This is a genomic window from Nocardioides sp. AN3, assembly GCF_054653495.1.
Window position 1 is genome coordinate 110,967 of sequence record NZ_BAAIGC010000003.1, and the last position, 56,626, is coordinate 167,592.

Here is a 56,626-nt window from a genome sequence, read left to right on the forward strand (position 1 = left end):
CAAGAGCGCCACACGATCGGGTACCCACGCGGCGATCCACCCTTCCTACAGGGCGCTGGCGAGGCGGGGAGATATCCCGCCCACAGCAATAAGACGGTGCACGCCTGGTAGCCCGACGATCGTGTGACACGCGGTGGCATCCGGCTTTGTTCCTCGAGAACCCGGGTGCCACCTGCACGTCCGAATCCAGGCACACAGGACGATCCTCAGGTCGCGGACCGCCGCAGCGGCGAGGCCTCCGCCCCGGCCGCGAAGGCCTCCGCGGCGTAGAGGAGCCAGGCGTGCACGCCCGCCGCGGACCCGCTCGCATAGCCGCGGAGGTTGGACTCATACTCCGCCCGCAGCGCGAGGTGCCCCGCCTCCGGGACGACGAGCGACTTCTCGTCGACACCGCGCGCGACGACCACGAGCCGTTCCGCGGCACGGGCGACGATGCCATTGTGCGAGGCGAACGGGGCAGCGGTCGCCAGGTCCGCATGCACGATCGCTGCGATCACCAGCGCCGGCGTGGCGGTCTTCGCCAGCAGCAGGTCCGCGAGGCCCCGCAGCCGGGCTGCGGACTCCTCCGACCGCGGACGCCCGAGCTCCTCGGCCGACACCGACCCCGCGGCTGCGATCGCATGGAGCCGCGCCAGCGCCTGCAGCGGCGCTCGCTGCAGGACGGGGACCAGCGCGAGCAGCTCGGTGGAGAGGCGTACGGCGTCCTGCGCGATCGCGTCGCCACCCGAGGCTCGCACGTCCGCGAGCGTCGACTCGGATCCCTCGAGCACCGCGGACGCGTGCGCCCCGCGCAGCAGCGACTCGGCCGTCGTCTCCGGGGACGTGCGCCGCAGGCCGCGGTCGCGCAGCATGACGTCGATGCCGTCACGGGTGGCGGCGTACGCCGATGGCACGCCCTCGAGGGACATCAGCCAGGCCGTGGGGTCGCCGCTCATGGAGCGCAACGCTAGCCAGCGCGCCGTACGCCCGGGCGAGGAGGTCCGGGCAGCGCAGCGGCGCGGCTGCCCGGCGATCGACCTGCCCGCGAGTAGCCTGCGGGGGATGACAGAGCAGGGCAGGGTGTTCGGCAGGGTCGCGGAGTCCTACGACCGCGGCCGGCCCACCTATCCCCGCGAGGCGGTCGAGTGGCTCGTCGGCTCCGCGCCGCGCAGTGTCCTGGAGCTCGGCGCCGGCACCGGCAAGCTCACCCGCAGGCTCGTCGAGCTCGGCCACGACGTCCACGCCACCGACCCCGACGAGGCGATGCTGGAGGTGCTGCGGCGCAACCTGCCCGACGTGCGCACCAGCGTCGGCAGCGCGGAGTCCATCCCGGCCCCCGACATGAGCTACGACGTCGTCATCGCCGGCCAGGCGTTCCACTGGTTCGACCCCGAGAAGGCGCTTCCGGAGATCTCACGCGTCCTCACCCCGGGCGGGATGGTCGCGCTCGCCTGGAACCAGCGCGACGAGTCGATCCCGTGGGTGCGCAAGCTGGGCCGCCTCATCGAGCGTCCGATCGAGTCGATGGACCCCGGCGAGCCGCTCCTCGACTCCGGCTGCTTCGAGGGCGTGGAGCACGCGCGCTACGGCTTCTGGCAGACCATCGACCGCGCGAGCGTCGTCGACCTCGTGCTCTCGCGCTCCAACATCGCGATGCTCTCCGACGCCGAGCGCGAGGCCAAGCGCGCGGAGGTGCTCGCGTTCTATGACGACTACGGCCGCGGCATGGACGGCATGCAGCTGCCCTACACGTGCCTGTGCTACCGCGCGGTGGTGATCCCTCAGGTCCCGGCACGTCCGCAGCCGGCGGCGGTGCCGACCATGCCGACGACGTTCGTGTCCTCGGACCACGGCTCGCTGACGGACACGGCAGCGGCGCTGCCGCGCATCCTCGGCGCGGCGGCCGGCGACGACCCGGACGCGGGCGGCACGACGAGCATGCTGCTCATCGACTTCCGCTGAGGCTTGCGTGGGTGGCGGCGGCCGCTCGTTCGACGACGAGGTCGACCACGAGGTCGTGCGCGCGGATGACATCGGCGACGACGCCGGCACGCGCCGCACTCGCCGAAGCCGCGAGGCGGTCGGCGAAGTGACCGGGCGCGAGGAGGTACGGCGACACCGCGTCGTCCGGCTCGATCACCGCGTCCGGACGTGCGCCCTCCCCGGACAGCACCGCCGACCGGACGGGACCACCCCACGCCTCCGCGAGCAGACGAGCCGCACGAGCCAGGTCCGCGGCGGCAGACGCGTCGCGCGACCCGGCCGCGACCATGACGACAGGCATGCCGGGCACGGCGCCGGCCTCGACCAGACGCGCCACCTGGGCTCGCGCGAGCAGCGGATGCGGCCCGAGAGCCGGAGCGAGGATCGTCTCTCCTCGAGCCGCGAGCACGGCGGCCGGCAGGTCGACGGCGACATGGAAGCCGCGCGAGAGCAGCAGGGGCACCGCCACAGTCATCTCCTCCGAGGAACGAAGGAGGTCGGCGAAGAGGGGCTCGCACAGCTCGACGTACGCCGCAGAGGCCTCGATCCCGAGCCGCTCCCCGGCCCGCCGGGCGATCTCGACGGCGACCTCGTTGCCGGTCGGATGCCGCGTGCCGTGGGCGACCGTCACGAGCCTCACGTCGCGACCGCCAGGCGGTAGCCGCGCTTGACGACAGTTTGCACGGCTCGGGTGCCGAGCGCGGACCGCAGCCGTGCCACCGCCATCTCCACCGCGTGCTCGGAGCCGGCGGTGCCGGACGGCAGCATCGACAGCAGCGCCTGGCGGGGCACCACGTTGCCGGGGTTCGCCACCAGCGCCTGCAGGACCGCCGCCGGAGCAGGCGAGAGCTTCACCTCGGCGCCGTCGAGGAGGACCTCCGCGCCGTGCAGGAGCAGCTGGTGACCGCCGGCGAGCTCGATCGTGAGGCCGGCGCGCCGCGAGGGCAGCTCGACCTCGAGCTGCTTGACCATGGCCGCCAGGCGGGACCGCTCGGGATAGATGGTGGGCACGCCCCACATCTCGAAGGCGGCCGCCGTGACCGGCCCGACGCAGGCGGCGACGACGTCGGCCTGGAAGGCGGAGACGACCTCGTCGCGCCGGCCGGTCGAACCCGCGGCCTCCATGAGGGCCGCGACGGCGGGCGCAGCGGTGAAGGTCACCGCGTCCACGCCGCGGTCGGCGACGAGGTCGATCAGGTGGAACATCGGCTCCGGGTCGACGGCCGACTCCACGCGGTAGACCGTCACCGTCACCACCGACGCCCCCTGCCGACGCAGCGCATGCGCCACCATCGAGAGCGACTGCCCGTGCTCCTGCACGACGATCCGGCGGCCGGTCAGGTCGCGACCTCGCAGATGCAGCAGGACGTCGTCGAAGGACTCGGACTCGGGCGCCCACAGCTCGCGCAGGCCACGCCGCCGAAGGGCGCCGACGCTCTTCGGGCCGCGTGCGAGGATCTCCGCCCGGTCGAGGTGCTCGATGAGCCTGTCGAGCAGACCCCACTCCTCAGCACGGTCGAACCAGGCCCTCATCCCGATGCCCGTCGTGGCGAGCAGCATGTCGACCTTCTGGGCGAGGACCTCCTCGGTCGCCGCGCGCAACGACGCGTCGTCGACGTGGTTCGGCTCGATGGAGAGCGCCGGCGCCCAGACGACGTCCGCACCGCGCCGCTCGAGCAGGGCAGCCTGCTCGTCGGCCTTGCGGGCGGCGGTGATGCCGATCCTGAAGCCGTCGAGCGGCAACGGCTCGGCCGGCGGTCGGGGGCTCTCGGTCACAGGGATGATTGTGGAACGCCGCCGTAACAGGTGTCGCCCAGCCCCCGCGTCACCACGGTCACGAACTCCTCACGGCCTCACAGGTCAAGCGGCTCGGGCCGCCGCGCGCCGACCAGGACGACCCCGTCGCTGACCACCACGTCGTACGCCGGCACGCCGACCGCCGGGTCGTCCAGGCACTGGCCGGTGCGCAGGTCGAACGCCTGCTTGTGCAGGGGTGAGGCCACGAACGGCACGTCCCCGCGCGTCCCCACGATGCCGCGCGAGAGCACCCCGGCCCGGCCGAACGGGTCGTGGTTGCCGAGCGCGTAGACCTGGTCGTCGTACGTCCTGAAGACGGCCACCGCCTCGCCGTCGACGAGTGCCGCGACGCCCGACTCGCGGTCGATCCGGTCGAGATGGCAGACGGGCGTCACCGGGCCGCACCGACCGGGATGGCGGAGCCGAGGTCGATCGGAGCGATCTGGTCGCGGACGGTCTCGAAGCCGATGCTCGGGTCGGGCACGTCGGGGGCGTTGACGAAGGAGACGAACCGGGCGAGCTTGTCGGGGTCCTCGAGGGTCTCGCGCCACTCGTCGAAGTAGCCGTCCACGTGTCGCGCCATCGCCGCCTCGAGCTCGGTCCCCAGCCCGAGCACGTCGTCGACGACCACCTCCCGCACCCGGTCCAGGCCGCCCTCGAGCGAGTCGATCCAGGTCGAGGTCCGCTGGAGGCGGTCGGCGGTGCGGATGTAGTACATGAGGAAGCGGTCCAGGTAGCGCACCAGCTCCTCGGTCGAGAGGTCGCCGGCGAGCAGCTGGGCATGGGCGGGGATGGCGCCGCCGTTGCCGCCGACGTACAGGTTCCAGCCCTTCTCCGTCGCGATCACGCCGAAGTCCTTGCCGCGCGCCTCGGCGCACTCGCGAGCGCACCCGGAGACGCCGCCCTTGAGCTTGTGCGGGCTGCGCAGGCCCCGGTAGCGCAGCTCCAGCATGATCGCCAGGCCGACGGAGTCCTGGACGCCGTAGCGGCACCATGTCGAGCCGACGCAGGACTTCACGGTGCGCAGCGCCTTCCCGTAGGCGTGACCGGACTCGAAGCCGGCGTCGACGAGCCGCCTCCAGATGGCGGGCAGCTGCTCGGTGCGGGCGCCGAACATGTCGATGCGCTGTCCGCCGGTGATCTTCGTGTAGAGCCCGAAGTCGCGGGCCACCTCGCCGATGACGATGAGCTTCTCGGGCGTGATCTCGCCACCCGGGATCCGCGGGACGACGGAGTAGGTGCCGTTGCGCTGGATGTTGGCCAGGTAGGCGTCGTTGGTGTCCTGGAGGGTGCGGTTCTCGCGGGCCAGCACGTGCCCGTTCAGCTGGCTGGCGAGGATCGAGGCCACGGCCGGCTTGCAGATGTCGCAGCCGCGGCCGCGTCCATGCGCCGCGACGATCTCGTCGAAGGTCCGGTAGCCGTGGATCAGCACCACGTCGAACAGCTCGGCCCGGGTCAGCGCGAAGTGCTCGCACAGGCTCTTGTCGACCGTGCGACCCTGCGCGGCGAAGTAGTCCTCGACGATCTTCTTGACCTGCGTCTTGCAGGAGCCGCAGGTGCTGCCGGCCTTGGTCTCCCGGGTCACGTCGGCAGCCGTCTCGCAGCCGGCGTCCACGGCCGCCTCGATCTGGCCCTTGGTCACGTTGTTGCAAGAGCAGACCTGCGCCTCGGCGGGCAGGGTCAGCGCCACACCGCCCCCGCCTGCCGGCAGGATGAGCTCCTCGGGGTTCTCGGGGAGCGGCAGGCCGCTGGCCGCCATGGGACGGAGGATGCCGTACGCCGACGCATCGCCGACCAGCACGCCGCCGAGCAGGCGCTTGCCGTCCTCGGAGATGACGAGCTTCTTGTAGACACCGGTGACGTCGTCGGCGTAGGTCAGCTCCAGCGCGCCCTCAGTCGCGGCGTGCGCGTCGCCGAAGGAGGCGACATCGACGCCGAGCAGCTTCAGCTTGGTCGACATGTCGGCGCCCTCGAAGGTGCCGTCACCGCCGAGCAGCGCGTCGACGACGACCTCGGCCATGGCGTAGCCGGGTGCGACGAGGCCGTACATCACTCCCCCGGGCGCCGCGCACTCGCCGATCGCGAAGATGTGCTCGTCGCTCGTGCGGCAGTGCTCGTCGACCAGGACACCGCCGCGCTCGGCGATCGCCAGGTCGGCGGCCCGCCCCAGCGCGTCGCGGGGCCGGATCCCGGCCGAGAAGACGACCATGTCGACGTCGAGCGGGTTGCGGTCCTTGAGCGCCATGCCGGTCACCCGGTCGGTGCCGAGGATGGCCTCGGTCATCGCGCCCGTGTGCACGGTCAGCCCGAGCTGCTCGACGTGCCGCGACAGCGTGCGGCCGCCGGCGGCGTCGACCTGCACCGCCATGAGCCGCGGCGCGAGCTCCACGACGTGCGTCTCCAGCCCGAGCTGGGTCAGGGCGTTGGCGGCCTCCAACCCGAGCAGGCCGCCCCCGATGACGGCCCCGCTCTTCGCGCGTCGGGCCGCCTTGCGGATGGCCTCCAGGTCCTCGATCGTGCGATAGACGAAGACGCCCGCGAGGTCCTTGCCGGGCACCGGCGGCACGAACGGGTAGGACCCGGTCGCGAGCACCAGCTCGTCGTAGTGCAGGTCCTCGCCCGTGTTGAGCGTGACGATGCGCTGCCGAGGCGAGACGGCGACGACCTCGACGCCGGTGCGCAACGTGACCCGCGGGTCGACGTACCGGCCCGTGGGCAGGAGGCTGAGCGCCTTGGCGCCCACCTCGAAGAAGCTGGTCAGCGCGACCCGGTCGTACGCCGGCCGCGACTCCGCGCCCAGCACCGTGATGTCGTGGGTCTCGGTGAGACCGCGCTCGATCGCCGCCTCCACGAACCGATGGCCGACCATCCCGTGGCCGACCACGACCAGCTGGCGGCGGCGGTGGCTCTGCTCCGTCATGTGGACCTCCTTGCGTCACTGACGACGCTAGAAATCGGATGTGTGGGACCGGTTTCGTCATGTTTCGGATCCGGTGACGACTCCCTCACGGGCTCACGGGCCGACTCACGGGGCTGCCGTGCCCACCAAGGGCGAGCCCAGCAGCGCGGCCACCGCCGACGCGCACCCGCCGCAGCCGGTGGTCGCCCGGGTGGTCTCCCGGACCTCGGCCATGCTCGAGCAGGCGCGGATCTTGCCGGCCGCGACACCGGCGCAGGCGCACACCTCGGCGTCGTCGGGGAGCGCGACCGGGGTGGCTGACGCGCGGCGCGGCGGCATGAGGAGGGCGCCGGGCTCGCGGGGGCCGAGCACGGTGCCCCGGTCGAAGAGCTGGGTGATGACCCCGACCTGCGACAGGTCCCCGACCAGGGTCGCGCCGACGATGGCGCCGCCACGGACGACCAGCCGCTTGTGCGTGCCGGTGATCGGGTTCGACACCTGCACGATCTCAGAGGCGTCGGGCTGCGCGGACCCGTGCTCGGCCCCGTGCCCGGACTCATGCTCAGCGTCACCGAGCACGGCCACATCGAGGTCGGTCGCGCGCAGCCGCGCGACGGTGCGGTGACCGTCGTAGGTCCGCTCGCCTCCGGCGAGACGCTCGGCCAGGACGGCGGCCTGCTCCCAGGCGTGGCTCACGAAGCCGGGCGTCCGACCGCCGTGCTCGGCGCAGTCGCCGAGGGCGAAGACGGCCGGGTCGCTGGTGGCGAGCGTGTCGTCGACGACGATGCCGCGACGCGTGGTGAGGCCCGCGCGGCGGGCGAGGTTGGCGCTGGGCCGCCCGCCGGCCGTGAGGACCACGAGGTCGGTGTCCAACGTGACGCCGTTGTCGAGCCGGACCCCCTCCTCCGTCATCCGCACGACACGGGCGCCGGTGTAGACCCGCGTGCCCAGCCGCTCGAGCGACCTCCTCAGCACCTCGCCCGCGGCCTCGTCGACCTGGCTGCGCAGCAGGTGGCCGCCGCCCTCGACGATCTCGGTGTCGATGCCGCGAACAGACAGCGCTCGCGCCACCTGCAGGCCGAGAAGGCCGCCGCCGACGACCACGGCGCGCCGGGCGCCGTCCTCGACCGCGGCGAGCAGTCCCGTGCAGTCGTCGAGATGGCGGAAGGCGTGCACCTTCTCGTGCAGCCGCCCGTCCATCCGCACCAGGCCCCGGACCGGCGGCAGGGTCGGGTTGCTGCCGGTGGCGAGCACCAGCCGGTCGTAGGGCACCTCGCTGCGGTCGGCGAGCTCGACGACTCGACGGTGAGGGTGGACGTCGACGACGCGTACGCCGAGCCGGAGGTCGACGCCGTGGTCGGCGTACCACGGGAGGGGTCGCAGCGTGATCGCGTCCACGCGATGGCTGCCCTCGAGGACCGCGGAGAGCAGGATGCGGTTGTACGGCGCGTGCGCCTCGTCCCCGAGCACGGTGATGCCGTCGACGCCCCGCGCCACGAGCTCCTCGGTGAGGCGGACCGCCGCCATGCCGTTCCCGACCACGACCGTTGCCGAGTCTCGGGTTCTTGCCCCCCGAACCCCGGGTTCCTGCCGACTCATCGCACCGCACCTGCCTCGACCGCGCGCACGAACCCGGGGTTCGGGGGGCAAGAACCCGAGACTCGGCACGCACACACCTTGAACTCCGGCATCCGGCTCGCGGGATCCAGCGCATCGGAGGTGAGCCGGTTGGCGCCGACCCAGTGGAACGGCACGAAGACCGTGTCCGGCCGGATCGTCTCGACGACCCGCGCCGGTGCGGTCATCGACCCGCGGCGCGTGGTGACCGTGACCGGCTCGCCGTCGTGCGCACCGAGGCGTACGGCGAGCAGCGGGTGCATCTCGACGAACGGCCCCGTGTCCGGCAGGTCGCGGATCCGCCGGGTCTGGGCGCCGGACTGATACTGCGCGAGGACTCGTCCCGTCGTCAGGTGCACATCGAAGTCGCCGTCGAGCGGCTCGGCGGGCCCGTCATAGGAGACCGGGACGAACCGAGCCCGTCCGTCCGGCGTCGCGAACGAGTCGGTGAACATCCGCGGCGTGCCCGGGTGCTCGACTCCGTCCGAGACAGAGGGGCACGGCCAGAAGACGCCATGCTCGTCGCGGATCCGGGCATAGGTGATGCCGCTGTAGTCGGCGCGGCCGCCTGCGGAGGCGGCACCCAGCTCGGCGAAGACCTCCTCGGCGTCCGTCGACCAGGTCGAGGGCGCACCGAGCCGCTCGGCCAGCCCCGCGATGACCTCGAGGTCCGAGCGGACACCGGGCGGCGGCGTGACCGCCCGCTGGCGCAGGATGACCCGCCCCTCGAGGTTGGTCAGCGTGCCGGTGTCCTCGGCCCATTGGGTCACCGGCAGCACGACGTCGGCCAGGGCCGCGGTCTCGCTCATGACGAGGTCGCACACGACGAGCAGATCGAGCGCCTCGAGCCGTTCGGCGACCGCGACGGCGTTGGGCGCGGAGACGACGGGGTTGGAGCCCAGGACGAGCAGGCTCCGCGGGCCGCCGGGGGTGCCGAGGGAGGAGAGCAGCTCGTAGGCCGACAGCCCCTTCCCCGGCAGGGCGGCGGCGTCGATGCCCCACACGCCGGCGACATGGGCCCGGGCGGCAGGGTCGTCGATCATCCGATAGCCGGGCAGCTGGTCGGCCTTCTGACCGTGTTCGCGGCCCCCCTGACCGTTGCCTTGACCGGTGAGGCAGCCGTAGCCGGCGTACGGGCGACCGGGCAGGCCCAGGGCGAGCGCCAGGTTGATCCAGGCGAGCACCGTCGCGGTGCCGTCCGCGTGCTGCTCGGCACCGCGAGCGGTCAGCACCATCACGCGGCGGCTCGACATCAGCAGCGACGCGAGCCCCCGCACCTCGCCGGCCGGGACGCCGGTGACGCGTTCCACCCTCTCCGGCCACCACGCAGCCGCGCCGACGCGGACCGCCTCGAAGCCACTGGTCCGCGCGGCCACGTAGTCCTCGTCGACCCCACCGGCGGCGTCGACCAGGTGCAGGAGCCCCAGCGCGAGCGCGAGGTCGGTGCCCGGGACGGGCTGGACGACGACGTCGGCGCGGTCGGCGGTCGGCGTACGGCGTGGGTCGACGACCACCACCTGACCGCCCCGCTCCCGCAGCCGGTCGAGGTGACGGGCAGCCGGCGGCATCGTCTCGGCGAGGTTGGAGCCGACCAGCACCAGCACGTCGGTCTGCTCGATGTCCGCGAGCGGGAACGGCAGCCCGCGGTCGAGACCGAGCGCCTGGTTGCCTGCGGTCGCCGCGGACGACATGCACCAGCGTCCGTTGTAGTCGATCATCGCCGTTCCCAGCGCGACCCGGGCGAGCTTGCCGAGCTGGTAGGCCGCCTCGTTGGTCAGCCCCCCGCCGCCGAAGACCGCGTTGGCGTCGGCGCCGTGCGACGACCGGATCTCGGCGAGGCGCGAGGCCACCAGATCCAGCGCCTCGCCCCAGGTCGCGGTCGCCCACTCGCCGGTCAGCCGGTCGCGGACGAGGGGGCTGGTCAGGCGTTCGCGGGAGCCGCGCAGCCCCCCGGCGGTCCAGCCCTTGCGACACAGCGCGCCCTCGTCGACCGGGCTGTGCGCGTTGTGCTGGGACCGCGGCTGCACCTCCAGCCCGGGGCCCTTCCGCAGAAGGGTCATCCCGCACTGGAGGCTGCAGTAGGGGCAGTGCGTGTCAGTCATGGGTGTCCTTGCATGAGACCTGCGTCAGATCCCGGCGTACCGGGACCCCGAGCGGCGAGCGAAGACGAACCAGGTGACCGCCAGGCAGATCACATAGAAGGCCGTGAAGATGACCATCGCGCTCTTGGTCGAGGCGAGCGGGTCGGTGACCCACGGGCTGTTGAACGTGATCGGGATGAGGAACCCGCCGATGGCCCCGATGGCGCCGACGATGCCGACGGCCGCCGAGGACCTCTTGCCGCCCTCGACGACGGCCAGCTCGCGCTCCGGGCTGCCCTCGGCCGTGTCGGCGAACGCGTCACGGCGGAAGATCGCCGGGATCATCTTGTAGGTCGACCCGTTGCCGATGCCGCTGAAGAGGAAGATCACCATGAACATCGCGAGGAAGAGCCCGAACTTGTCCGAGTTGGCGTTGACGGCGTCGACGATGGCCGGCGGGAAGTGGAACGCCGCAGGGTCGGCCTTGATCGCCGCGAGCTTGTCGGGGGTGGGCGGCGGCGGGAGCTGGGTGAGCTGGCCGAGTGTGACGAGGACGCCGAGCGTGCCCAGGATCATGCCGGCGAAGGAGACCATCGTGATGCGGGTGCCGCCGAACCGGTCGGCCAGCCACCCGCCGAGCGGGCGTGCGGCGGACCCGACGAGCGCACCGAGGAAGGCGTAGAAGGCGAAGTTGATGCCGATGCCGTGGACCTGGGGGATCGGCTGGCGCCAGAAGTTGAGCTTGATCAGCAGCGGCATGGCGGCCGAGAAGCCGATGAACGAGCCGAAGGTGCCGATGTAGAGCAGCGACATCACCTGCACGTGACGGTGCGTGATGACCGAGAGCTGCTCCCTCGGGTGGGACTCGATGCCGGCGAGGTTGTCCATGAAGAAGTACGCCGCGAGCGTCGCGACCACGGCGAGGCCGGCGTAGACCCACGCCGCCCGCTCGAGGTGGATGCCGCCGGAGCTCGCCTTCACGAGCCCGAAGATGCCGGCGCCGCCGACGATGACGGGCAGGAGGAACTGGATCAGCGCGACGCCGAGGTTGCCGCCGGCCGCGTTCAGCCCGAGTGCGGCACCCTTCTTCGCGGTGGGGAAGAAGAAGTTGATGTTCGCCATCGAGGAGGCGAAGTTGCCGCCGCCGAAGCCCGCCGTCGCGGCGATGACGCAGAACATCCAGTACGGCGTGTCGGGACGGGTGACGGCGTAGGCGAAGCCGAGCGTCGGGATCAGCAGGAGTGCGGCCGAGGCGATCGTCCAGTTGCGGCCGCCGAACTTCGGCACCGCGAACGTGTAGGGGATCCGGAGCAGGGAGCCCACCAGGTTGGGAATCGCGACGAGGAAGAACAGCTGCTGGGGGGTGAACTCGAATCCCTGCGCCAGGAGGAACGCCGAGCTGACGCTCCAGATCAGCCAGACCGAGAAGCCGAGGTGCTCGGCGAAGATCGACCAGGCGAGGTTGCGGCGCGCCACGGCCTGACCCGTGGACTCCCAGAAGTCCGGGTCCTCGGGACGCCACTCGGCGATCCAGCGGCGCGTGCGGCGGGAGCCGGACTCCGGGCCAGCAGTGGCCCGGGTGCCCGCCTCAGTGGGGGTGCTCAGCGTCATGACAGCTCCTCGAAGGGATCGGTTGTCGGCGATCCTGGGCGCACGGCGTAACGCCTCCAGCAGAAGCGGGTCTCCGTTCCGTCAACTTCCCCTCACGGCCTCACGGGCGAGCGGTCGTGGAGCGGATCCATGCCGACGAGCATTGAATGTGGTGTGACCTGGGTAACGCATGGGGAGAGCCATGCCGTCCCGGATCCTCCGGAGCGGGTCTTTGTCTGGAAGGAGCAGACATGACCACCAACTACGGCACCGAGGTCCCCCGCGAAGCGCCGATCTCGCGTCCCCTCCCCGGAGCGTTCATCGCCGACCCGGCCCCTCTGGGCCTCGCGGCGTTCGCGCTCACCACCTTCCTCCTCAGCGTCGTCAACGCGGGGTGGATGAGCAGCACCAACGAGGGCTACGTGCTCGGACTCGCCCTCGCGTACGGCGGCCTCGGCCAGTTCGCGGCCGGCATGTGGGAGTTCGCCAAGGGCAACACCTTCGGCGGCGTCGCCTTCTCGTCGTACGGCGCGTTCTGGATCTCCTTCTGGTGGCTCGTCGAGCACGACGCCGCCCACCTGGGGAACCCCGACAAGGCGATCGGCTGGTACCTCTTCGCGTGGGGCATCTTCACGCTCTACATGGCGGTCGCCGCGACTCGCGTCAGCCTCGCGGTCCTCGCCGTCTTCGTCCTGCTGACCCTGACCTTCTTCGTCCTCGCGTGGGGCAACTGGGCGACGTCGACGGGCATCACCCACCTCGGCGGCTACCTCGGCCTGCTGACGGCGATCGCGGCCTGGTACACCTCGTTCGCGGCGGTCACCGCCTTCACCTTCAAACGGCAGCTGCTGCCCGTCTGGCCGCGGACCTGACCCCTTTACGGGACCCGCAACCTGCTGCCAACCTGCCTACGTCACGCTGGGCCGCACCGGCCCCGCGTGACGTGGGCCCTGCTCGTCGACTCCGTACGGGAAGTGATCGATCGTGACTGAAGAGACCTTGTCGAACCTGCTGCACGAGAACCGGCGGTTCGAGCCGCCGGCCGAGCTGGCCGGGTCGGCCAACGTGACGGCGTCGGCGTACGACGAGGCGGCCGCCGACCGGGAGGGCTTCTGGGCTGCTGCCGCGGAGCGGCTCTCGTGGGCGAAGAAGTGGGACCGGGTCCTCGACTGGGACAACCCGCCGTTCGCGAAGTGGTTCGTCGGCGGCGAGCTCAACGTCGCCTACAACTGCGTGGACCGCCACGTCGAGGCCGGCCACGGGGACCGGGTCGCGATCCACTGGGTCGGTGAGCCGGTCGGGGACAAGCGCGACATCACCTACGCCGAGCTCCAGGCCGAGGTCTCCAAGACCGCCAACGCCCTGACCTCGCTCGGGATCGGGAAGGGCGACCCGGTCGCGATCTACATGCCGATGATCCCCGAGGCCGTCTTCACGATGCTGGCCTGCACCCGCATCGGCGCGCCCCACACCGTGGTGTTCGGGGGGTTCTCCGCCGAGGCGCTCGGCTCGCGGATCGAGGACTTCAAGGCCAAGGTCGTCGTCACCTCCGACGGCGGCTACCGCAGAGGCGCTGCGTCGCCGCTGAAGCCGGCGGTCGATGAGGCGCGCGGGATCGCATCACGTGCGGGTCACGAGGTGGAGAAGGTGCTGGTCGTGCGTCGTACCGGCCAGGACGTCTCCTGGGACGGCTCCGTGGATGTGTGGTGGCACGACGTCGTGGACTCCGCCTCCTCCGAGCACACCCCGGAAGCGTTCGACTCCGAGCACCCGTTGTTCGTGATGTACACCTCCGGCACCACCGGCAAGCCCAAGGGCATCCTGCACACCACCGGCGGCTACCTGACGCAAGCGGCGTTCACCCACTGGGAGGTCTTCGACCTCAAGCCCGACTCGGATGTCTACTGGTGCACCGCCGACATCGGCTGGATCACCGGGCACTCCTACATCGTCTACGGGCCGCTCGCGAACGGCGCCACGCAGGTGCTCTACGAGGGGACGCCCGACTTCCCCGAGCGCGGCCGCTGGTGGCAGATCATCGCGGACAACAAGGTGACGATCTTCTACACCGCCCCCACCGCGATCCGCTCCTTCATGAAGCAGGGCAGCGAGGTGCCCGACAAGCACGACATGTCCTCGCTGCGCATCCTCGGGTCGGTCGGTGAGCCGATCAACCCCGAGGCCTACGTCTGGTATCGCCACGTCATCGGCGGGGACCGCACCCCGGTCGTGGACACCTGGTGGCAGACCGAGACCGGCGCGATCATGATCTCCCCGCTGCCCGGGGTGACCGCCGGCAAGCCCGGCTCGGCGATGACCGCCCTGCCCGGCGTGACCGCGGAGGTCGTCAACGACGAGGGGCACCCCGTGCCCAACGGCTCGGGGGGCTACCTCGTGCTCACCTCGCCCTGGCCCTCGATGCTGCGCACCATCTGGGGCGACGACCAGCGCTACGTCGACACCTACTGGGCCCGGTTCCGCGAGCAGGGCTTCTACTTCGCCGGTGACGGCGCGAAGAAGGACGAGGACGGCGACCTGTGGGTGCTGGGCCGGGTCGACGACGTCATGAACGTCTCGGGCCACCGGCTCTCCACCACCGAGATCGAGTCCGCTCTGGTCTCCCACCCCAAGGTCGCCGAGGCCGCCGTCGTGGGCGCCACCGACCCCGACACCGGCCAGGCCGTGGTCGCGTTCGTCATCCTGCGCGAGACCGCCACCGCCGGCGACGCCGACCTGACCGGCATCGAGAAGGAGCTCTCCGACCACGTCCGCACCCAGATCGGCCCCATCGCCAAGCCCCGCCAGATCATGATCGTCCCCGAGCTCCCCAAGACCCGCTCGGGCAAGATCATGCGCCGGCTCCTGCGCGACGTCGCCGAGAAGCGCGAGGTCGGCGACACCACCACGCTGGCCGACTCCTCCATCATGGAGCTCATCTCCGCCGGCCAAGCCACCTCCACGGAGGACTGACCCCGCCCCCGCCGACTCGGCCTGCTGGTCGGCCACGTACTCGGGTACACCGAAGTCCCTCGCGGCCGCGGCCGACACGCGTGCGCGGTCTGGGCCGAGGCGACTTCGGTGTACCCGGGTACGAGACCCACGCGTGTGCGTAGCCGCCGCTGGTCGAGGAGCGAGCGCCAGCGAACCGCGGCCGGCTCAGTCAGGGCTGGTCGTACGCCGGACCCGCACGGTGCCCCTGGCCAGATCCACCCTCACCGGCCGGTCGTCATCGCCCGGCGACGGGATGACCTCACCCTGGTGCTCACGCGAGTCCAGGTCTCGGTCAGCCCTCGCCCGAGCCGGATCGAACACGTCGATGAAGTTGCCGAGTGCGCCGGCAGTCGCCGACGAGCGGCCGTCGTGATGGCGCAGCATCGAGGTGCCCGCCAGGACGACGAGGCCGAGCATCAGCACGCCGGCGAGCGCGAAGACGACGAGGGTCACCCGCCCAGTGTGCACCCCCGCCGAGGATCGAGAATGGTGCGCGAGCACCGTTCGGCTGGCGCCTGGTGCTTGACCCGCGAAACCCGATGGCATCCACGCGTGCCGCATGCTCCGATGGACCGCATGACGGCACTCGTGCTTCCGACGACGGATCTCTATGAGAGCTGGGCAGCATGTGTCGCCGAGTACGAGCCGGACCTCCTGCACGGCTCGGGCATGTGGAACCTGCCTGAGGGGCTGCGAGCCGACACCGACCGCGACACCTGCGAGGCGCTGGTGGCCCTGCTGCGCCGCCTGGGCCGCGAGACGGGCGGGGGACGAGTGCCGAGCGACTACTGGTGGATCACCCACGACCACGAGGTCGTCGGCTTCCTGGCGATCCGGCACCGCCTCAACGAGTGGCTGCTCGAGGAAGGCGGCCACATCGGCTACTCCGTGCGTCCGTCGCGGCGACGCCAGGGCCACGCCTCCCGTGCCCTCGGACTCGCCCTCCTTCGCGCCCGCGATCTCGGGCTCGACCGGGTGTTGGTCACCTGCGACGAGGACAACGTCGGCTCTGCCCGCACGATCGAGAGCCAGGGCGGCATCTTCGAGGATGCCCGGAAGGGGAAGCGGCGCTACTGGATCGCCCTCTGACCCGCCGACCCGACGCCGTACCGGCGTCAACACACGCCGACTCAGCGGGATGACGGCTGCTGCTGGGTGATGCAGTGGATCCCGCCGCCGCGGTCGAAGAGCGGCCGCGCGTCGACGCTGACGACGTCACGCCCGGGGTAGGCCTCGCGCAGGATCGCCATCGCCTCGGCGTCGTGAGGGTCGTCGAAGGCGCACGCGATGACGCCGCCGTTGACGACGAGGTGGTTGACGTAGGACCAGTCCACCCAGCCCTCCCCGTCTCGCAGCGTCGCCGGCGCCGGCAGGTCCACCACGTCGAAGCGCGCGGCGAGAAGCTCGTGGAGCGACCGCGACACCTCGTGGTCAGGGTGCGCGTCGTCCCGCTGCGAGTGCAGCAGCACCCGGCCAGGGGAGGTGAAGGTCGCGACGATGTCGACGTGGCCGCGGGTCCCGTAGCGCTCGTAGTCCCGGGTCAGCCCCCGCGGCAGCCAGAACACCTCGGTGGCGCCGATGGTGCGGGCCAGCTCCTCCTCGACCTGCGCGCGGGTCCAGTCCTCGTTGCGCCCCTGGCCGAGCTGCACCGTCTCGGTCACCAGCACGACACCGGTGCCGTCGACGTGGATGGCACCGCCCTCGTTGACCATCGACGACGCGATGCGCGGCACACCGGCCCGTTCGCACACCAGAGCGCCGATCCGGGAGTCGCGGTCCCACGTCGCCCAGTCGCACTGCCCCCAGCCGTTGAAGACCCAGTCGACGCCGGCCACAGACCCGTCGGGCTGGTGCACGAACGTCGGCCCGATGTCGCGCATCCAGGCGTCGTCGAGCGGAGCCTCGATGACCTCGACCTCCGAGGCCAGCAGGGCACGCGCCGCCGCCACCTCGGCCGGGTCGACCACGATCGTCACCGGCTCGAAGGCGGCACACGCGTTGGCCACGGCGGCCCAGGTCGCGCGTGCCTCCTCTGCCTCCTGCGCCGTCTCGCCCAGGGAGTAGCCCGGCGCCGGGAACGCCATCCAGATGCGGTCCTGCGGGGACCACTCTGCCGGCATCAGCGGGCCAGGGACGGGGGTCATGTCAGGACTCTACGGAACGCTCTACGGAAGAATGGGCAAGGTGTTCGATGTCGTCGAGGCCACCATCCCGCAGCTGCGCCGCGCCCTCGAGAGCGGCGAGGTCACCAGCGTCGCGCTGGTCGAGGCCTACCGGGCCCGCATCGCGGCGTACGACGCCTCGGGGCCGCACCTCAACGCACTCGTCGTCCCCCACCCGGCAGCGCTCGACGAGGCGCGGGCCTCCGACGACCGCCGGGCCCGCGGCGAGACGCTCGGTCCGCTCGACGGCATCCCCTACACGGCCAAGGACTCCTATCTCGTGAAGGGCCTGACCGCGGCGGCCGGAAGTCCCGCCTTCGATCACCTGGTCGCGCAGCGCGACGCCTTCACCATCGAGCGGCTTCGCGCCGCCGGGGCGATCTGCCTCGGCCTCACCAACATGCCGCCGATGGCGAACGGAGGCATGCAGCGGGGTGTCTACGGCCGCGCGGAGAGCCCGTACAACGCCGACTTCCTGACCGCACCCTTCGGCTCGGGGTCGTCCAACGGGTCGGGGACAGCGACGGCCGCCAGCTTCGCCGCGTTCGGCCTCGGGGAGGAGACCTGGTCCAGCGGCCGGGGACCGGCGTCCAACAACGCGCTGTGCGCCTACACCCCCTCGTGGGGTGTCATCTCGGTGCGCGGCAACTGGCCGCTCGTGCCCACGATGGACGTCGTCGTGCCCCACACCCGGACGATGGTCGACCTGCTCGAGGTCCTGGACGTCGTGGTCGCCGACGACACCGAGACCCGAGGCGACTTCTGGCGGGCGCAGCCCTGGCTGGAGATCCCCCGGTCGAGCGAGATCCGCCCGCCGTCGTACGTCGCCCTCGCCGACCAGGCCGACCTCGCCGGCGTCCGACTGGGGATCCCGCGGATGTATGTCAACGCCGACCCCGACGCCGGCACAGCCGAGGATCCGGGGATCGGCGGCCCGACGGGTCAGCGGATCGAGACGAGGGCCTCCGTCATCGCGCTCTGGGAGGCCCTGCGCGCCGACCTGGAGGCCGCGGGGGCGACGGTGGTCGAGGTGGACTTCCCGGTCGTGACCAACTACGAGGGCGACCGCCCCGGCGCCCCCACGATCAAGACCCGGGGACTCGTGACCGAGGAGTTCCTGCACCGCGAGATCGCCGACCTCTCCGCGTGGGCGTGGGACGACTTCCTCGCCGCGAACGGTGACCCGGCACTCGACTCCCTGACCCAGGTCGACGGAGCGACGATCTTCCCGCACCCGGAGGGGGCCCTCCCGGACCGCTACACGGGCTTCGACGACGACATCGCGACCTATCCCGACCAGGTCCGCGCCCACTCCTACGCCTCCGTGACCGAGATCCCCGAGCTCGAGGAGGGCGTCCACGGCCTGGCCGAGACGCGCCGGCGCGACCTGGAGGAGTGGCTCGACGAGCTCGGACTCGACGCCGTCGTCTTCCCCGCCGTGGCCGACGTCGGCCCCGCCGACATGGACGTGAACCCGGCCTCCGCGGACCTCGGGTGGCGCAACGGCGTCTGGGTCGCCAACGGCAACCTGGTGATCCGTCACCTCGGCATCCCGACCGTCACCGTGCCGATGGGCACGATGTCCGACATCGGCATGCCGGTCGGCCTGACGATCGCCGGCCGGGCGTACGACGACACCGCGCTGCTCCGTCTCGGCACCGCGATCGAGGCGACCGGGACCCGTCGTACCGAGCCGCCCCGCACGCCGCGTCTGTAGCCTTGGCCCAGGAGTGCCGGGAAGTCTGGTCGGCGGCCACCCAGCCGACCCCGAAGGACGCCCATGACGGACCGCACCCGACGCACACGCCTCTTCGAGCGCGGCTCGTTCCTGGAGAGCTCCCGGGTCGCCGACATCCTGCGCGCCGAGACCACCGGCGGCCTGCTGCTCATCGCCGGCGCCGCGATCGCCATGGTCTGGGCCAACTCCACGTGGTCCGACGCCTACGTCCGGCTGCGGGACCACGCCATCGGCCCCGAGGCGCTGGACCTCCACCTCACCCTCGGCGCCTGGGCCGCCGACGGGCTCCTCGCGATCTTCTTCTTCGTCGCCGGGCTCGAGCTCAAGCGCGAGTTCGTCGCCGGGGACCTGCGTGACGCACGGCGGGCAGCGCTCCCGGTCGCGGCCGCGGTGGGCGGCATGGTCGTGCCCGCGGTCCTCTACGTCGCGGTGAACCTCGGCACCGACGGCATCGTTGGCTGGGCGATCCCCACCGCCACTGACATCGCGTTCGCGGTCGCGGTGCTCGCCGTCATCAGCACGCACCTGCCGAGCGGGCTGAGGACGTTCCTGCTGACGCTGGCCGTCGTCGACGACCTGCTCGCCATCACCGTCATCGCGCTCTTCTACACCGACCAGCTGCACCTGCCGTGGCTCCTCGCCGCGCTCGTCCCGATCGCCGCGTTCGGCACCCTCGTGCAGCGCCGGGTCGCCACGCCCTGGCTGCTGCTGCCCCTGGCGCTGATCGCGTGGGCGCTCGTGCACGCGAGCGGCATCCACCCGACCGTCGCCGGGGTGGCGTTGGCCTTCACCGTGCCGGTGCGGCGCCGCGACGGTGGGCCCGGGCGCGGGCTCGCCGAGCACCTCGAACATCTCATCCGACCGATCAGCGCCGGAATCGCCGTGCCCGTCTTCGCCTTCTTCGCCGCCGGCGTCCCCATCGGCGGCTGGGACGGCCTCTCACGCGCGCTCACGGACCCGGTGGCGCTCGGCGTCATCGCGGGACTGGTCGTCGGCAAGTGCATCGGCATCGCCGGCTCGACCTGGCTGCTGGCCACCTTCACCCGCGCCGAGCTGGACGCCGAGCTGGCGTGGGTGGACGTGATCGGCATGGCGCTCTTGGGCGGGATCGGGTTCACGGTGTCCCTCCTCATCGGTGAGCTGGCCTTCGGTGCGACGTCGACGACCACCGAGCACGTCAAGGTCGCGGTCCTCGTCGGGTCGCTCGTGGCCGCCGCCCTCGCGACGGGGGTGCTGCGGGCGCGCAACCGCGTCTACCGCCGGCTGGTCGCCGCCGAGGAAGTCGACAGCGACTCGGACGGGGTACCAGACGTCTTCGGCCGCCGGGATCGGTAGGGTCAGAGGCGGTCACGAGCGATCAGACCAGCCGATCAGACGAAGGGGAGAGCATGGCCCAGCACCAGGCCCAGCAGCAGCCGGCGGGCGAGGAGCCCACGATCGGCCGACTGGTCGCCGACGCGAGCCGTGACATCTCCACGCTCATCTCGAAGGAGATCGAGCTGGCCAAGTCCGAGCTGAAGGTCTCCTTCCAGGCCGGCGGGATCGGCATCGGCCTGTTCGCGGGCGCCGCGTTCATCGCCGTGCTCGCGATCATCATGCTGTCCTTCGCGTTCGTCTACCTGATCCACTGGAACGGCTCGGGGCCGGCGCTGCAGTGGTGCTACCTGATCGTCTTCGCGGCCTACCTGCTCATCACCGCGCTCCTGGTGTTCATCGGCATCAGGAAGGTCAAGCAGGTCAAGGCGCCCGAGCGGGCGATCAACCAGGGTCGCGAGATCCCCAAGGCCCTCAAGGGCCAGGCCTGACCCGTTGACGACGAACGACCCCCGAGCGAGCTCGGGGGTCGTTCGTCGTTGAGGAGAGCTGCGGAGGATCGGGGCGTTCCGAGTGCGTGCTCCGCAAGGCGGAGGCGCGAAGCCGACCTTGGAGCGAAGCGGGTCGGCGAACGCCGACAACGCAGCGGAGTGCGTGCTCGGGACGTTCCGATCAGCGGGCGCGGCGGGCCATGCGTTCAACGTCCATGATGACCACCGACCGCGGCTCGAGCCGCAGCCAGCCGCGGGAGGCGAAGTCGGCGAGCGCCTTGTTGACCGTCTCGCGGGAGGCGCCGACGAGCTGGGCGAGCTCCTCCTGCGTGAGGTCGTGGTGCACGTGGACGCCGTCGTCGGCGGTCCGGCCGAACCGGTCGGCCAGGTCGAGCAGCGCCTTGGCGACCCGGCCGGGGACGTCGGAGAAGACGAGGTCGGCGACGACGTCGTTGGCCTTGCGGAGCCGACCGGCGAGCTGGGCGAGCAGTCCGCGCGCGACCACCGGACGACCTTCGAGCCAGCGGAGCAGGTCCTCGTGCGACAGCGAGGCGAACGTCGCGTCGGTCACGGCGGTGACCGTCGCGGAGCGCGGGCCGGGGTCGAAGAGGGAGAGCTCGCCGAACATCTGGCCGGGGCCCATGATCGCCAGCAGGTTCTCGCGTCCGTCGGAGGAGGTCCGGCCGAGCTTGACCTTGCCCTCGAGCACGACGTACAGCTTGTCGCCCGTGTCGCCCTCGTGGAACAGCACGTCCCCGCGGCGCAGCTTGGTCTCTGCCATCGACGCGTGGAGGGCCGCCATCGCCTCGTCGTCGAGCGCGCTGAACAGCGGCGCCTGACGGAGTACGTCGTTGTCCACCACAACCTCCTGAAGCTCCTCCGACCCCACCCACGGCAAGGCTCGTCACGCGAATCCTATCCAGTGGCCCGCTCGACAGCGCGGACGCCTGCCCCTCGGGACTGCACGCGCGGCGCCGGGCGAGGCTGAGGTTGTCGGTGCGGGCCCGTACCCTTGCCCCGTGCCGGGCACCGCGACGACCTCCCCCAGCGCCGATGAGACACCGACGGCGCTCGTGCGCCGCGCCCGCAAGATCGACCGGATCCTGGCCCTCACCTACCCGGACGCCAAGGCCGAGCTCGACTTCGACAACCCCTTCGAGTGCCTCGTCGTCACGGTCCTGTCGGCCCAGACCACCGACAAGCGGGTCAACGCCGTGCGACCGACGCTGTTCGCCGCCTACCCCGACGCCAAGGCGATGGCCGGCGCGGACCGGGCGACGCTGGAGGCGATCGTCGGACCCCTCGGCTTCTTCCGCGCGAAGACCGACTCTCTGCTCAAGCTGAGCGCAGCCCTCGTCGAGGAGTACGACGGCCAGGTGCCAGCCTCCCTCGAGGCGCTCGTCAAGCTGCCCGGTGTCGGTCGCAAGACCGCCAACGTGGTCCTCGGCAACGCCTTCGGCATGCCCGGCATCACGGTCGACACGCACTTCGGCCGGCTTGCCCGGCGGCTCGGGTTCACCACCGAGACCGACCCGGTCAAGGTCGAGCACGCCGTGGGCGCGCTCTTCCCCAAGCGCGACTGGACGATGCTGAGCCACCACCTGATCTGGCACGGGCGGCGGATCTGCCACGCCAAGAAGCCCGCGTGTGGGGCCTGTCCGGTGGCCAAGCTCTGCCCGGCGTACGGCGCAGGTCCGACCGACCCCATCGCCGCGGCGGCCCTGGTGCGCACCGAGGGCCCGAACTGATGCGCCGCCCGGTCACGGGCGGCGCGCTCGCCCTCCTCATGTTCGCGGTGCTCGGTGCGATGGCCGGCTGCACCGGCACGCCCACGGTCAGCCCGCCGAGCGAGTCCAACGTGAAGGTGGACACCCCGGCCTACCGGGTCCTCAAGACGAGGGCCGGCATCGAGGACTGCCCGGCGCCGCAGACCACCGATGGGGGGCTCCCGTCGAAGTCGCTCCCCTGCCTGGGCGGCGGCAAGCGGGTCGACCTGTCCACCCTGAAGGGTCCGCTTGTGCTCAACTTCTGGTTCGGGGCCTGTGGCCCCTGCCAGAAGGAGATGCCTGCGCTTGCCGCCTTCTACAAGCAATACGGCGACCGCGTGCCCGTGCTCGGCATCGACTCCGCCGACACCCAGCCCGGCTACGCGCTCGAGCAGGCCAGGAGGTTCGGCGTGACCTATCCGCTCGTCGCCGACCCGGGCGACGACCTGCACGGCACCGACCTCACGGTCCGGGGCTATCCGACGTTCTTCTTCCTCTCCGCCGACGGCACGCTCAGCAAGCCTGTGGCCGGGGGTCTCAGCTCCGTGGCCGAGGTCAAGGCGCTCGTCGAGAAGCAGCTGGGGATCCACCTGTGACACGGCCCCCCTGGCTCGACCCGGTGGCGGCCGCACTCGACGAGATCACCTGGCAGGACCTGACCGCCTTCGGTGTGCCGGAGGGGGCGACGGTGCGGCGCTCCGCCGTGCTCATGCTCTTCGGCGAGAGCAGCACGGGGCCCGACCTGCTGCTCACCGAGCGGGCTCACACGATGCGGTCGCACCCCGGCCAGGTCTCCTTCCCCGGCGGGGCGGTCGACCCCGGGGAGACGGCCGTCGAGGCGGCCCTGCGCGAGGCCGAGGAGGAGACCGGCGTCCTGCCGTCCGGCGTCGACGTGCTCGGCCAGATGCCCGAGCTCTACCTGCCGCCGAGCAACAACGCCGTCACGCCGGTCGTCGGCTGGTGGGCGGAGCCTCACGAGGTCGAGCCGACCAGCGTCCACGAGGTGCACGCCGTCTACCGCGTGCCGATCAGCGAGCTGCAGGATCCGGCGCACCGCGTCACGGTCCGGTCTCCTCGGCACGGCTGGGTCACGCCTGGCTTCATGATCGGGCCCGACAAGGACGTCATCCTCTGGGGCTTCACCGCCGGCGTGGTGCTGCGCTTCCTGACGTTCGTGGGCTGGCTCGACGACATGCCGGACGCGCCCGAGATCGAGCTGCCGGCCTACATGCTGAGCGGGCGCGAGCGCGCAGTCGGCCGTGACGTGCAGGAATGGGCGGAGGACTAAAGGCGTGAACTGGATCGACTGGGTGCTGGTCGCCCTGGTCCTCGCCTATGCCCTCTCGGGCTACTGGCAGGGCTTCATCACCGGCGCCTTCGCGACCGGCGGCCTGCTTCTCGGCGGCCTCGTCGGCGTGTGGCTCGCCCCGAAGGCGCTCGGTGACGCCTCGCCCTCGGTCTGGGTCTCCCTGGGCGCGCTCTTCATCGTCATCCTGGCCGCCTCCTTGGGGCAGGGCATCCTGCAGTTCGCCGGTGCGAAGGTGCGCGACCGCATCCGCTGGCAGCCCGTGCGCTTCGTCGACGCGGTCGGTGGTGCCGCCCTGTCCGCCGCGGCCGTGCTCCTCGTGGCCTGGGCGCTGGGCGTCGCGGTCTCCGGCTCGCGCATCTCCGGGCTCTCCAACGCCGTGCGCGACTCGGCGGTGCTGGCGAAGGTCAACCGCGTCATGCCGGCCGGCGCCAGCGGTCTGCTCGACCACTTCAACACCGTCGTCGGCACGTCGTTCTTCCCCCGCTACCTCGAGCCGTTCGCGCCCGAGCGGATCGTCAGGGTCGGGGTCGGTCCCGAGCGGCTCCGCAAGGATCCCGACGTCATCCGTGCCGGCAGGAGCGTCTTCAAGATCCACGGGACCAACTCGTGCGGTCGCGGCGTCGAGGGCAGCGGGTTCCTCTACGCGCCCGGCTATCTCATGACCAACGCGCACGTGGTGGCCGGCATCACCCGACCGACCGTCGAAGTCGGCAACGACGACGTGACCGGCAAGGTCGTGCTCTTCGACCCCGGCGCCGACATCGCCGTCATCGAGCTCGACAGCGGCAGCGCCACGCCGCTGCAGTTCGACACGACCGCGAAGCCGCAGGAGGGCGTGGCGATCCTCGGCTATCCCCAGGACGGTCCGTTCGACCTCGAGCCCGGCCGGATCCGGTCCGAGCAGCGGCTGAGGTCACCCGACATCTACGGCAACGGCACCGTCATCCGCAGCGTCTTCTCGTTGCGCGGGCTGATCCGACCCGGCAACTCCGGCGGCCCCATCGTGGACTCCGACGGCCAGGTCGTCGGGGTCGTCTTCGCCGCCTCGGTCACCGACCGCGACACCGGCTACGCCCTCACCGCCGAGCAGGTGCACGCCCTGGCGACCGCCGGCGTCGGTCGCACGTCCAGCGTGTCGACCGGCGGCTGCGCCTGACGCCGAGCGGACGCAGATGACCGCGCCCGGCACGCCGAGCGGGCGCAGATGACCACGCCCGGCACGCCGAGCGGGCGCAGATGACCACGCCAGCCAGTCATCTGCGCCCGTTCAGCGCGAGTCAGCCAGTCATCTGCGACCGTTCAGCGGGAGTCAGCCGGTCATCTGCGCCCGCTCGGCGGGAGTCAGCCGGTCATCTGCGCCCGCTCGGCGTCAGGACGTCCCGGAAAGATACGCCAGCTGGGCCCGGACGGAGAGCTCGGCGGCGCCCCAGAGGACGGGGTCGACGTCGGCGTACACAATCTCGACCACCGCCCGCGGATCCGCCGCGGACGGGGGCGCATCCAGGGTCTCCAGGGCGGACCGCATCTGCTCGAGGCGATCGCGCCGGTGCGCGATGTAGTAGTCGAGGACCGCCAGCGCGTCGGGGATGACGGGGCCGTGACCGGGCCAGATCGTGGAGAGCTCATGAGCCTCCGCAACGGCATGCAGGCGGTCGAGCGAGTCCAGGTACGCCCCGAGCTGACCATCCGGATGCGCGACGACCGTGGTCCCACGCCCCAGCACGGTGTCGCCGGTGAGCACCGCGCCGTCTCCGGGCAGGACGAAGCACAGCGAGTCCCCGGTGTGCCCGGGCGTGCCGACGACCCGGATCTCGAGCCCGTCGACCTCGACGACGTCGCCGTCGACGAGCCCTTCGGAGCCGAGGCGGTACGCCGGGTCGAGAGCCCGTACGCCGGCGCCGACCCGCTCCGCGAACTCGCGGGCCGCCTCGGAGTGGTCGTGGTGATGGTGCGTGAGGAGCACGACGGCGACGTCGCCGGCCGCCTCGGCGACCGCGTCGAGGTGCGCCACGTCTGAGGGGCCGGGGTCGATGACGACGGAGCGACGCGCTCCCGGCTCACGCAGCACCCACGTGTTGGTGCCGTCGAGCGTCATGATCCCGGGGTTCGGGGCGAGCACGCAGGCCCCCCGCTCACCGAACGACCCTCCCGCCCAGCGGGCCGGCTCGCTCACAGCGCATCCCCGAACAGGACGGTCGCCCACTGCGGCACGGTCATCGCCTCGCCCTCGACTCGCGGAGTGAACATCTCCACCCTCGCCTCACGCGCGACATCAATCACGTGCTGGACCGAGTCGAAGGTGCCGAGCCGCCGGATCGAGAGGTACGTCGGCGGCAGCATGCTCCACTCCCCTGACTCGACGCGAGCGAGCGCGGCGGCAGGGGAGGTCCAATGAACCGACGCCGACTCGGTCGACAGCTCGCGGGCCTCCTGCCCGGCGGGCATCCGAGCGACGAAGAACCACGTGCGATAGCGACGCGGCTCGAACTCCGGCGTCGTCCACGCGTCCCACAGCCCGAGGTCGTCGAGCCCGAGGACGACTCCCGTCTCCTCCTCGACCTCCCGCAGCGCTGCTCCCACGACCGCCGCGGCTTCGGCGGGCGATGCGCCCAGCCGATCGGGCCAGTCGGGCGGCAGGTCGGCCGCGTCCGTCGGCTCGACCCCGCCTCCGGGGAACGCGACCATGCCGCCGGCGAAGGCCATGCCTCGGTGGCGCACCATGACATAGACCTCGGGACCATCCGCACCGTCGCGCAGCAGCAGGACGGTCGCGGCGTCGCGCGGCTCGACGGGCACGCGCTCGCCGGCGGCGTACTCCCGCGCCGTCGCGAGCAGCCGGGAAGGAAGGGGGACGTGCCTCACAGCTCGACGATGATCTCCACCTCGACCGGCGCGTCCAGCGGCAGCACCGGTGCCGCGACGGCCGAGCGCGCATGCACGCCTGCGTCGCCGAACGCCTTGCCGAGCAGCTCGGAGGCGCCGTTGGCGACGCCCGGCTGACCGGTGAAGTCGGGCGTCGACGCCACGAAGGCGACGACCTTGACGACCCGCTTGACCAGCGACAGGTCGCCGATCTCGGCCTTCACCGCCGCGATCGCGTTGAGCGCGCACTGCTGGGCGCACTCGTAGGCCTCCTCGGCGGACACCTCGCCGCCGACCTTGCCGGTCGTGATGAGCTCACCACCGCGCATCGGCAGCTGACCCGAGGTGAAGACGTAGTTGCCGGTCCGCACAGCCGGGACGTAGACGGCGACGGGCGGGACGACGTCCGGGACGGTGAAGCCGAGCTCGGCCAGCGCCTCCTCGGGGGTCGCCATCACTCCACCGGCCGCTTGAAGTAGCCGACCAGGTTGCCGGAGCCGTTGTCGGTGATGGTCACGAGCTCCCAGCCGTCCTGTCCGAAGTTGTTGAGGATCTGCCCCGCGACGTGGTTGAGGATCGGGGCGACCTGGTACTCCCACTTGGTCATGGCTCGCACCCTACTGTGCCGGTCGATCGGTAGGGTCCGTCGCATGACCGAGCCCACAGCGCGGACAGTCGACACCGCGGAGACCGCGCGCCTCGCCGACTACGTCACCGTCTGGTGGGACGCCGCCGAACGCTTCGCGGACCTGGCGGGCTCGCTGGCCGACGCCGACTGGGGCAGGCCGACCGAGCTCCCCGGCTGGGACGTCAAGGCGGTCGTCTCCCACGTCGCCCACCTCGAGGGCGTGCTCGCAGGCGCGCCGCGCGAGCGGGCCGAGGTCGGCGAGGCCGAGCACATCCGAGGACCGATGGGGCAGTTCACCGAGGTCGGCGTCCTGACCCGTCGCGACACCGCAGCCGCGGCGATCGTGGAGGAGATCCGTCGCTACACGGCCGCGCGGCGCGAGACGCTGACGGCGAGCCCGCCGACCGACCCGGACGCCCCGGCGCCGGGTGTCTTCGGCGCGATCGGGTGGAGCACCGTCACGCTGCTGCGCAACCGGCCGCTCGACCTCTTTATGCACGAGCAGGACGTACGCCGAGCGGTCGGCCGGCCCGGGGGCCTCGACTCCCTCGCGGCGGACCACACGGTCGCCTATCTGCTGGAGAGTCTCGGCTACGTGTTGGTCAAGCGCGCCGGCGCAGCGCCCGGCACGACGCTGACCGTCATGGTCGAGGGCAGCGAGCCCGTCGCGTTCGGCGTCGCCGACGACGGTCGCGGACGTCGGCTCGACACCATCCCGGACGACCCGACCGTGACGCTGCGGATGGGCCGCGAGACCTTCATCCGGCTCGCGGGCGGCCGCGGAGGCACCGACCCCGACGGCGTCCCCAGCACCGTGGAGATCGATGGTGACCAGGAGCTCGGCCGACGCGTCGTCGCGGGCTTGGCGGTCACTCCGTAGCGGGCGGGGCAGCCGGCGCGCCAGTCGAGGGCGAGACCGGCCGACGCTTCTGTGGGTGGATCGTCTCGCCGCGCGCCAGCATCGCGACGTACTCCTCCACCCGGCGGGCGCGCGTCTCCTCGGTCTTGATCGCCGTCAGCCGGTGGTAGAGCGCGTAGCGGTTCTGCGAGGTCAGCACGTCGAACATCGCCTGCGCGTCCGGGTTGGCGGCCACGGCGGCCAGCAGGTCGGGAGGCGTCTGCGCGGTCGCTGAGCCGGCATACGCCGCCTCCCACCGACCGTCGGCCTTCGCGGCCTCGACCGCCGCCCAGCCGGCCGGCGTCATCCGCCCCTCGGCGGAGAGCCGCTCGACGTGGCCGATGTTGATGAGCGACCACCGGCTGCGTGAGGTGCGCGGCGTCCACCGCTGGAACATCGACTCGTCGTCGCGCCGGCGCGTCTGCCCGTCGATCCAGCCGAAGCACAAGGCCTCGTCGAGCGCCCCCGCGTAGTCGAGCGCGGTGACGTTGCCACCCTTCTTCGTGAGGACCAGCCACACCGCCGGCACGGTGTCGTGGTGCTCGGCCAGCCACGCACGCCAGGCCGCGGCATCGGCGAGCAGGAGCTCGATCCCGGACAGCGTCACGTCGATCCGCCCCCAGCCTCGGCCGGCGCCTCGGTGAACGCGCAGAACTCGTTGCCCTCGGGGTCGGCCATCACCGTCCAGGAGATCTCGTCGTCGGGCGCCCGCAGCACCGTGGCGCCGTCGCCGGTCAGCAGCTCGAGGTCCGCGACGTCGAGGTCCCAGTGGATCCGGTTCTTGACGGTCTTGGGCTCCGGCACCCGACCCGAACACGATCGCCTCGAACGGCGCGCCCGCGATCCCCACGACCGAGGACCACTCCCCCTCGTGCTCCACCCGGCCTCCCAGGACGTCCGCCCACCAGGTGGCGATCCGCTCCGGCTCGCGCGCGTCGACCACCACCTCGTAGAGCCGGTAGGACGGCACCTCCTCACGCTCGAACACGCAGAGCTCCCCGCCCTCGGGGTCCTTGACCACCTTCCATCGGAACGACTCCAGGTCGAAGGGCGTCGCGCCCAGCCCCACCACGTCCTCGACGGAGCCGGCGTGGACGTCGAGATGCACGCGCTGCTTGACGGTCACCGGCTCGGGGACACGGTTCACCCAGACGGCGTGGGCCGGTGTCGCGCCGTCGAGCCGCAGCTCGCCGCCGTCCAGTCGGGTCGGCTCCAGGCCGAGCACGGCGGCCCAGAACCCTCCGAGCACGCTCGGATCGACCGCGTCGATGCAGAGGTCCTTGAAGGAGGCGAGTGCCATGCGGTCCAACCTAGACGCAGGCGCCGACAGTCTGGCTAGAGTCGCTTCCATGTCCCCCGACTGGTCTCGTGTGCGGCTGCACGTGGTGACCGGCAAGGGCGGCACCGGCAAGTCCACCGTCGCCGCCGCCCTCGCGCTCGGGCTCGCCAGCCACGGCAAGAACGTCCTGCTCTGCGAGGTGGAGGGGCGCCAGGGCATCGCCCGCATGTTCGACGTCGACCCGCTCCCCTATGCCGAGACGCGCATCGCCACCGGCCTGGCCCTCGACGAGGTCCGCCCCGGCAGCGTCTACGCCCTCCACATCGACGCCGAGGCCGCCCTGCTCGAGTATCTGGCGATGTACTACAAGCTCGGCCGCGCCGGGAAGGCGCTCGACCGCTTCGGCGTCGTCGAGTTCGCGACCACCATCGCGCCCGGGCTGCGCGACGTCCTGCTCACCGGCAAGGTCTTCGAGGCGGTCCAGCGCAACAGCCGCAACAAGGGCGCCCGACAGTACGACGCCGTGGTGCTCGACGCGCCGCCGACCGGGCGGATCACCCAGTTCCTCAACGTGAGCGACCAGGTGGCCGGGCTGGCGAAGGTCGGGCCCATCAAGCACCAGGCGGACACCATGATGACGCTGTTCCGCTCCCCGCATACGGCGGTCCACCTGGTCACCCTGCTGGAGGAGATGCCCGTCCAGGAGACGGCCGACGGCATCGCCGATCTCGCACGCGCCCGCCTGCCCGTCGGCGCCGTGGTGGTCAACCATGTCCGAGCCCAGGACCTCGACCGCGGCGAGCTCGCCGCGGCCCGCGCCGGCGCCCTCGACCGGGTCGGTGTCGCCCGCGACCTCGCCCGCGCGGGCGTGGAGGCCTCCGACGAGCTGGTGGACGCGCTGGTCACGGAGGCGGGCGAGCACGCCGAGCGGCGCGCGCTCGAGGACGCCCAGCGCGCCGTCGTCGGCGCACTGCTCACCTCCGCGGGCCCCGTGCCGTCCTACGAGCTGCCCCGGCTGGTGAGCGGCGTGGACCTGGGCGGTCTCTACGAGCTGGCGGCGATCCTCAAGAAGGAGGGCCTGGCATGAGGCCGGTCCCCCGGGTCGGGCCGCTCGCGGCCGAGCCGTCGTCCGCACCGCCGCTCGACATCGACCGGCTCCTCGACGACCCCAGCACCGGGATCATCGTGTGCTGCGGGTCCGGCGGCGTCGGCAAGACCACGACAAGCGCCTCGCTGGCGCTGCGGGCGGCCGAGCGCGGCCGCAAAGTCGTCGTGCTCACCATCGACCCCGCGCGCCGGCTGGCGCAGAGCATGGGCATCGAGCAGCTCGACAACACGCCTCGGCCGGTCCGGCTCGAGGCGAGCGGCAGCCTCGACGCGATGATGCTCGACATGAAGCGCACGTTCGACGAGGTCGTGCTGGCCCAGGCGAGCCCGGAGAAGGCGCAGCAGATCCTGGAGAACCCCTTCTACATCGCCCTGTCGAGCTCGTTCGCCGGCACCCAGGAGTACATGGCCATGGAGAAGCTCGGTCAGCTGCACCGCGAACAGACCTACGACCTCATCGTCGTGGACACGCCGCCCAGTCGCAGCGCGCTGGACTTCCTCGACGCGCCGGACCGCCTCTCGAGCTTCCTCGACGGCCGCTTCATCCGTCTGATGCTCGCGCCGGCGCGCGGGCCGGCGAAGCTGATGAGCGCCGGGTTCGGCATCGTCACCCACACCCTGACCAAGGTCCTGGGCGGGCAGGTCCTCCAGGACCTGCAGACGTTCGTCGCCGCGCTCGACACCGTCTTCGGCGGGTTCCGCCAGCGGGCCCAGGAGACCTACGCCCTGCTGCAGGCCAGCGGCACCGCGTTCCTCGTCGTGGCGGCGCCCGAGCAGGACGCGCTGCGGGAGGCGGCGTACTTCGTCGAGCGCCTCAGTGGCGACGAGATGCCGCTGGCGGGACTCATCGTGAACCGTGCGACGACCGCACCGCCGGGCGACCTCTCGGCGGCGGGCGCTCTCGCCGCGGCCGAGCGGCTCCGCGGGTCCAGCGACGACGGGCTCACGGCCGGCCTACTGCGGCTGCACGCCGACCGCGTGCGGCTGGTCGAGCGTGAGCGTCAGCTGCGAGCGCGGTTCGCGGCGGCGCATCCGCGAGTGCCGACGGCCGTCGTACCGGCCCTGGCCGGCGACGTCCACGACCTGGACGGCCTGCGGACCGTCGGCCGCCTCCTGGCCGCCCCCTCGTAGAGGCGACCGCGGAGGCGAGGCGAGGCTCAGACCTCGACGCCTTCCTTGGTGCGCGCCGCCTCGAGCACGGTGCGCCAGGACGAGTTCGGCCGGCGACGCAGCAGCGCACGCCGCTCGCGCTCGGTCATACCGCCCCAGACGCCCCACTCGATCTGGTTGTCGAGCGCCTCAGCGAGGCACTCCGTTCGCACCGGGCATCCGGCGCAGACCTGCTTGGCCTTGTTCTGCTCGGCTCCTCGAACGAAGAGCTGGTCCGGCTCCTGTGCCCGGCAGGCGGCCTTCGGCGCCCAGTCCTCAACCCACATATGTGTCCCCAATGTCCCGAAATCGGCCCCGCGGTCCCCACGACGACGACACCGACTCATTTCCCGAGTAGCAAACGTAAAACGCGCCGTAGCGGGCAGCCAGACTCATTCGACCCAAGTTCCATGGTCCGTTGTGACTAGTCATCTCGAGTCATATCCGCGCGGGGGGACGTCGCCGCGAAGCCGGATCTGCTAGTGGGGTCACGTAACCTAGGCGCCATGCCAAGCCCCCGCACCGATCGCCTCCCGGCCTCTCGTCTGCTGCCGCATCTGGGCGTGATGCTGGTCGTCGCCGCCGTGCTCGGCGTGGTCGTCGCGGGGCTCGCGATCCCGTTCGCAGGCATCGCCGGCATCGGTGCGCGCAACGTCGCCCGGAGCATGGACGACCTGCCCGCGACCCTGGAGACCGGCGACCTCGCTCAGCGCACGCGGATCGTCGACAGCAACGGCAAGCTCATCACGACGCTGTACGACGAGAACCGCATCAACCGCCCGCTGAGCCAGATCTCGCGCAACATGGTGCAGGCACAGGTCGCCATCGAGGACTACCGCTTCTACCAGCACGGCGCCCTCGACCTGAAGGGCACGCTGCGCGCGTTCGTCACCAACCAGGCCAACAGCGGTGTGGTCCAGGGCGGCTCGTCGATCACCCAGCAGCTGGTGAAGATCACGCTGCAGCAGCAGGCGAAGACGGCCGCCGAGCGCAAGGCGGCCACCGAGGACTCCTACGCGCGCAAGATCAAGGAGCTGCGCTACGCCATCGCCCTGGAGCAGGCGCACACCAAGGACTGGATCCTCGAGCGCTACCTCAACGCCGCCTATTACGGCGACGGGGCGTACGGCGTCCAGGCGGCCGCGAAGCACTACTTCAACGTCAACGCCAACAACCTCTCGCTGACGCAGGCGGCGACCCTGGCCGGCCTGGTGAAGAACCCGACGGGCTACGACCCGACGAACTCACCCGACCGGGCCATCGCCCGCCGCAACGTCGTGCTCGACCGCATGGCGCAGCTGCACGTCATCACCCCCCAGCAGGCAACCCAGGCAAAGGCGTCCCCCCTCGGGCTCGACGTGCAGCCCGCCCGCAACGGCTGCGTGAACTCGACGGCGCCGTTCTTCTGCGACTTCGTCGTCAGCTGGCTGCTCAAGAACGGCCAACTGCCGGGCAAGAGCGACAAGGAGCGGATGGAGTATCTCCAGTCGAGCGGTCTGACCATCAAGACGACGCTCGACATGCGCTTCCAGCAGGCGGCCGACAAGTCGGTGGCCGCCCACGTGGCCCCCACCGACCAGGCGATCGGGGCGCTGGCGATGGTCGAGCCGGGCACGGGCAACGTGAAGGGGCTGGCCCAGTCGCGCCCGATGGGGAGCAACAAGAAGAAGGGTGAGACCTACCTCAACTACGTCGTGCCGCAGGACTACGGCGACTCGAACGGGTTCCAGGCCGGGTCGACGTTCAAGCTGTTCGTGCTGGCCTCCGCGATCGAGTACAACGGCTTCCCGCTGCACCAGAAGATCAACTCACCCGCGCAGAAGACGATCCCCGAGGCTAACTACCGCGGCTGCCCCGGAGACGGCAACCGGGTCGGGGTGTGGCCGGTGCACAACTCGACGACGAGCGGCATGATGGACGCCTACTCCGGCACCCGCGAGTCGGTGAACACCTTCTTCGCGCAGCTCGAGGAGATCACCGGGCTGTGCAACCCCTACAAGCTGGCCCAGTCCATGGGCGTGGAGCTCACCAACCCCACCGGGCCGCACGCGGAGCGGGTTCCGACCTTCACGCTCGGCGTCCCGAGCGTGAGCCCGCTCGAGATGGCGGGGGCGTACGCGACGGTGGCCGCCCGCGGCCTGCACTGCAACTCGCGCCCGGTCACCGAGATCGACGGCGCCGACGGGAAGCCGGTCAAGCAGTACCCCAAGTCGTGCCAGCAGGTGATGGCCCAGGGCACCGCCGACGCGGTCAACGACATCCTCCGCGGGGTCCAGGAGCCGGGCGGCTTCGGCGGCGACGCAGGGCTCGGGCTGAACATCCCGAGCGCCGCGAAGACCGGCACCATCGACAGCAACATGACCGTCTGGTACGACGGCTACACCCCCACCCTGGCAACCGCGTCCATGATCGCCGGAGCCAACTCGCTGGGCCACTGGATCACCCTGAACGGCCAGCACCTCAAGGGCGGGTACGTCGTCACGGCACACGGCTCGACCACGGCGGGCCCGATGTGGGGCGACGCGATGCACGTCATCCAGCAGTGGCTGCCGAACGAGGACTTCGTCAAGCCCGACCCGAGCGTGATCGCCGGCATCCAGGTCGGTGTCCCCTTCGTGGGCGGCATGTCGATCAGCCAGGCGAAGGACACCCTGCACCGGGCCGGCTTCAAGGTGAACGTCGGCGGCAAGGTCTACTCCGGCTACGCCGTCGGCACCGTCGCCTACAGCAGTCCGTCGGGCAAAGCGGCCAAGGGCAGCCCCATCACGATCTACCCGTCGGCCGGCCCCCAGCCGAAGAAGAAGCCGTCGGGCAAGAAGCACCGCGGTGGCGGCGGGGGGAACCCGCAGACCACCTTCCCGTTCGGGAACGGCAACGGCCACGGGTTGGGCAACGGCCGGGGTCGCCACTGACCCGCCCGAGCGGACGCTCCGTCTCGCGGCTCAGGCGCCCAGCTGGCGGCGTACCTCCGCGGCGACGGCGGCGCCGTCGGCCCGACCGCGCACCTGGGGCTGGACGACGCCCATGACCTTGCCCATGGCGCGCATCCCCTCGCCGGCCGCCCCGACCTGCGCGATCGCGGCCGTGACCAGGTCGGCGATCTCTGCCTCGGAGAGCTGCTCGGGCAGATAGTCGGCGATCACCGCCGCCTCGGCCTGCTCCTTGTCGGCGCTCTCCTGCCGGCCGCCCTCGGCGAACGCCGTCGCGGCCTCGCGGCGCTTCTTGGCCTCGCTCGTGAGGACGCCGATGATCTCGTCGTCGGAGAGCTCGCGCGACTCCGTGCCGGCGACCTCCGCGTTCGTGATGGCGGTCAGCACCATCCGCAGCGTCGAGGACCGCACACCGTCGCGCGCCTTCATGGCGGTCGTGAGGTCACTGCGCAGCTGCTCCTTCAAACCCATGTGGGCCATTGTGGCAGCCTTGCGCCATGCCCCTCGCCTCCCCCGAGACCGGACGCAGCATCAGCCGCACCTTGGGTACGACGGCCGCGACGGGCCTGCTCGCCGGAGCGGGACTGACGGCGTACGCGCTGTGGGAGGCGCGGCAGTACACCCTGCGTCGGGTCACCGTGCCGGTCCTGCCCGCCGGGGCCGATCCCCTGCGCGTCCTGCACCTGTCCGACATCCACCTCGTGCCGAGCCAGCAGCGCAAGGTCGAGTGGCTCAGCTCCCTCGCCCTCCTGCGCCCCGACCTCGTGGTCAACACCGGCGACAACATCGCGCACCGGCACTCCGTCCCGGTGCTGGCCGAGGCCTTGGGGCCGCTGCTGGAGGTGCCCGGGGTCTTCGTCCTCGGCTCGAACGACTACTTCTCCCCCCGTCCCCGCAACCCGTTCCGCTACGTGCTGCCGGACACCGGCAAGCGGCACATCAACGTGCCGCAGCTGCCGTGGCGTGACCTGATCACGACGCTCGGCTCCGCGGGCTGGGTCGATCTCAGCAACAGGCGGGCGGCCGTGCAGGTCGGCGACTTGTCGATCGCCTTCGCCGGCGTCGACGATCCGCATCTGGGCTACGACCGGCTCGGCGACATCGACGGTCCGGCCGACCTGCGCGCCGACCTGCGGCTCGGCGTCGCGCACGCTCCGTACCTGCGGGTGCTCGACGCCTTCGCCCGCGACGGCTACGACGCCATCCTGGCCGGCCACACGCACGGGGGCCAGGTGTGCCTGCCGAGCGGCCGGGCCCTGACCACCAACTGCGACCTCGACGCCGCGCGCGCCCGCGGCCTGCATCGGCATCCCGCCGACTCGGTGCCGGGCGAGCTCGGGTCGGCGTGGCTGCACGTCTCGGCCGGGTTGGGCACGTCGCCGTACGCCCGGATCCGGGTCGCCTGCCGCCCGGAGGCGACCCTGCTCACGCTGGTCGATGCCGATTACAGGTGACGCTTCAGGCTCCGGTATGCTCCCCTGCTTGTGAGCCTCCGCCGCGTGGCGGGACGCTCGCAGACTCGGGGTGTGGCGCAGCTTGGTAGCGCGCTTCGTTCGGGACGAAGAGGCCGCAGGTTCAAATCCTGTCACCCCGACCAGATTCAGGCGTGGAGACCACCGGTTTCCACGCCTGAAGGCATTTGAGACTTGATCGGTGTACCAGAAACTCACCACATTGAGCCGGGTCGGGTCGGCTCAGCGACGTCGACGCCCGTGGCCACTCGTCGGCTGATCACGCCCTTTCGGGACGTGGAGGTGGGGCGTTGAGCAGGCCACGTACGCCGATCGGGACCTTCGGCGACATCTCGTTCCAGACCATGCCCAGCGGGCAGGTGCGGGCACGCGTGCGCTTCCGCGACGACGACGGGCAGCTGCGGCAGGTCACCGCGACCGGCACCAGCCGGCGCAAGGCCGAGACCACGCTCAAGTCGAAGCTGCTTGAGCGGCCCGAGCAGCTGCGCGGCACCGGAGAGCTGACCCCCGACACACCCTTCCCCAAGCTCGCGGAGATCTGGCTGGCCGAGCTCGACGCCGAGGGGCACCTCTCCACGAGCACCCGGCAGCTGTACGAGCGCGACCTGGCCACGATCGTGCTGCCCGCCTTCGAGCACTACACGCTGCGCGAGATCTCGATCAGCAAGGTCGACCGCTTCCTCAAGGCCCAGGCCACGCTCAGCTACTCGCGGGCCAAGCACGCGAAGCTGGTCCTCAGCCTGTGTCTGGGACTGGCGCTGCGGTGGGAGGCGATCGCGCGCAACCCGGTTGCCGGCACGACCCGACTGCGCAAGCCGCCCACCGCCGCCACGTCGCTCACTGCGGCGCAGGTCGAGGCGATCCGCCGCGCGGCGCGCGGCTGGCGGCGCAGCGGTGGACTCGTTGGGCCGAAGCCGGACGGGCAGTTGGAGGCGATCATCGAGGTGATGCTCGGCACGTCGGCGCGGATCGGGGAGGCACTGGCCATCCGCAAGTGCGACGTCGATGTCACCAGCACGCCCGCGACGGTGCGGATCTGCGGCACGGTGGTCTCGCCGAAGGGAATGGCGACCTATCGGCAGGACCATCCCAAGACCTCGAGGTCGAGCCGGACGGTGGCCGTTCCCAGCTTCACCGCGCAGGTGCTGCGGCTGCGACTGGCGGCGCTGGCCGATGAGGATCCGGAGCACCTCATCTTCCACAGCCGCAACCACACGCCGTTGACCACGGCCAACGTACGGCGCCGGCTGCGGGCGATCCTGGCCGAGGCCGGCATCACCGGCGTCACGCCGCACTCCTTCCGGCGCACCGTCGCCACGGTGATCGACCGGGCCAGCGGCGCCGACCTCGCCGCGGAGATGCTCGGCCACACGTCCTCGCGGATCACGAAGCTGCACTACATCGAGCCGAACGAGCGAGTGAACCCGCTGACCGCCCAGATCCTGGAGTCGCTGGCTCCGCAGGGAACCGCGGACCAAACAGCCGACGAACCAGGGACCGACTGACAGGTCGCGCCTGCTGTCGTCGCCGGCTACGCCTGGGTGCCGTCGAGCATCCGCTGCAGCGACTCGACCCGGATCCGCAGGGTCTTGGTGCCGATCCTGATGGCTTCCAGATGCCCGCTGTCGACGTAGCGCCGAACGGTGCGCGTCGATACCGACAACATGGTGGCGGCCTGCGCGAGCGAGACCACCCGGGGTGTGACAGCGACCGTCATCCGAGCCTCCTGGAGAAGTAGCGGCCATGCGCCGCCACCCCCTCAGGGCCTCGGCCGGCGACGAGTGGCCACCGCCGCGGGTCCGTACCCCCGGTCCTCCACCCGACCTCACCCCCGGGTCCCCTCCGCGCACATTCCGCTCCCTCGACCCGCGCCCCCCTCTCACCACCCCACCCTCCACCGCGCCGTCCCGTCGCCTCCCCACCCCCTACTTCCTTCACCACACACCTCTTCCATCGCCCGACCGGGCGTGGCCACCCGCCGTCCCGGTGGGCCCTGAGGGGATGTGATGACACTGCGGAAGCTGTCGGCCGGAACCGGGTATGAGTACCTGACTCGGCAGGTCGCCGCGGACGACAACGAGCTCGGGCGCACCCGGCTCGGCGACTACTACGCAGCCAAGGGCGAGTCGCCTGGCCGGTGGATCGGGTCGGGCGTGGCCGGCCTGGCCGGGGTCGAGCCCGGCGACCTGGTCTCGGCCGAGCAGATGGGCAACCTGTTCGGCACCGGTTGCCATCCGGTCACCGGCACGGCACTCGGGGCGGCCTACCGCGTCTTCGAACATGACGGCGTCGACGGCTTCAACGTCGAGGTGGCCCGTCGTGTCGAGGCGCTCAACCGCACGGTCGGCCGGCCGGCGAAGGCAGCCGCGCCCCTGGTCGAGGTGGCTCGGATCCGTACCGAGCTCGCCCGCGAGCGATTCGTGGCGGAGCGCGGCCGCGAGCCGGTCAGCGTGCGCGAGCTGGCGGGAGCCGTTGCCCGCTACTCCCGCCCCCAGCAGACCGCGGTCGCCGGGTTCGACCTGACCTTCAGCCCGGTGAAGTCGGTCTCCGCGCTGTGGGCGGTCGCCCCGCCCGCGGTGGCCGCAGCGATCGAACAGGCCCACCACGCCGCCGTGGCGGACGCGCTGGCCTTCATCGAGGACCGGGCACTGTTCACCCGCGAGGGCCGCAACGGCGCCCGACAGGTCGAGACGCGAGGGCTGATCGCGACCGCATTCACGCACCGCGACTCCCGAGCCGGGGATCCGGACCTGCACACCCACGTCGCGGTCGCGAACAAGGTCCAGACGCGCGATGGCCGGTGGCTCGCGATCTACGGCCGGGTGCTGCACCAGTACGCGGTCGCCGCCTCGGAGACCTACAACACCATGCTGGAGCGGCACCTGGTCCAACGGCTCGGTGTGCGGTTCGCCGAGCGACCCGGCGCCTCGGCTGACAAGCGGCCCGTGCGCGAGATCGTCGGCGTCTCCCCTGACCTGTGCGCGGCATGGTCACGACGGCGCGAGGACATCGTGACGCGCCAGCGGAGCCTGGCGGCGGAGTTCACCCGCGCCCACGGGCGGCCACCGACCACGGTGGAGTCGGTCGCGCTGGCACAGCAGGCGAACCTGGAGACCCGGCAGGCCAAGCACCCACCGCGGTCGGAGGCCGAGCAGCGCGCCACGTGGCAGCGCGAGGCGAACGGCGTGCTCGGCTCACCCGAAGCGCTCTCGGCGATGGTTCGCGACGCGTTCGAGCCGGTGGCAGCCGAGCAGCCCGCGCCAACCGCCGCGTGGGTCGAGCAGACGGCGCGACGTGTGATCGACGAGCTCGAGGCTCGCCGCGCCACCTGGCAGCGCTGGCACATCATCGCCGAGGCCCAGCGGCAGATCCGCGATGTCGCGGTCCCCGCTGCACTCGTGGGCAGCGTTGTCGAGCAGGTGGTCGGCGAGGCGTCCCGGTGGATGGTCGATCTCACACCTGAGCTGGACCCGCTCGCGGAGCCGGTCGCCCTGTGCCGCTCGGACGGGACCAGCGTGTATCGCCATAGCGGTCACGAGCACTACTCCAGCCGGCGGATCCTCGACGCCGAGCACCGCACCATCGAGGCGGCCGGCCGCGACGGAGGAGTCGCATTGACGGCGGACGACGTTGACCTCGCGATGCTGGAGGCGGCCGTCGAAGGCACCCGCCTCAACCCGGGCCAGGTCCAGCTGGTGCACCGGCTGGCGACCAGCGGCCGGCAGGTCGAGGTGGCGCTGGCTCCGGCCGGGACCGGCAAGACGACGGCGATGCGCGTCCTCTGCGAGGCCTGGCGCCAGTCCGGACGAGAGGTCGTCGGTCTGGCTCCCTCGGCTGCGGCAGCGGCAGCGCTGGCCGAGGCGACAGGGATGCGCTGCGAGACCCTCGCCAAGCTCACCCACGATCTGGCCTGCGGCTCACCCTCGGCGCTCACCTCGGCGATCGTCGCCGGGACCCTGGTCATGGTCGACGAAGCGGGCATGGCCGACACCCCGACGCTGGACCACGTCATCAGTCACGCACTCGGGTGCGGCGCCGCCGTGCGCCTGATCGGCGATGACCGCCAGCTCGCCGCCATCGGAGCGGGCGGCGTCCTGCGCGACATCGCCCGGCAGCACGGCGCCGTACGGCTCGATGAGGCGGTGCGGTTCGACGACCCTGTCGAGGCCGAGGCGACAATGGCGCTGCGCGACGGGGACTTGTCCGCGATCGGGTTCTACCTGGACAACGGCCGGATCCACGTGGGCGATGTCGAGAGCAGCGTGAGCGGGGTCTTCGACGCGTGGCGACTCGAGCGCGCCGCAGGACGGGACTGCCTCATGCTGGCTCCGACCCGAGGTCTGGTCGCCGACCTCAACGCGCGAGCGCGGACCGATCGGTGTGCGGGCATCCCGGCAACGAACGAGGTCGGCTTGGCCGACGGCAATCGGGCCAGCCTCGGCGATGTCGTGATCACTCGGCGCAACGATCGGCGGCTCAGCCTGGGCGGGACCGACTGGGTGAAGAACGGCGACCGCTGGCAGGTCACCGGCGTCGTCGGTGGCTCTCTCGCCGTGCGGCACCTGACCAGTGGCCTCTCGACGTCCCTACCGGCCGACTACGTCCTCCGGCATGTCGAGCTCGGATACGCCTCGACCGTGCACACCGCACAGGGCGTGACCAGCGACGTCGTGCACGGACTTGTGACGGGCACCGAGGACCGCCCGCTGCTCTACACCATGCTGACGCGGGGCCGGGCCGAGAACCACCTCCACCTCATCAGCGACGCCGAGGCGGCCGGAGAGCCTGATCAGTTCGTCCTGCCAGGGGTGGTCGAGCAGCTGACGGCTGCCGAGGCGTTGCGGCGGGTGCTGGCCCGCGACGGTGAAGCGATCTCCGCCTCGACGGTGGCCGCCGATGCCCGACGGCCGGAGGCGCTTCTCCACGACGCGGTGACACGGTATGACGACGCCGTCAGGCTGGCCGCTCGACGGTGCTGTGGGCCTTCCGCAGACGACGAGGTCGATGCGGCGGCGGGAGCCGGGCCGCTGCCGTGGCTGCCGGGTATCCCACCCAGCGTTGTCGAGCAACCGCAGTGGTTGGACTACCTCGAGGCGCGTGCATGTCGTGTCTCCGAACTGGCGAGGCGGGTCGCCGAGGCCTCCGCGGAGGCGGAACCGGTCTGGGCTGCTCGGAATCACGACATCCTCACTCCTCGACTGCGGGCCGACCTCGCGGTGTGGAGGGCGGCCGGCGGCGTCGCCGACGACGATGTCCGCCTCTTGGGTGAGCTTGGCGACAGCACCACACCGGCGGGCCGCCACGGACGGGATCTGGCCCGGCAGGTCGGAGAACGGCGCACCGATGCCGTCCGCGCCTGGGAGACCCGGGTCATCGCCTTCATCGGGCGGCCCGACGAGTCCACCACCGACCTGGCGGTGACTCTCGACAGCCTCCAGCGAAGGGGCCACGATGTCGGCCGACTCCTGCGGAGAGCCCTCGCTCGCGGGCCGCTGCCCGAGGAGCACACCAGCGCTGCACTCGACTACCGCCTGCGCGCTGAGATCCGCCGCGCTGCTCGCGTTGTGCGAAAGGCGACTAAACCCGTCGAGCCGCGCCCGGTGCCGAGCCGCCGTGCGTCGCGACCTGAACTTGGGATTTGAAGTCGGCGTCCTTGAGCTCGGTTCGATACGTCCGGGTCGAGACCTCGACGGGCGCCGCTTGAGGATCTGCCGAAGCGCTCGCCGGAAGGTCGCTCCGCCGCCGACGCGCCGTTGAGAAGTGGCACTGCTCGCTAGTTGTTCCAGGGGAAGTTGGCGACGGCATTCCGGTCGTCGCCGGTCATCGTCGAGCCCGTGCGAACGTCCTCACTGACCTGCGCAGACGCTTCGACGGACATCGTCGGTCGCGTTGGAGCTCGTCGGGCTCGAACGGACTTCTTGCGGACTGTTTGCGGACCGCACGGTCCGATCAGGCGACCCCGAGGAGACTGCGTGCCGCCAGATCCGACGCCACCCGCCATCACCCCATGCGGGCCGAGTCCAGCAACGTCAGCGTTGGAGACCAGCTGCTGGCGACCCGTATCGAGCACGACAATGCGTCCGCGGACATCACCTACAAAGATCGCCCGTTTCCTGCTCGAACAGCGGCCCGCAATCGGACGGGATGCGTAGATATTCTGAGATCGGTTCCTCTCGTCGGGCATCGACGGCAACGCAAGTCCCAGTCTCGGCCACGTCCAACACGGCAAAGGCAAGGTCCGAGACGAGCATTCGCTGGGCGCCATCGGGGTAGGTGGGTCTCCTTGGTCATGCGGTTTCCGCAGGAAGCGTGCCAGTCGGGTGTTGCCACCCCGGACCTCTCCTCCGGGCGGGCAACTTCGCCGGTGGCAACGCCATGTCCTCGGCCGGTTCGACCACGGCGCGGGTCCGCAGCGTCGTTGAAGGTAGGGCTCGCTGCCAAACGTTGATCCGACCGGCGGTGAACAACGCGGCCATGCTGTCGCCCGTACACGCCACCTGGTAGGCGACTTGCACCGGATCGGTTTGTTCCCGCCAGGAGAGCCGGCAGCGATCGCCCACCGCCTCGACCCGTTCGATCCCCGGCGCGACACAAGCACGGGACGCGAGCCCGTCATACGTCGGCAGCGGCACGGCATCGAGAGGCGGCAGTGGAAGGTCGGCGAAGTCGAAGTCCGCTTGAAAACCGCGATCCTCTCAATGGAAGTCGAAGGGGAAAGCCCAAGCAGGTGCCGCCTTGCTTCCTCGCCGATCTCGGGGTGCATCGCGCGAAAATCGGCTGCTGCCTGTGCCGCCATCGATTCTCTGTCCGGGGCCTCGATGCCCGCACGGGATAGATAGAAGTCGTCCTACAACGGTCGGACCTCGGGCAAGAGGTCGGACGTGATCACTGAACCGACCTCGAGACCCACACGTCCTCATCGCGAGCAGGAGACGAAGAGCGCCCTGGCCAGACCACGATCGGATGGGCTACTCGGGCTTTGCTATCTATAACTATCGCCTCCAGGCGACTTCGCTGTTCTTCAACGGTCTCGCCCTGGATCTTCGAGCGGTTCAGTTGGCCCTGTCCCGCGTCGCATGGACGTCAGCGTGTGGTTCGAGAAGATCTGTACGGAGAAGATCGCTCACAGCCTCGATATGCGCCCCGTACTCCACCGGCGCGGCGCCAACCGGGAAGCGCTCAAGGATGCCGTCGTGGAAGGTTGCCAGCGCCGGCGACGGCGTGCGACCCTGGCGCGCGAGCGTATGCGCCGCCACGATCGAGAGCAGCGTGAGGTTCTGGTCCAGTGCCTCCCCCGCCTCCTGAGCCTTCCGCCAGGCCAACACGTCAAGGGTCCCGGTGTCGGTCTGGCCAGTTGCGGCGATGCTGGTAAGGGTCGCAGTTGCCGCAGCTCGCGCCTCTTCCGCCCACCCCGCAGACGTCATGTAGAAGAGGTTGATCTGAGGCTCGGGCTCCAGTGCCGTCAGGCCGTTGGGGTCCTCGACGAGCTGGTTGACCTGGGCGGTGACGATCTGGCACAGGTCTGCCCACGACCGGGCCGCCGCATCGATCGACGGCGACGCGAGAGCGTTGTGGTAGCCCCCGTTCGACACGATCTCACCGAGAGGCGGCTCAGCATCGGGGCCGACGAAGATCGGGTTGTTTGACGACGCCGACAGGGCAACGCTCGCGCAGTCCTCAATCATCTCCTGACACCGGATGGCCCATCCGAACAGTCGAGGTGCGCTCCTGAACGACACCGGTGCTTGGTAGGCCCGCTGCTGGTCGTCGCGGCCGTCGAGCAGCACGCGCAACCGCATGAGAGCCGCCGTCTGATGCCGGTCGTTCCACGCCTCCTCAAGGTGCTTGCTGTAGTGCGCGGCGGGAGCTCCGGTGGCAAGCGCGGCGAGGGCGAGGGTGTAGCCGACCCTACTGAGCCGGCGGCGCCCGGCTAGCGCGGTGTCGCACAGCACGGCCGCTGCGACGGGCGAGCCGTTGACCAGAGCCATGCCCTCGCCGAGCTCGAGAGTGCCCTCGAACTCGGCACGGAACAAGTGGCTGAGCGCGATGATGTCGCCGGGCTCTCCGTGTCCACGTGCCGGCACGGGCGGAAGCTCCGAGTCAAGCATCTCGACAATCCTGGACGCCGTCTCTGGCCGAAGGCAGGCGGTGCCGTTGAGAACGTCAGCCAGCCTCGCGATAACGATCATTCTGGTCACGCGCTCGGGTAGCTGGTCGCCGACGGTGGCGGGGATCGTCGGCAAGCGGGACGCGTACTCATCTCGGTCGGCTGCCTCCAGGACGGTCTTGGCCCCGATGTGATGACGGGTCGTGATGCCGTACAGGTGACGGTCGAGGTTGCCTTCGACGAAAGCCAAGAACTCCTTGCGCCGTTGGGTGATTCTTGCGATGCCGGTCTTGCCGAGTCGGAGCTGTTCGCCGTCAATTCCGACGCGTGCCATGAGCGCGAGGGTGAGGTCGGAACTGCTGTCGATGGTCTGGATGAGTCCACTCCTGTTCATGATCGGTGCCTGCCGGGGCCGGCGCCGGCTGGCGGTTGGGATGGTGGTGTCGCCGGCGTCCGGTCGAAGTGCTCGTCGACCAGCGATCGAACGAACTGCGAGACCTCTAGAGGTCGGTGGCCATACAGAGATCCGTGGCCCATCCCGGGCAGTTCGTGGTAACGGGCGTTCGGAGCAAGCGCGGCGAGCTCGGCGCTGTATGCCGGCGGGGCACATACGTCCTCGGAGAAGCAGACGACTTCGAGCGGGACCGTGACGTCAGGCAGTCGGTCGGCCAAGTTGAAGGTCAGGCAGGGCTCCCACTGCGACTCGATCGTGGCCTCGTTGTTCTCGACCGCCTCCTCAGACTCGAACGCCTCGCGCAACGCCGCCCACAGCTCACGATCCTGGAGCGCTTTGGCCGGGTACATCATCGCGGCGTAGTGGGTGGCCGAGAATGCCGGCTCGAGCCTCTTGCCATCCCGTCGGAGGGCGATTTCCGCGCGCATGTAGTCGCCGATCCAGCCTTGGTCACCCCGCGCCGCGCCAGCCAGTGAGATCCCTAGCTCCACCAGGTCGGGACGCTGAGCAGCCAGCTGCAGCATGATCAGCGCGCCGAGGGAGTGACCGACAATCACGGCTGGCGCGTCGCAGACCGCCTCGATGAGCTCCGCGGTGTCGGCCGCCATGTCCGCGACGGTCCACGGCAACGGCACGTCGCACCGTGTCCCAACGGTGCCTCTGTTCTCGAAGGTGGTCGACCGGTAGGAGTCGGCGAAGGCGGCGGCATAGTCGGCCTCCCAGTCTGAACCGTGGCCTCCTCCCCCGGCGATCCAGACGACGGGAGGGCCTTCTCCGACCTGGGCGTAGGTCGTGTGAAGCTGCGCGAGCTGGATGTTTGTCACTGTCCGGCGGCCTCCGGGCCCGAAGTGATGAGCAGGTTGTCATCGCTAGGCTGCCGTGTCAGTGACGCTGCCCAGTCCTCGAGGTTGGCATCGGCGACCGCGATCTTCTGGCGCTCCTCGCCCAGATCGATGGATCGGGCGAGCACGTAGTAGAGGGCGGCAGAGACGGCCATCCCGATGAAGGCGGCGATGTCGTATCCGAGCTTCTCGCCGATCGGGCCCCACCACCAGGCCGTGACGGCGAAGGGGATCATGCACACCAGAGATACGACGTAGGCGGTGTAGCCGCGCCAGTTCCAGCTCCCGTACAGGCCGTGCGGGTTGAAGATCTCGCGGATCGAGTACTGGCCACGTCGCACGAAGAAGAAGTCGACGAGGTTCGTGGCCGTCCACGGCGCCAGCGCGTAGAAGAGGATCGTCAGAAAGTTGCTGAAGTTCGTGATGAAGCTCCCCGATGCCTGGAAGGCGATGAAGAGAGAGATACCACCGAACGCCGCGGCGATGATCGGGCGCACCGCGGGGTGGGGCGTGGTCGGCCGGAAGGAGTCGGCGACGCTCATCAGAGTGAGCGAGCCGCCGTAGGTGTTCATGCAGACCAGGATCATGGTGCCCAGCAGTGTGACCGCCAGAACGATGTTACCGAGCCCGTTGAAGACGTCGTCGCCGACCGTCGTGACTGCGGTGACGAGGTCGAGGGTAGGGAGGCCGGCGGTGATGACGGCCGCGATGCCGGCAACGACGATTGCTGTGATGGCCATGCCGAGGTAGGTGCCGAAGAAGGACGCCTTGGTGCTCAGGTGCGGCAGGTAGCGCGTGTAGTCGGACACGTATGGCGCCCACGCGAGTGTGGCGACCGCCATGGCACTTGCCTGGACCATGAAGGCGGCCATGTTGAAGTTGGCGAGGTTCCCACTTCCGGCAGGAAGGTCCACGACGAACGGTGCAGCGACCGCGATGATGACCAGTGCAGCGACGAAGGCCACCGTCGTCCACCGCGAGACCTTGTGGACGACCTCGTAGCCGCCAACGGCGAGGGCTACGGCGATCAGTGTCGTCACGATCATGCTGGTGTTGGTGTTGACGTCGACGAGTACGGAGAAGGCCTGACCCATGAGGATGATCGCGAAGATGTTGATGCCCAGGTAGGCAACGATCGCGATCACGTAGATCAGCACGGCACCGAGGTAGCCGTACTGAGGTCGTGACTGGATCATCTGCGGGATGCCGAGCTGCGGTCCTTGTGAGGCGTGGAACGCCGCGAAGAAGGTGCCGAACAGCCCGCCGACGGTGATCGCGATCAGCGACCACATGAGGTTGAGGCCGCTGAAGACACCCAGCGTTCCGATGGCCAAGCCGGTCAGGTTCGCCGAACAGGCGATCCAGACCGGGGTCACATGCCAGGGCTTGCCGTGGCGCTCCTTCAGGGGGATGTACTCGATGGCCCGCTTTTCGATGATTCCCTTGGATTCAGCGGTTGGTGCCGCCTGACCAACTTCGGACATGGGTCGTGCTCCTTCTTCCTCGTTCCGAGGTTCTGCCGATGGGCGGGGCTGCCCCGAGTTGTCGTCCCACACGAAGCATCACGCTGCAGATGACGTGCGTCACACGCGCGTTCCGCAGTACGGCACGGTTCCGGGCCCGGGCACGCCGACCTACGATTCTCGCACTCGGCAACACGAACCCTGCCCGGCGTGAGCGTCGGACATCCGGTCCGGCCAACCGCCGATTGCATCGTTCGTCTCGGCGAGAACGCCGGCGGGCACGGCCAGTTGGCCGTGCCCGCCGGTCGCCCGTCTCCCGTGCGTCGCCTTTCTGTGCTGAGGGCACTGGCAGGCATCCGTTCCTCAGTCAGACAGTGCAGTTCGGGTCTGCAGCAAGGGTGAGTGCGATGTCGATGATCATGTCCTCCTGACCACCGACCAGGCGGCGCCGTCCGCATTCCATCAAGATGTCGCGGACGTCGACGTCGTAACGTGCAGCGGCGTTCTCCGCATGCCGCAGGAAGGATGAGTAGACCCCGGCGTACCCGAGGGTCAGCGTCTCCCGGTCGACGCGAACCGGCCGGTCCTGCAGCGGGCGGATGATGTCGTCGGCGGCGTCCTGAAGCCGGAACAAGTCGCATCCGTGCTTGAAGTCGACGAGGTCGGCGACTGCGACGAAAGCCTCAATCGGACAGTTGCCCGCCCCGGCGCCGTGACCGGCCAGGGAGGCGTCGACGCGCCGGACGCCGTTCTCCACCGCGACGACAGAGTTAGCCACCGACAGCGAGAGGTTCTCGTGGGCGTGGATGCCGATCTCGGTCGCCGGGTCGAGCACGTCGCGGTAGGCCCGCACACGCGCCGCCACGTCGTTCATCGTCAACCGGCCCCCGGAGTCGGTGACATAGACGCAGTGCGCACCGTAGGACTCCATCAGCTTGGCCTGCCGCGCCAGCTCCTCGGGCGGCGCCATGTGGGAGAGCATGAGGAAGCCCGAAACGTCCATGCCGATCTCGCGCGCCGTCGCGATGTGCTGCGCGGAGACGTCGGCCTCGGTGCAGTGTGTCGCGACACGCACCGAGCGCACACCAAGGTCCCAGGCCCGCTGCAGTTCGTGGATCGTCCCGACCCCGGGCAGGAGGAGCGTGGTGAGCCGCGCCTGCTTGAGAACGGAGGCCGCCGCCTCGATCCACTGCCAGTCGGTGTGGGAGCCGGGCCCGTAGTTGAGCGACCCGCCCGCCAGCCCGTCGCCGTGCGCGACCTCGATCGCGTCAACGCCGGCTTCGTCGAGCGCGACGACGATGCGCTTGACGTCTTCAGGCCTGATCCGGTGGCGGACGGCGTGCATGCCGTCGCGCAGCGTGACGTCCTGGACGAAGATCGGGGTGCTCACTGGGCCTCCTCCTTCGCGGCGGCGATGCGCTCGGCCATCTGCAGGGCGGCCGAGGTCATGATGTCGAGGTTGCCGGCGTAGGCCGGAAGGTAGTGCGCTGCGCCCTCGACCTCGAGGAAGACCGAGACCTGGTGCGTCGGGCGGCTCGCCCCGGGCTCAACCAGCGTCTCGACCGGCTGGTCGTCGGGGATTTCGGTGATTTGGACTTGCTGCTTGAGCCGGTAGCCGGGCACATAGGCGGCGACGTCGCTGACCATCTTGTCGATGCTCGCGGTGATTTGCTCGAGGGTCGAGGGGTCCGGAGCGTTCACCAGCGCGAGCACCGTGTCGCGCATGATCAACGGCGGTTCGGCGGGGTTGAGGATGATGATCGCCTTGCCACGCTGGGCGCCGCCGACACCGACGATGGCGGCCGAAGTGGTCTCGGTGAACTCGTCGATGTTCGCCCGCGTCCCCGGACCGGCCGACTTCGAGGCGATCGACGCCACAATCTCCGCGTAGGGCACCGGCACGACCCGGCTGATCGCGGCGACGATCGGGATCGTCGCCTGGCCGCCACAGGTCACCATGTTCACGTTGGGGGCGTCGAGGTGCTCCTCGAGGTTGACCGCCGGGATCACGTACGGGCCGATCGCGGCCGGGGTCAGGTCGATGAGCCGCTTGCCCAGCGGCGCTAGCTTCTGTGCATTGGCGATGTGTGCCTTGGCCGAGGTGGCGTCGAAGACGATGTCGATGTCGTCGAAGTCCGGCAGGGCCATGAGCCCGGCTACACCTTCGTGGGTCGTCGCGTATCCGAACCGAGCGGCCCGAGCCAGACCGTCTGAGGCCGGGTCGATCCCGACCATCGCTCCCATCTCGAGGCGCTCACTGCTGCGCATCACCTTGATCATCAGGTCGGTGCCGATGTTGCCCGATCCAATGATGGCGACCTTGGTCTTGCTCATCAGTTCTCCTCAGAAGGAAAGGTGGCTGAAACGGTCCCCAGCCCTGAGATGGAGACGGTCACGTCAGCACCCGCAGTGACCGGGCGCATCGGACCGAGGGCGCCCGACAGGATGACCTGACCGGCACGGAGTGGATCGCCGAGCTCCCGGGCGGTGCGCGCGAGCCAGGCGACGGCATTGAGGGGGTCACCGAGGCACGCGGCGCCGTTGCCAGACGAGACCTCTGTGCCGTCGATCGACATCGACATCGTGACGTCGGCGGGGCTCACCTCTTCAAGGGTGCGGCGGTCGTTGCCGAGCACGTAGACGCCCGCAGAGGCGTTGTCGGCGACGGTGTCGCCGAAGCTGATGTCCCAGCCTGCGACGCGGCTGCCGCAGACCTCGATCGCGGCGACCGCGTAGTCGATCGCAGAACGCACCTGGTCGGCGTCGAGGTCGCCCTCGGCGAGGTCCTCCTTCAGCACGAACGCGACCTCGGCCTCCACGCGCGGCTGTAGCACCGCGCTGAACGGGATCGCGTCGCCGTCGGAGAACGCCATGTCGTCGAACAGCACCCCGAAGTCGGGCTGGTCGACGCCGAGCTGCTGCTGGACGGCGGGGGAGGTCAGGCCGATCTTGCGCCCGACCACACTCACCCCCGAGTCCAGGCGTGCCTGGACGTTCAGCCGCTGGACGGCGTATGCAGCGTGCACGTCATCGCCTCCGATCAAGTCTCGCACCGGAGCGCACGGCTGGCCTGTTGCCGCTGCCGCCGACAGTCGCTCGGCAGCGCGGTCGACCACCGTCGAATACTCAGGAATTGCCGTCATGGCCTCAGCCTCACCGGAACGGCTGCAGGGAGCACGCGACCGTTCCGCAGGGCGACACGTCCGGAGGTTTCAGCTCTCCGGGACGTGATCGAGGTCCATGTCGACAGTGGTGACCCACTCTGGTTCGCGCACCATCAAGGAAAGCTGTGTGATGCCGGCTGGCCCATCGGCGATGTCCACGTCAACGACGAATCGGAACCCTGCGACCTCGGCGGCGGCGACCGCCCGAAGGTCGCCCGCAGGAGCGGCAAAGACTACCTTGCGACACCTTGGGTCCGCGGCGAGCACCTTGTCAGACTCCTGACTCAGCACTGCGGCGAGATCGTTGAAAGCTACGCCGCTGACCTGGAGCTCGACGTCATGTTCAGCGGCCGGGTATGCGGCGCCAAGCCGACCAGTCAGACAGGCTTGAAGCCGGATCACGGGCCCTCCACCAGTGCACGTACGGACTGCTTGTCGACCTTCCCCGACGCGTTGCGCGGTACCGCCTGCACGATCTGGAGTTGGCGCGGGAGCTTGTATCGGGCGATGCGGGTGGTGGCGTGGTCCCGCACGTCGTCGATCGTGATGTGGTGCCCGGCAGCCAGGGACACCACGGCGACGACCGTCTCTCCCCATTCTGGGTCGGGGATGCCGATCACGGCCACGTCGGTGACACCGTCGAGGTCGGAGAGCGCCCGCTCGACCTCAGCGGGGTACACGTTCTCGCCGCCGGAGATGATCATGTCCTTGAGGCGGTCGACGATGTAGAGGTAGCCGTCGTCGTCGAAGTAGCCGATGTCGCCGGAGTGGAACCAGCCGTCTTCGTCGAATGCCAGGGCGGTCGCTTCAGGGTTCTGCCAGTAGCCGGGGGTGACGTTGGGTCCTCGCACGATGACCTCGCCGGCCACGCCGGACGCTGTCGGCTCACCGCTGTCAGGATCGACGACGCGGACCTCGGTGTAGGGCATGGGGATACCGGCTGACCCCAGCTTGTCGAGCGTGCGCTCGGCAGGAAGGTGGGTCGCGAACGGCGCCGTCTCAGTCAGCCCCCACGCTTGTTGAAGGATGATGTTGTGGTCGGCGAACTGCTTGATCAGCGACGGCGGCACGGGGGCGCCGGCGACCACGATGGTCCGCAAGCTTGAGAGGTCGGCATCGAAGAAGCCCTGCAGCCGGGGAAGCGCTGCGAGCATGGCCGGCACGGCGAAAGTGCTGTTGACATGGAACTCGCTGACGTCCGAGACGAACTGGGATGGGTCGAAGGCGCGCCGCACGATGACGGTGCCACCCCGAACCAGCGCGCGTACCACGAAGCTGTTGAGAGCCCCAATGTGGAACATCGGCGCCGCAGCGTGCGTCACGTCGCCCCGGCGAGTGTCGAGGCGCGAGTCCACGTTTATGGAGTTCCACCAGACGTTGCCGTGCGTGAGCATAACTCCCTTCGGAAGTCCGGTGGTTCCGCTCGTGAACATCAAGATGCCGAGGTCTTCGAAGCCCTTGGGCGCGAGGTCGCGCGCTGGGGTCGCCTTCTGGATCAGCGACCCCCAGCGTTCCCAGCCAGGGGCGTGATCGGCGGCCGGGCACGCCGAGTCGTCGTCGACGAGGAGGAATCGCTCAAGCTTCGTGCCGGGGCGGGCTGCCTCAAGCGCGCTGCGGTGGCCCTCTTCGACGATCGCGCAGGTCGCGCCCGACTTGGAGAGCACCTCTTCGAGCTCGGGACCAGCGAGGCGGAAGTTGATCGGGACGAAGATCGCTCCAATCCGGAAGCAGGCCAGCATGGTCACGAGGAAACTGCTGGAGTTCAGCCCTAGGTAGGCCACTCGGTCCCCGTCGGCGATGCCGCCGCCGGCCAGCACGGTCGCAACGCGTGCCGCTCGGTCGTCGAGTTCGCGATAGGTGAGGTCGCCCCCGGCGTAGCGGATGGCCAGCGTGTCTCCAAAGCTCATGGCATTGCGAGCGACTGCGGAGGCCGGGTTGATGTCGACAGTCATGTCAGTCCTTCGAGTCAGAGGTCACGAGCGCGAGAAGGTGGTCGCCGCCCGCGGGCGAGGCGAACCCTCGCACGCCGATGCCCCCGTCCGCCGAGATCGCCTCGCCGGTGATGGTCCCGCTCTGCTCGCGTGATGCCAACAGGACATACGGGCCGGTGAAGTCGGCCGGTTCGGTCGAGCTGTGATGGAGAGGGATGGGCATGCCGGCGCTCGCGTCACGCTTGGCGAAGGAAGCGGCGATTGAACGATCTGCGAGGCCGATGGCCTCAGGTCCGCGCAGGTCGGTGTTCATCCCGCCAGGCGCCACCGCGTTGACACGCACGTGCGGCGCAAGCTCGTAGGCGAGCTCTCGCATGAGGCCGAGACAGGCGTGCTTGGCCGCGGTGTAGATCGGGCCGCCGCCGTTCACGTAGAACGAGGCATTGGACAGCGTCATCACAATGCTGCCCTGAGTCTTCACCAGCTCGCGCCATGCAGCCTCCGCGGCCAGCAGGTAGCCCTTGACGTTGATTGCGAAGAGCTCGTCGAAAGCGCTGGCCACCTCTGCGCCAGAAAGGCGCGTCAGCTGACGCTGAAAGTCCCACACCCCCGCATTCGGGACGAGTGTGTCGAGCTTGCCGAAGCGCTCAATGGTTCGGGCGACAGCCGCGTGCATCGCGTCGCTGTCGCGCACATCGGCCTCGATCGCGAGCCATCGCTCTGGGTCAGGCTGCTCATCGACCATCTTGTCAAGGACGTCCTGCTGACGGCCGACGACCGCCACGTGTGCACCCTCTGCGACGTAACGCTCGCCGACGGCCCGCCCGATTCCCGTTCCGCCACCGGTGATGAGGGCGACGTAGCCCTGGAGCCACCCCGTCACGCCAGGCTCTCTTCGGCGAGAAAGTCGGCGACGAGGCGCTCGAACTCCGCCTGGCGCTCGAGCTGGACCCAGTGGCCGCAGTTGCCGAAGACGTGAAGCTGCACGTCACGGATGTACTTCAGCATGATCTGGGCGCCTTCGAAGGTGATCGTCCGGTCGTCGCGTCCCCAGAGCAGCAGGGTCGGTGCCTTGATCAGGTGGAGCCGCTGCCAAAGCGGGTCCATGCCGTGCCGTTTGGCGAAGTGAGCGTTGAGACGGTGGTAGAACTCCACGTGGCTGCTGTCGAGGCTCGCCTCGTAGCGAGCCTGGGCGGTGTCCGCCCACCGCTTCGGCTCCGCGGTCATCACTCCGATGAACCGCTCCATCTTCTTCAACGTTGGGCCCTCACCGTTGAAGAAGCGGAACATCTCCTTCTGGCCCTCGGTGGGGGTCGGTCCGAAGGGAAGCCAACCACCTCCGGGAGCCATCAGGACGAGGCGGCTCACGCGGTCGCGGTGCTGCTGCGCGAGCGCGATCGCGGTCGCGCCGCCGAGGCTGTTGCCGAGCAGGTGGAAGCGATCGACACCGAGTGTGTCGAACGCTTCAACGAGGGCGTCGACGTGGATCTGGGTGATCGACTTCTCGTCGAGGTCATCCTGGGTCGGGCGGTAGGACGCGCCGAAGCCGGGCTGGTCGGGCAGCAGAACCCGGAACGTACGGGCGAGAGCCGACAGGTTGTGACGGTAGTTCGCCTCGCCAGAGGCTCCTGGGCCACCGCCGTGCAGCATCACGAGCACGGGAGCGTCGGCCGGGCCGGCCTCGGCGACGGCGATGTCGCCGTACGACGTGGGGACGGTCTGGTGAGTGAGCTCGATGTCGGTCACTGGAACCCTTTCGTGCCGGATCAGAAGAATGTCGAGATGTTCTTGGCCTGCAGGACGTTTGCCTCGAGCAGGATCTCCCTGCGGGCGATCACCAGTCGGCCGGTCGAAGCGCCCTCGGGCGAGGGGAGCCGGCGCAGAACGTCCGTCCGCTGTCCGGCGAAGATGTTTTCCTCGCGCTCGAGCCGGTTGCGGTAGACGAGGAAGTTCGAGCGGGCGACGAGGTCGTCCTCGGTGAAGCCTTCCTGCTCGGCGGGGTTGACGTGGCCGACGCGTACGTTGGTGATCAGGTGCCGTGTGCGCGAGGGCGGGTCCTCAGCCCATGCCATCCCGGAGTCGAATCGCCGGATGCGCCAGGCGAGAGATTCCTTGGTCTCGTCGTAGAACGCGGCCTCACCGCGCGACGCGATCGATAGTGCCTGCTGACGACGGAGACGGTTCGTACGCGTGGGCATCCAGTAGTCGAGGTCGTCGGCGAGCAACTCGAGCCAATCGACGTAGCGGCCGTCGTCGAGGAGGTCTGCCTCCTCGTAGTAGAGCTGCTCGACCTCGAAGTGGACCTCGCGGTCGGCGCGCTGACCGGCGCGAGTGCCGTCGAGCACGGAGTGCGTCATGTCGTGTTCCTTTACTGCGCTTCAGCCGCGGAGGAGCTTGCGAAGATCGGTGGCCGGATCGGCGAGCCGGGCGGGGTCGACCGGAAGATCTCTGTCGATCATTCGGCGCGCCGCTCGGACCGCCTGGGAGTCGTTGACGGCGATCGCGCCGATGACGCGGTCACCACGAAGTGTGAAGACGGCGAAAGGCGGCGTTCCGACGATGCCTCGCACGATGACGGAGTGCGTCGCATTCGCCGTCCGCATCTCGCCCACGCCCTCGACGTGGCGGCCGTAGCGGTCAGACCACCACCACGGCGCCGTCGCGACGGGCCTCTCAGAACCGACGATCGTCGCCGCAGCCCGCTGCCCGTCCTGCTGGGCCGCCTCCCAGTGCTCAGTGCGACGGTGGTCGCGCAACCGCGCGCAGTCGCCGATGGCGAGGACGCGCGGGTGACTGGTGACCTGCTGCTCGTCAACAAGCACCCCTCGGTCGACGTCCAGGCCCGCGGCCTCGGCCAGATCGGTGTTGGGCACCATCCCGACTCCGATGAGGACGGCGTCGAACTCCTGCTCGGCGTCGACGTCCTTGAGTCGCGCTGCGATGCCGGTGCGTGTCTCCTGGAGGGATTCCAGCACTGTCGTTGCCGTATCGACTCCGTGGACTCCGTGCTGGTGGTGTAACCAGTTCGCCACGTCCAGACCGGCTGCCGCCACTAGCGGTGGGTCGAGCGGATCGACGAGCAGGACGCTAGCGCCCAGGGCTCGCGCGGTCGAAGCGACCTCAGCTCCGATGAGACCCCCGCCAACGACGAGCAGGCGGGCCCCAGGCACGAGCACGGCCCGGAGGGCGTCCGCATCCGCGACGTCGCGAAGAACGTGTACCCGGCCAGATTCGCTTCCCTGAATCGGCGGGCGAGCCGCGCGTCCCCCGGTCGCGAGGACGACCTGGTCGGCGATGCATTCCCGACCGTCGGCCAAGACGACGGTGACACATTCATCGTTCGCGGCGAGCGTCGTGACCTCGACCGGACCGATCACGTCGATCCGGTGGGCGACGTACCAGTCCTGCTGCTGGAGCGCGATCTCCTTCAGGTCGCGCTTGCCCGACAGGTAGTCCTTGCTCAGCGGCGGTCGGTCATATGGGAACTCGGCGCGGTCAAGGATGACAATCTCGCCGGCGTACCCCCCGGAACGCAACGCTGCCGCAGTCGCGACCCCTCCGATCCCGCCACCGACGACGACGACGCGGTTATGGCGGTTACGGGTAGCCATGGTCAGGGCTGCTCGCCGGGAAAGAGGAAGACCTCGCCGTCGCGGACTTCGACACGGTGCGCGACCGTGTCCTTGGTCGCAGGCAGTCCGTCGACGGCACCGTTCTTGAGGCAGAAGCGCGAGGAGTGGAGCGGGCACTCGACATGCCCGTCCTCGACCCAGCCGTCTGCCAACGACGCCGTCTCGTGGGTGCAGGTGTCGTTGAGCGCCCAGACGCCTCCGTCCTCGTCGCGCAGGATCGCGATGTCGTCGTCGGTGCCGGTGACGTCGCGCGAGATCGCGATGCCTTCACCCTCGGCGACGTCGTCCAGTGCGGCGACCCGGATCCCGTCGGTCATCGGTTCTCCTCGGTGTTGTCGGTGGCCCCGTCGCGGTCGACGGACTCGTGCCACGCAGGCGTGTTCATGAGTGTGCGCCAGCGCGCGTAGAACGCGCGGCCAGCCGCGTCGGAGTAGAGCTCCGAGGTGGCGCCCGGGTGCGTGCCGTCGTGACGCTCGCTGCCAAGGCCCATCTGGTAGTTGAGGGCTACGCCATTCGTGATGAACCCGTGCGAGATCGCCTGGACCTCGCTCCAGTTCTCGCCATCGTCCTGCTCGAAGATGCCGGACGGGCCGAAGGTACGCAGGTTGTAGAGGCGCTGGGCCTCCTTCACTTCGTCCGGCCAGGACTTGTCCACGATGGTCCACGCCCAGACCTCCATCTTGTCCGGCCCCTTGGGGTGCCAGATGCGGATGGAGCCGTTGACCGGAAGATAGGAGAAGTTCGGGAAGACGGTGGCGTGGCCGTTCGTCAGCGGTCCCTGGACGCGGGCCTCCCCGAGCCGTTCGCGCAGTGCGTCGTAGTCGATGTGGTCGTGCACGGTGCGAGCATCGAACCGGTTCTTCGGGTGGACCGGGAACCCGGCGCCGTGACCGTTGGGGTCCACGTACTGGCGGCCGCTCCGGTGGACGATCTCGTCCTTGGGCTTCTTTCCTGTCGGGCTCATGATCGTCAGCGCCGAGGCGTGGCTCAT

General features: G+C 70.3%; 52 protein-coding genes, 1 tRNA gene and 1 pseudogene (1 of these 54 running past the window's edge). 19 read left to right on the forward strand and 35 right to left on the reverse strand.

Annotated features, from left to right (window positions below; all coding sequences use genetic code 11):
• Positions 1-206: 206 nt before the first annotated feature.
• Complete coding sequence (locus ACYQ1K_RS04990) at positions 207-935, reverse strand: Fic family protein (protein ID WP_459981709.1); 729 nt, start codon at positions 933-935, stop codon at positions 207-209.
• Between ACYQ1K_RS04990 and ACYQ1K_RS04995 the strand changes: the two genes are divergently transcribed.
• Positions 934-1,941 carry a class I SAM-dependent methyltransferase gene (locus tag ACYQ1K_RS04995; RefSeq protein ID WP_459981710.1) on the forward strand — a complete coding sequence of 336 codons (1,008 nt, stop codon included), beginning with the start codon at positions 934-936 and terminating at the stop codon, positions 1,939-1,941. The genes ACYQ1K_RS04990 and ACYQ1K_RS04995 overlap by 2 nt on opposite strands.
• Here ACYQ1K_RS04995 and ACYQ1K_RS05000 read toward each other — a convergent pair.
• The 7 genes from ACYQ1K_RS05000 to ACYQ1K_RS05030 form a co-directional block, all read right to left on the reverse strand.
• Complete coding sequence (locus ACYQ1K_RS05000) at positions 1,925-2,602, reverse strand: sirohydrochlorin chelatase (RefSeq protein WP_459981711.1); 678 nt, start codon at positions 2,600-2,602, stop codon at positions 1,925-1,927. The two genes, ACYQ1K_RS04995 and ACYQ1K_RS05000, sit on opposite strands and share 17 nt — an antisense overlap.
• Positions 2,599-3,738, reverse strand: coding sequence for a uroporphyrinogen-III synthase (locus ACYQ1K_RS05005; protein ID WP_459981712.1), 1,140 nt, complete (start codon positions 3,736-3,738; stop codon positions 2,599-2,601). The genes ACYQ1K_RS05000 and ACYQ1K_RS05005 overlap by 4 nt, the downstream gene beginning before the upstream one ends.
• A 77-nt stretch (positions 3,739-3,815) precedes the next feature.
• Positions 3,816-4,154 (reverse strand): nitrite reductase small subunit NirD, encoded by a 339-nt coding sequence (gene nirD / locus ACYQ1K_RS05010; protein WP_459981713.1) that lies wholly within the window; start codon positions 4,152-4,154, stop codon positions 3,816-3,818.
• Positions 4,151-6,679, reverse strand: coding sequence for a nitrite reductase large subunit NirB (nirB, locus tag ACYQ1K_RS05015; protein WP_459981714.1), 2,529 nt, complete (start codon positions 6,677-6,679; stop codon positions 4,151-4,153). The genes nirD and nirB overlap by 4 nt, the downstream gene beginning before the upstream one ends.
• Before the next feature lie 105 nt (positions 6,680-6,784).
• Positions 6,785-8,257 carry an FAD-dependent oxidoreductase gene (locus tag ACYQ1K_RS05020; RefSeq protein WP_459981715.1) on the reverse strand — a complete coding sequence of 491 codons (1,473 nt, stop codon included), beginning with the start codon at positions 8,255-8,257 and terminating at the stop codon, positions 6,785-6,787.
• The gene (locus tag ACYQ1K_RS05025; protein WP_459981716.1) at positions 8,254-10,377 is read right to left on the reverse strand and encodes a molybdopterin oxidoreductase family protein; all 2,124 of its coding nucleotides are present in this window, start codon (positions 10,375-10,377) and stop codon (positions 8,254-8,256) included. The genes ACYQ1K_RS05020 and ACYQ1K_RS05025 overlap by 4 nt, the downstream gene beginning before the upstream one ends.
• Before the next feature lie 24 nt (positions 10,378-10,401).
• Positions 10,402-11,967 carry an MFS transporter gene (locus tag ACYQ1K_RS05030; RefSeq protein WP_459981717.1) on the reverse strand — a complete coding sequence of 522 codons (1,566 nt, stop codon included), beginning with the start codon at positions 11,965-11,967 and terminating at the stop codon, positions 10,402-10,404.
• Positions 11,968-12,197: 230 nt separating this feature from the next.
• Here ACYQ1K_RS05030 and ACYQ1K_RS05035 point away from each other — a divergent pair, with 230 nt between their 5' ends.
• Both ACYQ1K_RS05035 and acs read left to right on the forward strand, forming a co-directional pair.
• The gene (locus tag ACYQ1K_RS05035) at positions 12,198-12,818 is read left to right on the forward strand and encodes an acetate uptake transporter (protein WP_459981718.1); all 621 of its coding nucleotides are present in this window, start codon (positions 12,198-12,200) and stop codon (positions 12,816-12,818) included.
• A 112-nt stretch (positions 12,819-12,930) separates the two neighbouring features.
• Positions 12,931-14,916 carry an acetate--CoA ligase gene (acs, locus tag ACYQ1K_RS05040; protein ID WP_459981719.1) on the forward strand — a complete coding sequence of 662 codons (1,986 nt, stop codon included), beginning with the start codon at positions 12,931-12,933 and terminating at the stop codon, positions 14,914-14,916.
• Positions 14,917-15,102: 186 nt separating this feature from the next.
• Here acs and ACYQ1K_RS05045 read toward each other — a convergent pair whose 3' ends face one another.
• Positions 15,103-15,390: a hypothetical protein gene (locus ACYQ1K_RS05045; protein WP_459981720.1), complete on the reverse strand. Its 288-nt coding sequence runs from the start codon at positions 15,388-15,390 to the stop codon at positions 15,103-15,105.
• A gap of 123 nt (positions 15,391-15,513) precedes the next feature.
• On the opposite strand from ACYQ1K_RS05045, the gene ACYQ1K_RS05050 reads away from it, so the two are divergent.
• Positions 15,514-16,026 (forward strand): GNAT family N-acetyltransferase, encoded by a 513-nt coding sequence (locus ACYQ1K_RS05050; RefSeq protein ID WP_459981721.1) that lies wholly within the window; start codon positions 15,514-15,516, stop codon positions 16,024-16,026.
• 41 nt (positions 16,027-16,067) lie between these two features.
• Here ACYQ1K_RS05050 and ACYQ1K_RS05055 read toward each other — a convergent pair whose 3' ends face one another.
• Positions 16,068-17,081 carry an agmatine deiminase family protein gene (locus tag ACYQ1K_RS05055; protein ID WP_459981722.1) on the reverse strand — a complete coding sequence of 338 codons (1,014 nt, stop codon included), beginning with the start codon at positions 17,079-17,081 and terminating at the stop codon, positions 16,068-16,070.
• On the opposite strand from ACYQ1K_RS05055, the gene ACYQ1K_RS05060 reads away from it, so the two are divergent.
• The 3 genes from ACYQ1K_RS05060 (at position 17,080) to ACYQ1K_RS05070 (ending at position 20,642) form a co-directional block, all read left to right on the forward strand.
• Positions 17,080-18,816, forward strand: a complete 1,737-nt coding sequence (locus ACYQ1K_RS05060) for an amidase (protein WP_459981724.1) — start codon at positions 17,080-17,082, stop codon at positions 18,814-18,816. The genes ACYQ1K_RS05055 and ACYQ1K_RS05060 overlap by 2 nt on opposite strands.
• Before the next feature lie 63 nt (positions 18,817-18,879).
• A complete protein-coding gene (nhaA, locus tag ACYQ1K_RS05065) occupies positions 18,880-20,172 on the forward strand; it encodes a Na+/H+ antiporter NhaA (protein ID WP_459981725.1) in 1,293 nt (430 codons plus the stop codon).
• 53 nt (positions 20,173-20,225) lie between these two features.
• Positions 20,226-20,642 (forward strand): phage holin family protein, encoded by a 417-nt coding sequence (locus ACYQ1K_RS05070; protein ID WP_459981726.1) that lies wholly within the window; start codon positions 20,226-20,228, stop codon positions 20,640-20,642.
• A gap of 181 nt (positions 20,643-20,823) precedes the next feature.
• Here the strand turns inward: ACYQ1K_RS05070 and ACYQ1K_RS05075 are convergent, their stop codons facing one another.
• Positions 20,824-21,501 (reverse strand): Crp/Fnr family transcriptional regulator, encoded by a 678-nt coding sequence (locus tag ACYQ1K_RS05075; RefSeq protein ID WP_425572780.1) that lies wholly within the window; start codon positions 21,499-21,501, stop codon positions 20,824-20,826.
• A gap of 160 nt (positions 21,502-21,661) precedes the next feature.
• On the opposite strand from ACYQ1K_RS05075, the gene nth reads away from it, so the two are divergent.
• Genes nth through ACYQ1K_RS05095 form a run of 4 tightly spaced genes read left to right on the forward strand, consistent with a single transcriptional unit; the run spans position 21,662 to position 24,873 of the window.
• Complete coding sequence (nth, locus tag ACYQ1K_RS05080; protein WP_459981727.1) at positions 21,662-22,390, forward strand: endonuclease III; 729 nt, start codon at positions 21,662-21,664, stop codon at positions 22,388-22,390.
• Positions 22,390-23,004, forward strand: a complete 615-nt coding sequence (locus ACYQ1K_RS05085; RefSeq protein ID WP_459981728.1) for a TlpA family protein disulfide reductase — start codon at positions 22,390-22,392, stop codon at positions 23,002-23,004. Before nth ends, ACYQ1K_RS05085 begins: the two co-directional genes overlap by 1 nt.
• Positions 23,001-23,696, forward strand: coding sequence for an NUDIX hydrolase (locus ACYQ1K_RS05090; protein WP_459981729.1), 696 nt, complete (start codon positions 23,001-23,003; stop codon positions 23,694-23,696). The genes ACYQ1K_RS05085 and ACYQ1K_RS05090 overlap by 4 nt, the downstream gene beginning before the upstream one ends.
• A gap of 4 nt (positions 23,697-23,700) precedes the next feature.
• On the forward strand, positions 23,701-24,873 hold the full coding sequence (locus ACYQ1K_RS05095; RefSeq protein WP_459981730.1) for a MarP family serine protease: 1,173 nt from the start codon (positions 23,701-23,703) through the stop codon (positions 24,871-24,873).
• 213 nt (positions 24,874-25,086) lie between these two features.
• On the opposite strand, the gene ACYQ1K_RS05100 is transcribed toward ACYQ1K_RS05095, so the two are convergent.
• From ACYQ1K_RS05100 to sp36, 4 genes are all read right to left on the reverse strand, one after another.
• A complete protein-coding gene (locus tag ACYQ1K_RS05100) occupies positions 25,087-25,812 on the reverse strand; it encodes an MBL fold metallo-hydrolase (protein ID WP_459981908.1) in 726 nt (241 codons plus the stop codon).
• A gap of 74 nt (positions 25,813-25,886) precedes the next feature.
• A complete protein-coding gene (locus ACYQ1K_RS05105) occupies positions 25,887-26,579 on the reverse strand; it encodes an NUDIX hydrolase (RefSeq protein WP_459981731.1) in 693 nt (230 codons plus the stop codon).
• Positions 26,576-27,034, reverse strand: a complete 459-nt coding sequence (locus ACYQ1K_RS05110; RefSeq protein ID WP_459981732.1) for a RidA family protein — start codon at positions 27,032-27,034, stop codon at positions 26,576-26,578. Before ACYQ1K_RS05110 ends, ACYQ1K_RS05105 begins: the two co-directional genes overlap by 4 nt.
• A complete protein-coding gene (gene sp36 / locus ACYQ1K_RS05115; RefSeq protein WP_139230050.1) occupies positions 27,034-27,186 on the reverse strand; it encodes a Sp36 family protein in 153 nt (50 codons plus the stop codon). Before sp36 ends, ACYQ1K_RS05110 begins: the two co-directional genes overlap by 1 nt.
• Positions 27,187-27,229: 43 nt before the next feature.
• Here sp36 and ACYQ1K_RS05120 point away from each other — a divergent pair, with 43 nt between their 5' ends.
• Complete coding sequence (locus tag ACYQ1K_RS05120) at positions 27,230-28,087, forward strand: maleylpyruvate isomerase family mycothiol-dependent enzyme (protein ID WP_459981733.1); 858 nt, start codon at positions 27,230-27,232, stop codon at positions 28,085-28,087.
• Here ACYQ1K_RS05120 and ACYQ1K_RS05125 read toward each other — a convergent pair.
• The 3 genes and pseudogenes from ACYQ1K_RS05125 to ACYQ1K_RS05135 all read right to left on the reverse strand — a co-directional run.
• Complete coding sequence (locus ACYQ1K_RS05125; RefSeq protein ID WP_488199514.1) at positions 28,077-28,712, reverse strand: YdeI/OmpD-associated family protein; 636 nt, start codon at positions 28,710-28,712, stop codon at positions 28,077-28,079. The two genes, ACYQ1K_RS05120 and ACYQ1K_RS05125, sit on opposite strands and share 11 nt — an antisense overlap.
• The gene (locus ACYQ1K_RS05130; protein ID WP_459981910.1) at positions 28,709-29,083 is read right to left on the reverse strand and encodes a VOC family protein; all 375 of its coding nucleotides are present in this window, start codon (positions 29,081-29,083) and stop codon (positions 28,709-28,711) included. The genes ACYQ1K_RS05125 and ACYQ1K_RS05130 overlap by 4 nt, the downstream gene beginning before the upstream one ends.
• A gap of 64 nt (positions 29,084-29,147) precedes the next feature.
• Positions 29,148-29,456: pseudogene (locus tag ACYQ1K_RS05135) on the reverse strand (VOC family protein); the annotation flags it as partial.
• On the opposite strand from ACYQ1K_RS05135, the gene bagA reads away from it, so the two are divergent.
• Positions 29,455-30,471: an ATPase BagA gene (bagA, locus tag ACYQ1K_RS05140; RefSeq protein ID WP_459981735.1), complete on the forward strand. Its 1,017-nt coding sequence runs from the start codon at positions 29,455-29,457 to the stop codon at positions 30,469-30,471. The pseudogene ACYQ1K_RS05135 and the gene bagA overlap by 2 nt on opposite strands.
• Positions 30,468-31,622 (forward strand): ArsA family ATPase, encoded by a 1,155-nt coding sequence (gene bagB, locus ACYQ1K_RS05145; protein ID WP_459981736.1) that lies wholly within the window; start codon positions 30,468-30,470, stop codon positions 31,620-31,622. Before bagA ends, bagB begins: the two co-directional genes overlap by 4 nt.
• 26 nt (positions 31,623-31,648) lie before the next feature.
• Here the strand turns inward: bagB and ACYQ1K_RS05150 are convergent, their stop codons facing one another.
• Positions 31,649-31,927 (reverse strand): WhiB family transcriptional regulator, encoded by a 279-nt coding sequence (locus ACYQ1K_RS05150; RefSeq protein ID WP_459981737.1) that lies wholly within the window; start codon positions 31,925-31,927, stop codon positions 31,649-31,651.
• Between the two features lie 219 nt (positions 31,928-32,146).
• On the opposite strand from ACYQ1K_RS05150, the gene ACYQ1K_RS05155 reads away from it, so the two are divergent.
• Positions 32,147-34,552, forward strand: coding sequence for a penicillin-binding protein (locus ACYQ1K_RS05155; RefSeq protein ID WP_459981738.1), 2,406 nt, complete (start codon positions 32,147-32,149; stop codon positions 34,550-34,552).
• A 30-nt stretch (positions 34,553-34,582) separates the two neighbouring features.
• Here the strand turns inward: ACYQ1K_RS05155 and ACYQ1K_RS05160 are convergent, their stop codons facing one another.
• Entirely contained in the window at positions 34,583-35,050 is a 468-nt protein-coding gene (locus ACYQ1K_RS05160; protein WP_459981739.1) for a GatB/YqeY domain-containing protein, read from the reverse strand.
• Positions 35,051-35,067: 17 nt separating this feature from the next.
• Between ACYQ1K_RS05160 and ACYQ1K_RS05165 the strand changes: the two genes are divergently transcribed.
• From ACYQ1K_RS05165 to ACYQ1K_RS05175, 3 genes are all read left to right on the forward strand, one after another.
• Positions 35,068-36,024: a metallophosphoesterase gene (locus tag ACYQ1K_RS05165; protein WP_459981740.1), complete on the forward strand. Its 957-nt coding sequence runs from the start codon at positions 35,068-35,070 to the stop codon at positions 36,022-36,024.
• Positions 36,025-36,090: 66 nt separating this feature from the next.
• Positions 36,091-36,167: transfer RNA gene (locus ACYQ1K_RS05170), tRNA-Pro, on the forward strand.
• A 165-nt stretch (positions 36,168-36,332) separates the two neighbouring features.
• Positions 36,333-37,547: a tyrosine-type recombinase/integrase gene (locus ACYQ1K_RS05175; RefSeq protein WP_344043145.1), complete on the forward strand. Its 1,215-nt coding sequence runs from the start codon at positions 36,333-36,335 to the stop codon at positions 37,545-37,547.
• 26 nt (positions 37,548-37,573) lie between these two features.
• Here ACYQ1K_RS05175 and ACYQ1K_RS05180 read toward each other — a convergent pair whose 3' ends face one another.
• Positions 37,574-37,759, reverse strand: a complete 186-nt coding sequence (locus tag ACYQ1K_RS05180) for a helix-turn-helix domain-containing protein (protein WP_344043143.1) — start codon at positions 37,757-37,759, stop codon at positions 37,574-37,576.
• Between the two features lie 289 nt (positions 37,760-38,048).
• Between ACYQ1K_RS05180 and mobF the strand changes: the two genes are divergently transcribed.
• A complete protein-coding gene (gene mobF, locus ACYQ1K_RS05185) occupies positions 38,049-41,684 on the forward strand; it encodes a MobF family relaxase (RefSeq protein WP_459981741.1) in 3,636 nt (1,211 codons plus the stop codon).
• 1,410 nt (positions 41,685-43,094) lie between these two features.
• Here the strand turns inward: mobF and ACYQ1K_RS05190 are convergent.
• The 14 genes from ACYQ1K_RS05190 to ACYQ1K_RS05255 form a co-directional block, all read right to left on the reverse strand.
• Positions 43,095-44,543, reverse strand: a complete 1,449-nt coding sequence (locus tag ACYQ1K_RS05190; RefSeq protein WP_459981742.1) for an aromatic amino acid lyase — start codon at positions 44,541-44,543, stop codon at positions 43,095-43,097.
• Positions 44,540-45,427 carry an alpha/beta fold hydrolase gene (locus tag ACYQ1K_RS05195; protein WP_459981743.1) on the reverse strand — a complete coding sequence of 296 codons (888 nt, stop codon included), beginning with the start codon at positions 45,425-45,427 and terminating at the stop codon, positions 44,540-44,542. Before ACYQ1K_RS05195 ends, ACYQ1K_RS05190 begins: the two co-directional genes overlap by 4 nt.
• Complete coding sequence (locus ACYQ1K_RS05200) at positions 45,424-46,929, reverse strand: purine-cytosine permease family protein (RefSeq protein ID WP_459981744.1); 1,506 nt, start codon at positions 46,927-46,929, stop codon at positions 45,424-45,426. The genes ACYQ1K_RS05195 and ACYQ1K_RS05200 overlap by 4 nt, the downstream gene beginning before the upstream one ends.
• A 346-nt stretch (positions 46,930-47,275) precedes the next feature.
• Entirely contained in the window at positions 47,276-48,298 is a 1,023-nt protein-coding gene (gene dmpG, locus ACYQ1K_RS05205; protein WP_459981745.1) for a 4-hydroxy-2-oxovalerate aldolase, read from the reverse strand.
• On the reverse strand, positions 48,295-49,242 hold the full coding sequence (locus ACYQ1K_RS05210) for an acetaldehyde dehydrogenase (acetylating) (RefSeq protein ID WP_459981746.1): 948 nt from the start codon (positions 49,240-49,242) through the stop codon (positions 48,295-48,297). The genes dmpG and ACYQ1K_RS05210 overlap by 4 nt, the downstream gene beginning before the upstream one ends.
• Positions 49,242-49,934: a 2-keto-4-pentenoate hydratase gene (locus ACYQ1K_RS05215; RefSeq protein ID WP_459981747.1), complete on the reverse strand. Its 693-nt coding sequence runs from the start codon at positions 49,932-49,934 to the stop codon at positions 49,242-49,244. Before ACYQ1K_RS05215 ends, ACYQ1K_RS05210 begins: the two co-directional genes overlap by 1 nt.
• A 186-nt stretch (positions 49,935-50,120) precedes the next feature.
• Positions 50,121-50,474, reverse strand: a complete 354-nt coding sequence (locus tag ACYQ1K_RS05220) for a hypothetical protein (RefSeq protein WP_459981748.1) — start codon at positions 50,472-50,474, stop codon at positions 50,121-50,123.
• Positions 50,471-52,024 (reverse strand): acyl-CoA synthetase, encoded by a 1,554-nt coding sequence (locus ACYQ1K_RS05225; protein WP_459981749.1) that lies wholly within the window; start codon positions 52,022-52,024, stop codon positions 50,471-50,473. Before ACYQ1K_RS05225 ends, ACYQ1K_RS05220 begins: the two co-directional genes overlap by 4 nt.
• 1 nt (position 52,025) lies before the next feature.
• A complete protein-coding gene (gene hcaB, locus ACYQ1K_RS05230) occupies positions 52,026-52,886 on the reverse strand; it encodes a 3-(cis-5,6-dihydroxycyclohexa-1,3-dien-1-yl)propanoate dehydrogenase (protein WP_459981750.1) in 861 nt (286 codons plus the stop codon).
• The gene (locus tag ACYQ1K_RS05235; protein ID WP_459981752.1) at positions 52,883-53,749 is read right to left on the reverse strand and encodes an alpha/beta fold hydrolase; all 867 of its coding nucleotides are present in this window, start codon (positions 53,747-53,749) and stop codon (positions 52,883-52,885) included. The genes hcaB and ACYQ1K_RS05235 overlap by 4 nt, the downstream gene beginning before the upstream one ends.
• A 20-nt stretch (positions 53,750-53,769) precedes the next feature.
• Complete coding sequence (locus ACYQ1K_RS05240; RefSeq protein WP_459981753.1) at positions 53,770-54,360, reverse strand: aromatic-ring-hydroxylating dioxygenase subunit beta; 591 nt, start codon at positions 54,358-54,360, stop codon at positions 53,770-53,772.
• Between the two features lie 21 nt (positions 54,361-54,381).
• On the reverse strand, positions 54,382-55,614 hold the full coding sequence (locus tag ACYQ1K_RS05245; RefSeq protein WP_459981754.1) for an NAD(P)/FAD-dependent oxidoreductase: 1,233 nt from the start codon (positions 55,612-55,614) through the stop codon (positions 54,382-54,384).
• Between the two features lie 2 nt (positions 55,615-55,616).
• Positions 55,617-55,952 (reverse strand): non-heme iron oxygenase ferredoxin subunit, encoded by a 336-nt coding sequence (locus tag ACYQ1K_RS05250; RefSeq protein ID WP_459981755.1) that lies wholly within the window; start codon positions 55,950-55,952, stop codon positions 55,617-55,619.
• A protein-coding gene (locus ACYQ1K_RS05255; RefSeq protein ID WP_459981756.1) for an aromatic ring-hydroxylating dioxygenase subunit alpha crosses the window boundary here: on the reverse strand, positions 55,949-56,626 show its 3' portion. The gene runs 654 nt beyond the window's last position; the window shows 678 of its 1,332 coding nt (coding positions 655-1,332); the start codon falls outside the window, past its right edge — the gene reads right to left on this strand; it ends in the stop codon at positions 55,949-55,951. Before ACYQ1K_RS05255 ends, ACYQ1K_RS05250 begins: the two co-directional genes overlap by 4 nt.

Excerpts from the sequence above, each read along its gene's own strand:
- ACYQ1K_RS04995 (WP_459981710.1), top strand. The coding sequence starts at position 934 with ATGGAGCGCAACGCTAGCCAGCGCGCCGTACGCCCGGGCGAGGAGGTC.
- ACYQ1K_RS04990 (WP_459981709.1), bottom strand. The coding sequence starts at position 935 with ATGAGCGGCGACCCCACGGCCTGGCTGATGTCCCTCGAGGGCGTGCCA.
- nirB (WP_459981714.1), bottom strand. The coding sequence starts at position 6,679 with ATGACGGAGCAGAGCCACCGCCGCCGCCAGCTGGTCGTGGTCGGCCAC.
- ACYQ1K_RS05020 (WP_459981715.1), bottom strand. The coding sequence starts at position 8,257 with ATGAGTCGGCAGGAACCCGGGGTTCGGGGGGCAAGAACCCGAGACTCG.
- ACYQ1K_RS05025 (WP_459981716.1), bottom strand. The coding sequence starts at position 10,377 with ATGACTGACACGCACTGCCCCTACTGCAGCCTCCAGTGCGGGATGACC.
- ACYQ1K_RS05030 (WP_459981717.1), bottom strand. The coding sequence starts at position 11,967 with ATGACGCTGAGCACCCCCACTGAGGCGGGCACCCGGGCCACTGCTGGC.
- ACYQ1K_RS05035 (WP_459981718.1), top strand. The coding sequence starts at position 12,198 with ATGACCACCAACTACGGCACCGAGGTCCCCCGCGAAGCGCCGATCTCG.
- ACYQ1K_RS05050 (WP_459981721.1), top strand. The coding sequence starts at position 15,514 with ATGACGGCACTCGTGCTTCCGACGACGGATCTCTATGAGAGCTGGGCA.
- ACYQ1K_RS05060 (WP_459981724.1), top strand. The coding sequence starts at position 17,080 with ATGTCAGGACTCTACGGAACGCTCTACGGAAGAATGGGCAAGGTGTTC.
- ACYQ1K_RS05055 (WP_459981722.1), bottom strand. The coding sequence starts at position 17,081 with ATGACCCCCGTCCCTGGCCCGCTGATGCCGGCAGAGTGGTCCCCGCAG.
- nhaA (WP_459981725.1), top strand. The coding sequence starts at position 18,880 with ATGACGGACCGCACCCGACGCACACGCCTCTTCGAGCGCGGCTCGTTC.
- ACYQ1K_RS05070 (WP_459981726.1), top strand. The coding sequence starts at position 20,226 with ATGGCCCAGCACCAGGCCCAGCAGCAGCCGGCGGGCGAGGAGCCCACG.
- ACYQ1K_RS05085 (WP_459981728.1), top strand. The coding sequence starts at position 22,390 with ATGCGCCGCCCGGTCACGGGCGGCGCGCTCGCCCTCCTCATGTTCGCG.
- ACYQ1K_RS05100 (WP_459981908.1), bottom strand. The coding sequence starts at position 25,812 with ATGACGCTCGACGGCACCAACACGTGGGTGCTGCGTGAGCCGGGAGCG.
- ACYQ1K_RS05110 (WP_459981732.1), bottom strand. The coding sequence starts at position 27,034 with ATGGCGACCCCCGAGGAGGCGCTGGCCGAGCTCGGCTTCACCGTCCCG.
- sp36 (WP_139230050.1), bottom strand. The coding sequence starts at position 27,186 with ATGACCAAGTGGGAGTACCAGGTCGCCCCGATCCTCAACCACGTCGCG.
- ACYQ1K_RS05120 (WP_459981733.1), top strand. The coding sequence starts at position 27,230 with ATGACCGAGCCCACAGCGCGGACAGTCGACACCGCGGAGACCGCGCGC.
- bagA (WP_459981735.1), top strand. The coding sequence starts at position 29,455 with ATGTCCCCCGACTGGTCTCGTGTGCGGCTGCACGTGGTGACCGGCAAG.
- bagB (WP_459981736.1), top strand. The coding sequence starts at position 30,468 with ATGAGGCCGGTCCCCCGGGTCGGGCCGCTCGCGGCCGAGCCGTCGTCC.
- ACYQ1K_RS05150 (WP_459981737.1), bottom strand. The coding sequence starts at position 31,927 with ATGTGGGTTGAGGACTGGGCGCCGAAGGCCGCCTGCCGGGCACAGGAG.
- ACYQ1K_RS05155 (WP_459981738.1), top strand. The coding sequence starts at position 32,147 with ATGCCAAGCCCCCGCACCGATCGCCTCCCGGCCTCTCGTCTGCTGCCG.
- ACYQ1K_RS05160 (WP_459981739.1), bottom strand. The coding sequence starts at position 35,050 with ATGGCCCACATGGGTTTGAAGGAGCAGCTGCGCAGTGACCTCACGACC.
- ACYQ1K_RS05165 (WP_459981740.1), top strand. The coding sequence starts at position 35,068 with ATGCCCCTCGCCTCCCCCGAGACCGGACGCAGCATCAGCCGCACCTTG.
- ACYQ1K_RS05180 (WP_344043143.1), bottom strand. The coding sequence starts at position 37,759 with ATGACGGTCGCTGTCACACCCCGGGTGGTCTCGCTCGCGCAGGCCGCC.
- mobF (WP_459981741.1), top strand. The coding sequence starts at position 38,049 with ATGACACTGCGGAAGCTGTCGGCCGGAACCGGGTATGAGTACCTGACT.
- ACYQ1K_RS05190 (WP_459981742.1), bottom strand. The coding sequence starts at position 44,543 with ATGAACAGGAGTGGACTCATCCAGACCATCGACAGCAGTTCCGACCTC.
- ACYQ1K_RS05200 (WP_459981744.1), bottom strand. The coding sequence starts at position 46,929 with ATGTCCGAAGTTGGTCAGGCGGCACCAACCGCTGAATCCAAGGGAATC.
- ACYQ1K_RS05210 (WP_459981746.1), bottom strand. The coding sequence starts at position 49,242 with ATGAGCAAGACCAAGGTCGCCATCATTGGATCGGGCAACATCGGCACC.
- ACYQ1K_RS05225 (WP_459981749.1), bottom strand. The coding sequence starts at position 52,024 with ATGACTGTCGACATCAACCCGGCCTCCGCAGTCGCTCGCAATGCCATG.
- ACYQ1K_RS05240 (WP_459981753.1), bottom strand. The coding sequence starts at position 54,360 with ATGACGCACTCCGTGCTCGACGGCACTCGCGCCGGTCAGCGCGCCGAC.
- ACYQ1K_RS05245 (WP_459981754.1), bottom strand. The coding sequence starts at position 55,614 with ATGGCTACCCGTAACCGCCATAACCGCGTCGTCGTCGTCGGTGGCGGG.
- ACYQ1K_RS05250 (WP_459981755.1), bottom strand. The coding sequence starts at position 55,952 with ATGACCGACGGGATCCGGGTCGCCGCACTGGACGACGTCGCCGAGGGT.